General features: G+C 53.0%; 51 protein-coding genes, 1 tRNA gene, 1 pseudogene and 1 other annotated feature (1 of these 54 only partly in view). Of the genes and pseudogenes, 28 read left to right on the forward strand and 25 right to left on the reverse strand.

All coding sequences use genetic code 11. The features are described 5' to 3' along the window. Positions 1-508, forward strand: partial view of an adenine phosphoribosyltransferase gene (gene apt / locus AAGQ96_RS05505; RefSeq protein ID WP_147195857.1) — the 3' portion only. Its footprint begins 44 nt before the window's first position; 508 of the gene's 552 nt are visible here — the last part of the coding sequence; the start codon falls outside the window, past its left edge; its stop codon occupies positions 506-508. 77 nt (positions 509-585) lie between these two features. On the opposite strand, the gene AAGQ96_RS05510 is transcribed toward apt, so the two are convergent. Beyond that, on the reverse strand, positions 586-4,149 hold the full coding sequence (locus AAGQ96_RS05510; RefSeq protein WP_342755032.1) for an autotransporter outer membrane beta-barrel domain-containing protein: 3,564 nt from the start codon (positions 4,147-4,149) through the stop codon (positions 586-588). Between the two features lie 483 nt (positions 4,150-4,632). Between AAGQ96_RS05510 and dnaX the strand changes: the two genes are divergently transcribed. The 7 genes from dnaX (at position 4,633) to AAGQ96_RS05545 (ending at position 13,100) form a co-directional block, all read left to right on the forward strand. After that, positions 4,633-6,549 carry a DNA polymerase III subunit gamma/tau gene (gene dnaX / locus AAGQ96_RS05515; protein WP_342755033.1) on the forward strand — a complete coding sequence of 639 codons (1,917 nt, stop codon included), beginning with the start codon at positions 4,633-4,635 and terminating at the stop codon, positions 6,547-6,549. Continuing rightward, positions 5,894-5,955, forward strand: a sequence feature (DnaX frameshifting element). Its footprint overlaps the gene before it by 62 nt. Before the next feature lie 42 nt (positions 6,550-6,591). Continuing rightward, positions 6,592-6,921, forward strand: coding sequence for a YbaB/EbfC family nucleoid-associated protein (locus AAGQ96_RS05520; RefSeq protein WP_147195861.1), 330 nt, complete (start codon positions 6,592-6,594; stop codon positions 6,919-6,921). Beyond that, positions 6,921-7,526, forward strand: a complete 606-nt coding sequence (gene recR, locus AAGQ96_RS05525; protein ID WP_147195863.1) for a recombination mediator RecR — start codon at positions 6,921-6,923, stop codon at positions 7,524-7,526. The genes AAGQ96_RS05520 and recR overlap by 1 nt, the downstream gene beginning before the upstream one ends. Before the next feature lie 95 nt (positions 7,527-7,621). Next, entirely contained in the window at positions 7,622-9,496 is a 1,875-nt protein-coding gene (gene htpG, locus AAGQ96_RS05530) for a molecular chaperone HtpG (protein ID WP_342755034.1), read from the forward strand. A gap of 499 nt (positions 9,497-9,995) precedes the next feature. After that, positions 9,996-10,640: an adenylate kinase gene (gene adk / locus AAGQ96_RS05535; RefSeq protein WP_147195867.1), complete on the forward strand. Its 645-nt coding sequence runs from the start codon at positions 9,996-9,998 to the stop codon at positions 10,638-10,640. Between the two features lie 115 nt (positions 10,641-10,755). After that, positions 10,756-11,718 (forward strand): ferrochelatase, encoded by a 963-nt coding sequence (hemH, locus tag AAGQ96_RS05540; protein ID WP_342755035.1) that lies wholly within the window; start codon positions 10,756-10,758, stop codon positions 11,716-11,718. A gap of 77 nt (positions 11,719-11,795) precedes the next feature. Next, the gene (locus AAGQ96_RS05545) at positions 11,796-13,100 is read left to right on the forward strand and encodes an inosine/guanosine kinase (protein WP_147195871.1); all 1,305 of its coding nucleotides are present in this window, start codon (positions 11,796-11,798) and stop codon (positions 13,098-13,100) included. A gap of 18 nt (positions 13,101-13,118) precedes the next feature. Here the strand turns inward: AAGQ96_RS05545 and ybaL are convergent, their stop codons facing one another. Further along, on the reverse strand, positions 13,119-14,801 hold the full coding sequence (ybaL, locus tag AAGQ96_RS05550; protein ID WP_342755036.1) for a YbaL family putative K(+) efflux transporter: 1,683 nt from the start codon (positions 14,799-14,801) through the stop codon (positions 13,119-13,121). Between the two features lie 434 nt (positions 14,802-15,235). Here ybaL and ushA point away from each other — a divergent pair, with 434 nt between their 5' ends. Beyond that, a complete protein-coding gene (gene ushA / locus AAGQ96_RS05555) occupies positions 15,236-16,948 on the forward strand; it encodes a bifunctional UDP-sugar hydrolase/5'-nucleotidase UshA (RefSeq protein WP_342755526.1) in 1,713 nt (570 codons plus the stop codon). A 36-nt stretch (positions 16,949-16,984) separates the two neighbouring features. Here ushA and AAGQ96_RS05560 read toward each other — a convergent pair whose 3' ends face one another. After that, positions 16,985-17,428, reverse strand: a complete 444-nt coding sequence (locus AAGQ96_RS05560) for a multidrug/biocide efflux PACE transporter (RefSeq protein WP_342755037.1) — start codon at positions 17,426-17,428, stop codon at positions 16,985-16,987. Positions 17,429-17,514: 86 nt separating this feature from the next. Here AAGQ96_RS05560 and AAGQ96_RS05565 point away from each other — a divergent pair, with 86 nt between their 5' ends. After that, complete coding sequence (locus tag AAGQ96_RS05565) at positions 17,515-18,384, forward strand: LysR family transcriptional regulator (RefSeq protein ID WP_342755038.1); 870 nt, start codon at positions 17,515-17,517, stop codon at positions 18,382-18,384. 13 nt (positions 18,385-18,397) lie between these two features. Here AAGQ96_RS05565 and ybaK read toward each other — a convergent pair whose 3' ends face one another. The 3 genes from ybaK to copA all read right to left on the reverse strand — a co-directional run bounded on the left by ybaK (position 18,398) and on the right by copA (position 22,429). Then, entirely contained in the window at positions 18,398-18,877 is a 480-nt protein-coding gene (gene ybaK, locus AAGQ96_RS05570; protein ID WP_147195879.1) for a Cys-tRNA(Pro)/Cys-tRNA(Cys) deacylase YbaK, read from the reverse strand. Between the two features lie 181 nt (positions 18,878-19,058). Then, positions 19,059-19,859 carry a TraB/GumN family protein gene (locus AAGQ96_RS05575; protein ID WP_342755039.1) on the reverse strand — a complete coding sequence of 267 codons (801 nt, stop codon included), beginning with the start codon at positions 19,857-19,859 and terminating at the stop codon, positions 19,059-19,061. Between the two features lie 71 nt (positions 19,860-19,930). Next, on the reverse strand, positions 19,931-22,429 hold the full coding sequence (copA, locus tag AAGQ96_RS05580) for a copper-exporting P-type ATPase CopA (RefSeq protein ID WP_342755040.1): 2,499 nt from the start codon (positions 22,427-22,429) through the stop codon (positions 19,931-19,933). Positions 22,430-22,572: 143 nt separating this feature from the next. On the opposite strand from copA, the gene cueR reads away from it, so the two are divergent. After that, a complete protein-coding gene (cueR, locus tag AAGQ96_RS05585) occupies positions 22,573-22,983 on the forward strand; it encodes a Cu(I)-responsive transcriptional regulator (protein ID WP_147195885.1) in 411 nt (136 codons plus the stop codon). Positions 22,984-23,025: 42 nt separating this feature from the next. On the opposite strand, the gene AAGQ96_RS05590 is transcribed toward cueR, so the two are convergent. From AAGQ96_RS05590 to tesA, 5 genes are read right to left on the reverse strand one after another with little or no spacing between them, the layout of a single operon-like run. After that, positions 23,026-23,481 (reverse strand): NfeD family protein, encoded by a 456-nt coding sequence (locus tag AAGQ96_RS05590; RefSeq protein WP_147195887.1) that lies wholly within the window; start codon positions 23,479-23,481, stop codon positions 23,026-23,028. Further along, positions 23,481-24,392 carry an SPFH domain-containing protein gene (locus tag AAGQ96_RS05595; RefSeq protein WP_147195889.1) on the reverse strand — a complete coding sequence of 304 codons (912 nt, stop codon included), beginning with the start codon at positions 24,390-24,392 and terminating at the stop codon, positions 23,481-23,483. Before AAGQ96_RS05595 ends, AAGQ96_RS05590 begins: the two co-directional genes overlap by 1 nt. Positions 24,393-24,447: 55 nt before the next feature. Next, positions 24,448-25,305 (reverse strand): co-chaperone YbbN, encoded by an 858-nt coding sequence (locus tag AAGQ96_RS05600; RefSeq protein ID WP_147195891.1) that lies wholly within the window; start codon positions 25,303-25,305, stop codon positions 24,448-24,450. A 53-nt stretch (positions 25,306-25,358) separates the two neighbouring features. Next, on the reverse strand, positions 25,359-26,156 hold the full coding sequence (locus AAGQ96_RS05605; protein ID WP_147195893.1) for an SDR family oxidoreductase: 798 nt from the start codon (positions 26,154-26,156) through the stop codon (positions 25,359-25,361). A gap of 4 nt (positions 26,157-26,160) precedes the next feature. Beyond that, positions 26,161-26,808 (reverse strand): multifunctional acyl-CoA thioesterase I/protease I/lysophospholipase L1, encoded by a 648-nt coding sequence (tesA, locus tag AAGQ96_RS05610; RefSeq protein ID WP_147195895.1) that lies wholly within the window; start codon positions 26,806-26,808, stop codon positions 26,161-26,163. Here tesA and ybbA point away from each other — a divergent pair. The 3 genes from ybbA to AAGQ96_RS05625 all read left to right on the forward strand — a co-directional run bounded on the left by ybbA (position 26,779) and on the right by AAGQ96_RS05625 (position 30,697). After that, on the forward strand, positions 26,779-27,465 hold the full coding sequence (ybbA, locus tag AAGQ96_RS05615; protein ID WP_147195898.1) for a putative ABC transporter ATP-binding protein YbbA: 687 nt from the start codon (positions 26,779-26,781) through the stop codon (positions 27,463-27,465). The genes tesA and ybbA overlap by 30 nt on opposite strands. After that, on the forward strand, positions 27,462-29,879 hold the full coding sequence (gene ybbP, locus AAGQ96_RS05620; protein WP_147195900.1) for a putative ABC transporter permease subunit YbbP: 2,418 nt from the start codon (positions 27,462-27,464) through the stop codon (positions 29,877-29,879). Before ybbA ends, ybbP begins: the two co-directional genes overlap by 4 nt. Before the next feature lie 236 nt (positions 29,880-30,115). Continuing rightward, positions 30,116-30,697, forward strand: coding sequence for an acyl-homoserine-lactone synthase (locus tag AAGQ96_RS05625; RefSeq protein ID WP_254446311.1), 582 nt, complete (start codon positions 30,116-30,118; stop codon positions 30,695-30,697). Here the strand turns inward: AAGQ96_RS05625 and AAGQ96_RS05630 are convergent. The 5 genes from AAGQ96_RS05630 to ppiB form a co-directional block, all read right to left on the reverse strand. Then, positions 30,659-31,402 (reverse strand): LuxR family transcriptional regulator, encoded by a 744-nt coding sequence (locus tag AAGQ96_RS05630; protein ID WP_147200537.1) that lies wholly within the window; start codon positions 31,400-31,402, stop codon positions 30,659-30,661. The genes AAGQ96_RS05625 and AAGQ96_RS05630 overlap by 39 nt on opposite strands. Before the next feature lie 446 nt (positions 31,403-31,848). Continuing rightward, positions 31,849-32,928, reverse strand: a complete 1,080-nt coding sequence (purK, locus tag AAGQ96_RS05635) for a 5-(carboxyamino)imidazole ribonucleotide synthase (RefSeq protein ID WP_342755041.1) — start codon at positions 32,926-32,928, stop codon at positions 31,849-31,851. Next, entirely contained in the window at positions 32,925-33,434 is a 510-nt protein-coding gene (purE, locus tag AAGQ96_RS05640; RefSeq protein WP_342755042.1) for a 5-(carboxyamino)imidazole ribonucleotide mutase, read from the reverse strand. Before purE ends, purK begins: the two co-directional genes overlap by 4 nt. Positions 33,435-33,580: 146 nt before the next feature. Continuing rightward, complete coding sequence (gene lpxH / locus AAGQ96_RS05645) at positions 33,581-34,306, reverse strand: UDP-2,3-diacylglucosamine diphosphatase (RefSeq protein WP_147195908.1); 726 nt, start codon at positions 34,304-34,306, stop codon at positions 33,581-33,583. Next, positions 34,306-34,800: a peptidylprolyl isomerase B gene (gene ppiB / locus AAGQ96_RS05650; RefSeq protein ID WP_147195910.1), complete on the reverse strand. Its 495-nt coding sequence runs from the start codon at positions 34,798-34,800 to the stop codon at positions 34,306-34,308. The genes lpxH and ppiB overlap by 1 nt, the downstream gene beginning before the upstream one ends. 233 nt (positions 34,801-35,033) lie before the next feature. On the opposite strand from ppiB, the gene cysS reads away from it, so the two are divergent. Further along, the gene (gene cysS / locus AAGQ96_RS05655) at positions 35,034-36,422 is read left to right on the forward strand and encodes a cysteine--tRNA ligase (RefSeq protein WP_342755043.1); all 1,389 of its coding nucleotides are present in this window, start codon (positions 35,034-35,036) and stop codon (positions 36,420-36,422) included. Positions 36,423-36,527: 105 nt separating this feature from the next. On the opposite strand, the gene ybcJ is transcribed toward cysS, so the two are convergent. After that, positions 36,528-36,740 carry a ribosome-associated protein YbcJ gene (gene ybcJ / locus AAGQ96_RS05660; RefSeq protein ID WP_147195915.1) on the reverse strand — a complete coding sequence of 71 codons (213 nt, stop codon included), beginning with the start codon at positions 36,738-36,740 and terminating at the stop codon, positions 36,528-36,530. Further along, the gene (folD, locus tag AAGQ96_RS05665) at positions 36,740-37,606 is read right to left on the reverse strand and encodes a bifunctional methylenetetrahydrofolate dehydrogenase/methenyltetrahydrofolate cyclohydrolase FolD (protein ID WP_147195918.1); all 867 of its coding nucleotides are present in this window, start codon (positions 37,604-37,606) and stop codon (positions 36,740-36,742) included. The genes ybcJ and folD overlap by 1 nt, the downstream gene beginning before the upstream one ends. A gap of 182 nt (positions 37,607-37,788) precedes the next feature. Between folD and AAGQ96_RS05670 the strand changes: the two genes are divergently transcribed. Both AAGQ96_RS05670 and AAGQ96_RS05675 read left to right on the forward strand, forming a co-directional pair. Further along, positions 37,789-37,865: transfer RNA gene (locus AAGQ96_RS05670), tRNA-Arg, on the forward strand. Between the two features lie 682 nt (positions 37,866-38,547). Beyond that, entirely contained in the window at positions 38,548-39,615 is a 1,068-nt protein-coding gene (locus AAGQ96_RS05675) for a mechanosensitive ion channel domain-containing protein (protein WP_174822377.1), read from the forward strand. A gap of 221 nt (positions 39,616-39,836) precedes the next feature. Here the strand turns inward: AAGQ96_RS05675 and AAGQ96_RS05680 are convergent, their stop codons facing one another. Next, the gene (locus AAGQ96_RS05680) at positions 39,837-40,157 is read right to left on the reverse strand and encodes a hypothetical protein (protein WP_147196123.1); all 321 of its coding nucleotides are present in this window, start codon (positions 40,155-40,157) and stop codon (positions 39,837-39,839) included. 508 nt (positions 40,158-40,665) lie between these two features. Here AAGQ96_RS05680 and AAGQ96_RS05685 point away from each other — a divergent pair. Together AAGQ96_RS05685 and AAGQ96_RS05690 are read left to right on the forward strand one after the other, a co-directional pair. After that, the gene (locus AAGQ96_RS05685; RefSeq protein WP_147196125.1) at positions 40,666-40,941 is read left to right on the forward strand and encodes a metal/formaldehyde-sensitive transcriptional repressor; all 276 of its coding nucleotides are present in this window, start codon (positions 40,666-40,668) and stop codon (positions 40,939-40,941) included. Positions 40,942-41,298: 357 nt separating this feature from the next. Next, positions 41,299-42,408 (forward strand): S-(hydroxymethyl)glutathione dehydrogenase/class III alcohol dehydrogenase, encoded by a 1,110-nt coding sequence (locus AAGQ96_RS05690; RefSeq protein WP_342755044.1) that lies wholly within the window; start codon positions 41,299-41,301, stop codon positions 42,406-42,408. Positions 42,409-42,585: 177 nt separating this feature from the next. Here AAGQ96_RS05690 and AAGQ96_RS05695 read toward each other — a convergent pair whose 3' ends face one another. From AAGQ96_RS05695 to AAGQ96_RS05715, 5 genes are all read right to left on the reverse strand, one after another. Next, complete coding sequence (locus tag AAGQ96_RS05695) at positions 42,586-42,795, reverse strand: DUF1471 domain-containing protein (protein WP_342755045.1); 210 nt, start codon at positions 42,793-42,795, stop codon at positions 42,586-42,588. A 185-nt stretch (positions 42,796-42,980) separates the two neighbouring features. Next, positions 42,981-43,592 (reverse strand): dienelactone hydrolase family protein, encoded by a 612-nt coding sequence (locus AAGQ96_RS05700; protein ID WP_174822378.1) that lies wholly within the window; start codon positions 43,590-43,592, stop codon positions 42,981-42,983. Next, entirely contained in the window at positions 43,586-44,560 is a 975-nt protein-coding gene (locus AAGQ96_RS05705) for a glutathione S-transferase family protein (protein ID WP_147196133.1), read from the reverse strand. Before AAGQ96_RS05705 ends, AAGQ96_RS05700 begins: the two co-directional genes overlap by 7 nt. Before the next feature lie 184 nt (positions 44,561-44,744). Continuing rightward, positions 44,745-46,103 (reverse strand): VOC family protein, encoded by a 1,359-nt coding sequence (locus tag AAGQ96_RS05710; protein ID WP_342755046.1) that lies wholly within the window; start codon positions 46,101-46,103, stop codon positions 44,745-44,747. A gap of 320 nt (positions 46,104-46,423) precedes the next feature. Beyond that, positions 46,424-47,842 (reverse strand): amino acid permease, encoded by a 1,419-nt coding sequence (locus tag AAGQ96_RS05715; RefSeq protein WP_147196138.1) that lies wholly within the window; start codon positions 47,840-47,842, stop codon positions 46,424-46,426. 451 nt (positions 47,843-48,293) lie between these two features. Here AAGQ96_RS05715 and AAGQ96_RS05720 point away from each other — a divergent pair, with 451 nt between their 5' ends. Both AAGQ96_RS05720 and AAGQ96_RS05725 read left to right on the forward strand, forming a co-directional pair. Then, complete coding sequence (locus AAGQ96_RS05720) at positions 48,294-49,253, forward strand: chemotaxis protein (protein ID WP_147196140.1); 960 nt, start codon at positions 48,294-48,296, stop codon at positions 49,251-49,253. Between the two features lie 71 nt (positions 49,254-49,324). Next, complete coding sequence (locus AAGQ96_RS05725; RefSeq protein ID WP_342755047.1) at positions 49,325-49,888, forward strand: hypothetical protein; 564 nt, start codon at positions 49,325-49,327, stop codon at positions 49,886-49,888. Between the two features lie 38 nt (positions 49,889-49,926). On the opposite strand, the pseudogene AAGQ96_RS05730 reads toward AAGQ96_RS05725, so the two are convergent. Further along, positions 49,927-50,397, reverse strand: a pseudogene (locus AAGQ96_RS05730) (DMT family transporter); the annotation flags it as partial. On the opposite strand from AAGQ96_RS05730, the gene AAGQ96_RS05735 reads away from it, so the two are divergent. The 7 genes from AAGQ96_RS05735 (at position 50,339) to AAGQ96_RS05765 (ending at position 57,371) form a co-directional block, all read left to right on the forward strand. Further along, positions 50,339-51,184 (forward strand): AraC family transcriptional regulator, encoded by an 846-nt coding sequence (locus tag AAGQ96_RS05735; RefSeq protein ID WP_342755527.1) that lies wholly within the window; start codon positions 50,339-50,341, stop codon positions 51,182-51,184. The pseudogene AAGQ96_RS05730 and the gene AAGQ96_RS05735 sit on opposite strands and share 59 nt — an antisense overlap. 127 nt (positions 51,185-51,311) lie before the next feature. Next, entirely contained in the window at positions 51,312-51,806 is a 495-nt protein-coding gene (locus tag AAGQ96_RS05740) for a DUF1198 family protein (RefSeq protein ID WP_342755048.1), read from the forward strand. 405 nt (positions 51,807-52,211) lie between these two features. Continuing rightward, on the forward strand, positions 52,212-52,937 hold the full coding sequence (locus tag AAGQ96_RS05745) for a gluconate 2-dehydrogenase subunit 3 family protein (protein WP_147200546.1): 726 nt from the start codon (positions 52,212-52,214) through the stop codon (positions 52,935-52,937). A 30-nt stretch (positions 52,938-52,967) separates the two neighbouring features. Continuing rightward, positions 52,968-54,737 (forward strand): GMC family oxidoreductase, encoded by a 1,770-nt coding sequence (locus AAGQ96_RS05750; RefSeq protein WP_147196148.1) that lies wholly within the window; start codon positions 52,968-52,970, stop codon positions 54,735-54,737. 11 nt (positions 54,738-54,748) lie between these two features. Then, the gene (locus AAGQ96_RS05755) at positions 54,749-56,008 is read left to right on the forward strand and encodes a cytochrome c (RefSeq protein ID WP_342755528.1); all 1,260 of its coding nucleotides are present in this window, start codon (positions 54,749-54,751) and stop codon (positions 56,006-56,008) included. A 284-nt stretch (positions 56,009-56,292) separates the two neighbouring features. Beyond that, the gene (locus AAGQ96_RS05760) at positions 56,293-56,649 is read left to right on the forward strand and encodes a hypothetical protein (RefSeq protein WP_342755049.1); all 357 of its coding nucleotides are present in this window, start codon (positions 56,293-56,295) and stop codon (positions 56,647-56,649) included. A gap of 266 nt (positions 56,650-56,915) precedes the next feature. Beyond that, complete coding sequence (locus tag AAGQ96_RS05765; RefSeq protein ID WP_342755050.1) at positions 56,916-57,371, forward strand: RcnB family protein; 456 nt, start codon at positions 56,916-56,918, stop codon at positions 57,369-57,371. The last annotated feature ends 48 nt before the right edge of the window (positions 57,372-57,419 follow it).

A 57,419-nucleotide genomic window follows, 5' to 3' on the forward strand; every position in this document is an offset into this window, starting at 1 on the left:
CAAAAGCATTGAGGATTACCCTAAGCCGGGCATTCTGTTCCGTGACGTGACCAGCTTACTGGAAGATCCGCAGGCCTATGCGCTTAGCATTGAACTGTTAGTTGAACGCTACCGTAATGCGGGTATCACGAAAGTCGTGGGTACTGAAGCACGTGGTTTCCTGTTCGGTGCCCCGGTCGCTTTAGGTCTGGGTGTCGGTTTTGTTCCCGTGCGTAAACCGGGCAAACTTCCACGCAAGACCTATACCGAAAGCTACGAGCTGGAATATGGCACCGACAGTCTGGAACTGCACTGTGATGCGATTGGCCCGGGCGATATTGTGCTGGTGGTGGACGATCTGCTGGCAACGGGCGGAACTATCGAAGCGACGGCCAAACTGATCCGCCGTGCGGGTGGTGAAGTGAAGGATGCGGCTTTTATCATCAACCTGTTCGATCTGAGTGGCGAGTCGCGCCTGAACGCGCTGGGTATTAACTGCTACAGCCTGGTTAACTTCCCGGGCCACTAAGACGATGCGGCAAGCGGGCATCCGCTCATCTTGCCGGACGATAAAACCCCACGTTCTGACGTGGGGTTTTTGTTTTATCAGAACTTAATATTTACCGAGACGGCAACAGCCTGGCTCGTTTCATGTGCCGATTTTTGCACATCGTAATGAAGCCCGTAGCTCATATTCTCTTTCTGCACCTGTAGTCCTGTCCTGGCGCTGAAGGCAGAGCGGTCGGCAAGGCGTGATTCGCTCCAGGCCGAACCCTTAACGCCCGCCATCGTCACCCTTGTTCCGTTTGTCGTGTCGCCTGTGGTGACAATATAAGCGAGATCCAGCGCCGGTTTGAGGGTATAGCCCGACGCCGTTTTAAACTCCTTACTGAACATCACGCCGAGCGGCATTGACCACAGGGAAGCCGAGCTGTCACCATTTTTGAACAGGGATTTACCGTTACTCATTGCATCAAAACTGCGGTTTTTCAATAAAGTATAACGCAGGCCAATATGGGGAATGATGTCGGCATAAGGGCTCTCAACGCTATACTCAGCGGTCAGCCCGCCACTCAGAATGGTTGATTTAGTCTCTCCTGACAGTTTTGTATAAGGCGTCGCTGCCGACAGGGACTGCTTCATATCGTGACTGACACGTGAATAGTTAACATCAGCGATTAAGTTCCAGTTGTTATTCAGCCAGCTGCCATAAAGCGACGCTCCCCAGAAATCGAGATCGTCCTTCACTGGATACACATTTCCGGAAGAGTTGCCTTTTCCTTTACCGATGTTCAGTGCGCCGCCGGTTTTCAGAATGGCGTCTTCTTTTGTGATTAACGTGTCTTCTGCGCCCACAAAAACGCCCGCAAGCCAGGTGTCTGTTTTGGCGTTGAAACCGCCAGAGCTATAGCCTTTTAGCGTGCTGTCGCTGTAGAGCAGGGACGTCCACAGATTGAACCCTTCCTCCAGCGGCGTGCCCTTAAAGAAATGCTCTCCCTGCGACAGATGCTGTGAAATGGCTTTGGTGGTTGCCGACATCACCTGGAAACTGCTCCCCGCGACGTTAGCGATAGAAGCAAAGTTAATTGCCGACTCGACAAGGCGGGCCGCCGTATCTGTATCGCTAACGGTTTGTACATCCATCGCCTGCGACACAAACTGCTGTGCTGCGTTGTCGGAGGTGGTGTCCACGCCAATCTGCGTGGTCATGGCTCGGAGTAATTTCACCGAACGGCCAGAAATTTTTGGTGCTGTAGTGCTGAGATCGGCGTTATCCAGCGTCAGCAGCGTGCTGCCCGCTGCGGAAGAAGCCGTCGCAGTGAGCAGGCGGCTGGTGGTGCTGATTTGGCTTTGAGCCCATGTGGGAGCCGTTTGGGTGGTTATCGCCGATCCTGTTACCGCAGTAAAACTTTCTCCTGCGCTAACGCCCTCATTGGTCAGCACCAGCAGTTGTGCACCGCTATCAATTTGTGCACTCCCCATTGCCAGCGCGGCATTACCGGAATCAATCCAGGATTTGGCCGTCAGCACGGTGAGCGACGAAGCCCCCAACCCTTGAGTAGCAGCCTCTCCACCGACACGCCAGCTCAGATCGCTGCTGGAAAGGTCGAGCGTAGTGTCGCCGCTCAGTACCAGCGTGCCGTTATAATTCACCTGCTGGGTCTGCTGTAAAAGAGCAACGCTTTCCTGCCAGTTATCAGCATTCAGTTCAGTGGAGCCAAAAATCGCCGTGCCGTCATCGCTAACAATAAAGGTTCCAAGATTGGCCTCCAGGGCTTTACTGGCGAACAGCCCACCGCTCAGGATGACACTGCCGTTATTCAATTCAGTGCTGCTAACCTGAAACGACCCGCCGCTTTGACGATATTGATTTTCTTCTGCTGAGGTCGTGCCGGCTAAAGCGCTCCAGACGGTAGCTGCGCCGATGGTCAGCGCGCCGCCGGTAAAAGCGCCGCCCCGAATGTCGAGCGTGCCTGCGGCACCGGTTCCGGCATTTTTCGCGTAAGCGCTGCTGTTCAGCGTGCCATCATGACTGCCATTTTGTCCGCCCAGCTGTATTTCTGTGCCAATTTGCCCGCTGCCGTTTGTAAAAATGGCGGTTCCGCTGCCACCGTTACCGGCACTGCCGCCGTTGCCTGAGCGTCCACGGACGCCATTATTTACGCCGCCATCGCCCGCATCGCCGCCGCTACCGCCCAGGACCAATGCACCGCTGTTATTGATAACACCGCTGTTGAATTGCAGCGTTCCCTCTGCACCGTCCGAGCCGTTGCCGCCATTACCGGCTGAAGCGCTGCCCAGCAAATTCCCCCCGGTGCCGCCATTACCGCCGTTGCCACCAATCTGTAAGCCGGAGGTTAAGGTCAGCGTACTGTTTTCCACCGTCAGCACGCCCGTTCCCGCAGCACCCGCATCCCCCGCCTGACCGCCCTGACCGCCAGCTGCACCTTTACCGCCTGCGGCAAGCGAATCAGCCGTGCCTGCCTTGCCGTTGGCACCGCTGTTGCCGCCAGTACCACCGTTTGCGCCATCCGCACCGATCGCCAGCGACTGTACGGTCAGCACGCTGTTATTCAGCGTTAGCGAACCTTGTGCGCCGTCGCCGCCTCTGGCTCCCTGGCCGCCTTTGCCTCCTGCGCCGCCGTTGCCGCCCTGGCCGCTGTCGCCCGCTTCTCCAGTGATATTGCTGGCAGAGGTTTGACCTGCATCGCCCCCTGAGCCGCCATTGCCACCATTGCCGCCGTTTGAACCCGCGCCCGCAGCGCCGCCAATGGTCAGGGCGCTTTTGACGGAGAGCGTGGTGTTATTCAGCGTCAGACTACCGCTACCGCCGTTCCCACCCTGCGCGCCATTGCCCCCATTCCCCGCTTTTCCCCCCGTACCGCCTTGACCACCGGAACCCGGAAAACCGCCAGCGGCCTGTACGCCCGCGACGCCTGCGTTGCCACCGCTGTTGCCTTTACCACCGTCTCCGCCAGCTCCTCCCTCTTCGCCGTTGCTGGCAATGCCGCCACTGCCGCCGAGGGTCATGGTGGTGGTGGAAAAGTTGCTTTGATTAATGGTCAAATCGCCAATGCCGCCCGTCGCGCCGTTGCCGCCGCTGCCGCCATTTGACCCATTCCCCCCTGTGCCGCCGTCACCGCCGTCACCGCCATCGCCACCGATGCCGGTTATACCACCGCTGCCGCCATTGCCGCCTTTTCCGCCATCCCCGCCGGTTGTACCGGCAGAGCTTTCGCCAGGCGTGCCGCCTGCGCCGCCGTCTCCGCCAATTTGCAACAGGCCCACCTGGCCTTTGACGTTACGAATAGTGGCTGTCGTACTGGCTCCTTCGGTAGCGGCAGATCCGTCGGTGCCAGCCGTCCCATTCGCACCGCTGCCGCCCGAGGCACCGCTGTTGCCATTGCCACCGTTGCCGTTACCTGAAGCATTCGCGCCGTTGCTACCGTTACCGCCATTGCTTGCCGCGCCTGCCTGGCTGCCTGAACTGCCGTTGCCGCCGCTACCGCCAGGCGTGCCAATATTAATATCCTCGCTGGCCTGGGCAATATTTAAACCTGCAAACGTTGGCAGGGTAATAATCGCCAGTATATTTATTGCCTTGATGATCCTTTGGTTTTTTATACGTACAGGAATGGGGGGTAAAGCATGTTTATCCTTACTGTTCATTTTTATATTCCATTATTTTTTAACAAGGTTTTAGGTTTGTACTAAAGCGTTTATAGATAATAATTACCTAAAAACAGGTGCTTATATTTTTTTTGAGGTCGTACTCTTCTTTGGCGCTTTTCTTCCTCTTTTTTTGTTGAATCAATGAGGGGAATGAATGTGTCACTCTTCATTAAATACCCAGCTTTTTTGGCGGTAAATCCATTTCAGGTTGAAAAGTTGAAAATTAAGAATATTGGCCTGGCATTTACTCTTAGTGCTGAATAAAAATCTGATGCGGCGGAGGCAATGTTTTTTCTGAAAAGCGGCAAAAATGATTATCGGCTGGTTATCCCGGCAGCATTTGGCGTACCGTTTTGCTCAAAGTGATAGGAATGGCATCCGACGTGCTGGTACACTGTCGGGGTATTTTGCAAAGAGGCTAAACCGCGATCCAACGGTGTTTAGATGAATTATTCCATATAAATCAATGATGAAGTATTAATGAGCTATCAGGTACTGGCCCGCAAGTGGCGTCCTCAAGCGTTTACTGATGTTGTTGGTCAGGAGCATGTTCTGACCGCACTGGCTAACGGTTTGTCTCTTGGCCGCATCCATCACGCTTATCTTTTTTCTGGCACCCGAGGTGTCGGAAAGACCACCATTGCCCGCCTGTTGGCGAAAGGACTCAACTGCGAAACCGGCATCACCGCCACCCCCTGTGGCCAATGCGATAACTGTCGTGAGATCGAACAGGGACGCTTTGTCGATCTGATCGAGATTGATGCAGCCTCACGTACCAAAGTAGAGGATACGCGCGATCTGCTGGATAACGTGCAGTACGCGCCTGCGCGGGGTCGTTTTAAGGTTTACCTGATTGATGAAGTTCATATGCTCTCGCGGCACAGCTTTAATGCGTTGTTAAAAACGCTGGAAGAGCCGCCGGAACACGTCAAATTCCTGCTGGCAACGACCGATCCCCAGAAGCTGCCGGTGACGATCCTCTCGCGTTGTCTGCAGTTTCATCTGAAAGCGCTGGATGTGGGCCAGATCCGCGGGCAGCTGGAACATGTGCTGCAACAAGAACAGATAGAATCGGAAACGCGCGCCTTACAGCTGCTTGCCCGGGCAGCGGATGGCAGCATGCGCGATGCCCTCAGCCTGACCGATCAGGCTATTGCCATGGGGCAGGGGCAGATAACCACGGCAACGGTCAACAGCATGCTCGGCACGCTGGATGATGAGCAGCCGCTGGCGCTGGTGGAAGCGCTGGTGAATGCCGAAGGCGAGCAGGTCATGTCGTTGCTCGATCAGGCTGCCTCCAGAGGCGTTGAATGGGAAGCGCTGCTGGTAGAGATGCTGACGTTGTTGCACCGCGTGGCGATGATCCAGCTGCTTCCTTCCGCCCTGGGCGAGGATTTTGCCATCGTGGAGCAGCGCTTGCGTGAGCTGGCTCGCCTTCTGCCGCCCGCTGATGTGCAGCTTTACTATCAGACTCTGCTCACCGGACGAAAAGAGCTGCCGCTGGCACCGGATCGTCGTATGGGCGTGGAAATGACGCTGCTGCGTGCGCTGGCTTTTCATCCTAAACAGGTGATTGCCGAACCGGTCGCCCGACCGGTAATGACGCCGCAGGCGCAGCCCGTGCAGGAAAAACCGGCCGAGCCGCCAGCAGGCTCAGCGCCGCCGCATACGGTGCAGCCTGCCGCTCATCTGCCCGACACCACCAGCCAGCTTCTGCAGGCGCGAACACAGTTAATGCGCCAGCAGGGAGCGACCAAACCAAAAAAGAGTGAGCCGGCGGCGCAAAGTGCGCGGCCGGCAAGTTCGGCACTGGAGCGGCTGGCTTCAGTTACCGAGCGTGCTCAGAAGCGGCAGCCTGCCGCTGAATCTGACGCGCCGGTAAAAAAAGAGGCCTACCGCTGGAAGGCCCAGGTTCAGGAGGTCAAGGCGGAACCGGTTGCCACGCCAAAAGCCTTGCGTACGGCGCTGGAGCATGAGAAAACCCCCGAACTGATGGCAAAGTTGGCAAGCGAAGCGCAGCTGCGTGACGAATGGGCTGGCGAAATAGCCGGGCTGACGTTGCCGAAGCTGGTCCAGCAGCTGGCATTAAATGCCTGGAAAGAACAGACGGAAAACGGCGTGACGCTGCATCTGCGTTCCAGCCAGCGGCACCTGAACTCGCCGTCGGCCCAGAAAGTGTTGAGTGAAGCATTAAGCAGTGCTGCGGGGCAGCCGGTTGAACTCACGCTAATTGAAGACGATAATCCAGCAGTGCTAACGCCGCTGGAATGGCGGCAGAAAATTTACGAAGAGAAACTGGCGCAGGCGCGTCAGTCGATAATCGCGGATACTCATATTCAGACACTGCGTCGCTTCTTTGATGCGGACGTGGATGAAGAGAGCATTCGCCCCCTTTGAAACGCTGTAGCACGGCTACGGCCCTTCTTAAGAGAGAAAACTATGTTTGGAAAAGGCGGACTGGGTAACCTGATGAAACAGGCCCAGCAGATGCAGGACAAAATGGCGCAGGTGCAGGAAGAGATCGCCGCCATGGAAGTAACCGGTGAATCAGGCGCAGGCCTGGTTAAAGTTACCATCAACGGTGCGCACAACTGCCGCCGTGTGGAAGTCGATCCAAGCCTGCTGGAAGATGACAAAGACATGCTGGAAGATCTGGTTGCTGCCGCGTTTAACGACGCAGCTCGCCGCGTAGCGGAAGCGCAGAAAGAGAAGATGGCTGGCGTGTCTAACGGCATGCAGCTGCCACCTGGCTTCAAGATGCCGTTCTGATGCAGACCAGCCCGCTCCTTGAAAGCCTGATGGAGTCGCTGCGCTGTTTGCCGGGCGTTGGGCCGAAGTCGGCGCAGCGCATGGCGTTTCAGCTGTTACAGCGCGATCGCAGCGGTGGAATGCGCCTGGCTCAGGCACTGACTCGCGCCATGTCTGAGATTGGGCACTGTGCAGACTGCCGGACCTTTACCGAGCAGGAAATCTGCACCATCTGCGCCAATCCACGTCGGCAGCAGACCGGCCTGATCTGCGTGGTTGAAAGCCCGGCTGATATTCACGCTATTGAGCAAACCGGGCAGTTTGCCGGTCGCTACTTTGTGCTGATGGGCCACCTTTCGCCGCTGGACGGTATTGGTCCTGCTGACATCGGCCTGGACCGGCTGGAACAACGGCTGGAAAAGGAAACGATTCAGGAAGTGATCCTGGCGACCAATCCAACGGTGGAAGGAGAGGCAACGGCCAACTATATCGCCGAGCTGTGCGGGCAATATGGCGTTGACGCCAGCCGCATTGCGCACGGCGTGCCGGTTGGCGGTGAGCTGGAAATGGTCGATGGCACCACGCTGTCGCACTCTCTGGCCGGGCGTCACAAGATTATATTTTAGTCAGTCAACGGCACGATCCGTCGTGCCGTCTTGAAATCTCCGCAGGCATCCCCATCTTACTCTCAACGTAAACCCCCTGTTTAGTTGAGGTAGCAATGACCATGAAAGGACAAGAGACGCGTGGCTTCCAGTCAGAGGTAAAACAGCTTCTGCACCTGATGATCCATTCCCTCTATTCAAATAAAGAAATTTTCCTGCGCGAACTGATTTCCAACGCTTCCGATGCTGCTGATAAGCTGCGCTTCCGCGCGCTGTCTTCGCCGGATCTGTATCAGGGCGACGGCGATCTGCGCGTACGGGTTTCTGTTGATAAGGAAAATCGCACCCTGACGCTGAGCGATAACGGTATCGGGATGACGCGAGACGAAGTCATTGAAAATCTGGGCACCATTGCCAAGTCGGGCACCAAATCGTTCCTGGAATCACTGGGATCCGATCAGGCGAAAGACAGCCAGCTGATCGGTCAGTTCGGCGTCGGTTTCTATTCTGCGTTCATCGTGGCGGACAACGTTTCCGTGCGTACTCGTGCAGCGGGGGCCAGCGCTGACGAAGGCGTGTTCTGGGAATCCATGGGTGAAGGCGAATACACCATTGCCGATATCACCAAAGAGGATCGCGGCACCGAAATCACCCTGCATCTGCGCGAAGGCGAAGATGAGTTCCTGGATGCCTGGCGCGTGCGCAGCATCATCAGCAAATACTCCGATCACATTGCCCTGCCTGTCGAAATTGAAGAACACAATGAAGAAGACGACAGCAAAAATTGGGAAAAGATCAACAAAGCACAGGCGCTGTGGACGCGTAATAAAGCTGACATCAGCGACGAAGAATATAAAGAATTCTACAAGCACGTTTCCCATGATTTTGCCGATCCGCTGACCTGGAGCCACAACCGTGTGGAAGGTAAGCAGGAGTACACCAGCCTGCTGTACATCCCGTCTCAGGCGCCATGGGACATGTGGAACCGCGATCATAAGCACGGCCTGAAGCTGTACGTGCAGCGCGTGTTTATTATGGATGATGCCGAGCAGTTCATGCCGAACTACCTGCGTTTTGTCCGGGGCCTGATCGATTCCAGCGATCTGCCGCTGAACGTGTCCCGTGAGATCTTGCAGGACAGCCGCATCACTCAGAATCTGCGTAACGCATTGAGCAAACGCGCATTGCAGATGCTGGAAAAAGTGGCGAAGGATGACGAAGAGCAGTATCAGAAATTCTGGCAGCAGTTCGGTTTGGTGCTGAAAGAAGGCCCGGCAGAAGACAGCGCTAATAAAGAGACCATTGCTAAACTGCTGCGCTTTGCCTCCACCAGCAGCGAAGGGTCGGCGCAGACCGTTTCACTGGAAGATTACGTCAGCCGCATGGTGGAAGGGCAGGAGAAAATTTACTACATCACTGCCGACAGCTATGCCGCCGCGAAGAGCAGCCCGCACCTGGAACTGTTCCGCAAGAAAGGCATTGAAGTGCTGCTGCTTTCCGACCGCATCGACGAATGGATGATGAGCTACCTGACCGAGTTTGACGGCAAAACCTTCCAGTCTGTCAGCAAGGCGGATGAAGCGCTGAGCAAGCTGGCCGACGAAGAAAGCGAAGAGCAGAAGGAAGCCGAAAAGGCACTGGAGCCGTTTGTTGAACGCGTGAAAACATTGCTGGGCGACCGCGTGAAGGAAGTGCGTCTGACGCATCGCCTGACCGATACGCCAGCCATTGTCACCACGGAAGCGAACGACATGAGCACCCAAATGGCGAAGCTGTTTGCGGCAGCGGGCCAGGACGTGCCGGAAGTGAAATACCTGTTTGAGCTGAACCCTGACCATGCGCTGGTTAAACGCGTAGCGGACACAACCGACGAGGCTCGCTTTGCTGAGTGGGTTGAGCTGCTGCTGGATCAGGCGATGTTTGCTGAACGCGGCACGCTGGAAGATCCTAACCAGTTTATCCGTCGGATGAACCAGCTGCTGCTGGCTTAATCGCTAACGCAGGTTCAATCGACAAAGGGAGCATTTTGCTCCCTTTGTCATCTCTCGCTACCAGCGTCGCGAAAGCTGGCGTCCTGATGAATGACGCTTATGTAGCACATAGTCTGAAAACGCTCACTTTCAGCCGGTATGGCGGCTAAGTGACCCGGGCGACGGCAATCATGCGGCACGCCCTGAGTTTCATCGCATTATCAATCCGTTACGTCTTGCCCGCCAATCCTGCTCTTTTTCTGCGATGAGTGACCGCGTCTGCCTCGCGGTAGAGGACGAATTTTTTGGATTAAAAACTTTCTATTCAGTCGGTTATCATCGGCGCACTGATTGTGGTAACGATAATCGGACAGCGGCTTTATGCTCGCTGTCGAGCGTCTACGGCATGCCGTGGGGCAGCAGGTTAACCGCCGGGTTCCTTGTGGATAAAGGGCCATGATGGTATGTTCTTGCCCTACATAACTTGATCATTTAAGCGATTCGCAAGGGGATTTACGCAATGCGTATTATTCTGCTCGGTGCACCGGGTGCAGGTAAAGGAACTCAGGCTCAGTTCATTATGGAGAAATACGGTATTCCGCAGATCTCTACGGGCGACATGCTGCGTGCAGCGGTAAAAGCTGGCAGCGAGCTGGGCAAGCAGGCGAAAGAGTTGATGGATGCCGGTAAGCTGGTGACTGACGAGCTGGTTATCGCGCTGGTAAAAGAGCGTATCGCGCAGGAAGATTGCCGTAACGGTTTCCTGCTGGACGGTTTCCCGCGCACTATTCCTCAGGCTGATGCCATGAAGGAAGCCGGTATCAAAATTGATAACGTGCTGGAGTTCGCCGTACCGGACGAGCTGATTATCGACCGCATCGTGGGTCGTCGTGTTCATGCGCCATCTGGCCGCGTTTATCACGTAAAATTCAATCCACCGAAAGTGGAAGGCAAAGATGATGTGACCGGCGAAGAGCTGACCACGCGTAAAGACGATCAGGAAGAGACCGTGCGTAAGCGCCTGGTAGAATATCATCAGATGACCGCGCCGCTGATTGCTTACTACAGCAAAGAAGCGGAAGCCGGTAACACCGCTTACCACAAAATTGACGGCACCCGTAAAGTGTCTGAAGTCAGCGCCGAGCTGGAAAAAATCTTCGGTTAAGTCCCGCAGGGCCAGCTAAACCTGGCCCTACTACAGCAATTGGTTTCCCCTCCCCGATTTTCCGCTAGAATAAGTCTCGTTTTCATCACCTGAAATGCCCAGAGAAGGAATAACAATGAGGCAAGATAAACCTGGCGTACTGCTGGTGAACCTTGGGACACCTGACGCGCCAACCACGCCTGCTGTTAAACGCTACCTGAAACAGTTCCTTGGCGATAAACGCGTCGTGGATACACCACGCTGGTTGTGGTGGCCGATTTTGAATGGTGCAATCCTGCCGATTCGCTCACCGCGGGTCGCTAAACTGTACGCGTCAGTGTGGATGGACGAAGGTTCACCGCTGATGGTTTACAGCAAACGTCAGCGCAACGCGCTGGCTGCCCGACTGGATATGCCGGTTGAGCTGGGCATGAGCTACGGCAATCCCAGCCTGAAAAGCGCGCTCGACAGCCTGATGGCGCAGGGCGTCACGCGGCTGATCGTACTGCCTCTCTATCCGCAGTTTTCCTGCTCGACCGTTGCAGCGGTATGGGATGGCATCACCGAGGTTTTCGCCGGTTATCGCAGCCTGCCATCAGTACAGTTTATTCGTGATTACGCAGAGCATCCGGCCTATATCGCCGCACTGAAAGACTCTGTGGAACGTTCGTTTGCTAAACACGGCAAGCCCGATCTGCTGGTTATGTCCTTCCACGGTATTCCTCAGCGCTTCGCCAATGAAGGCGATGACTATCCACTGCGCTGCCGCGATACCGCTGATGCGCTGATGGCGGCAATGGGACTGACCAGCCAGAATGCGATGCTGACGTTCCAGTCGCGTTTCGGTCGTGAGCCGTGGCTGATGCCCTATACCGACGAGACGATGAAATCGCTGCCGGCGAAAGGCATTAAGCATGTGCAGGTGATGAGCCCGGGGTTCTCTGCCGACTGTCTGGAAACGCTGGAAGAGATTAGCGAGGAGAACGGCGAGATCTTCATGCACGCTGGCGGTACCAGGTTTGAATATATTCCTGCCCTGAATGACGATGCCTTACACATCGACATGATGGTGGAGCTGGTCAACAGCCAGCGCGGATAACCGCATTCAGGGATGTGGGCAGTCAGCCACATCCCTGTTATCATTCCCCGCCTGTTCCCCTTCCTGAAGTCAGCAACATGAAATTTCCCGGCAAACGCAAATCCAAACACTATTTTCCCGTCAGCGCTCGCGATCCGCTGCTGCAGCAGGCACAGCCAGAAAGCGAAACGGCAACCAGTTGGATTGCTGGCATCGACCAGACCATGGTTGATATTGAAGCGAAGGTGGATGATGCGTTTATCGCTCGCTACGGCCTGAGCGCCGGACATTCGCTGGTGATTGAGGATGACGTTGCCGAAGCTTTATATGATGAGCTGACGAAGAACAATTTGATTACTCATCAGTTTGCTGGCGGCACCATCGGCAATACGCTGCACAACTACTCGGTGCTGGCCGATGACCGGTCGGTGCTGCTGGGCGTGATGTGTCGGAATGTGCAGATTGGCAGCTATGCCTATCGCTATCTGTGCAACACCTCCAGCCGTACCGATCTTAACTATCTGCATGGCGTGGATGGCGCGATTGGCCGTTGCTTTACGCTAATTGGTGAACATGGCGAGCGTACCTTTGCGATCAGCCCAGGCATGATGAACCTGCTGACCAAAGAAGCCATCCCGGAAGAGGTGATCGCCGGTGCGTCTGCACTGTTGCTGACTTCTTACCTGATCCGCTGTAAGCCCGGCGAGCCGATTGCTGATGCCACGATGCAGGCAATTACCTGGGCGAAAAAGCACAATGTTCCGGTAGTGTTGACGCTTGGTACCAAATATGTGATTGGCGACAATCCGCAGTTTTGGCGGGATTTCCTGCGCGATCACGTGTCAATCGTGGCGATGAACGAGGAAGAGGGCGAAGCGCTTACCGGCCTGAGCGACCCGTTGCAGGCGGCGAATATGGCGCTGGACTGGGTGGATTTAGTTCTGTGTACGGCGGGACCGAACGGCTTGTACATGGCCGGCTTCACCGAAGAAGAGGGTAAACGCAAAACGCAGCATCCGCTGTTGCCAGGCGCAATCCCGGAATTCAACCAGTACGAATTCAGTCGCGCGATGCGTCATCAGGATTGTCAGCAGCCGCTACGTATTTTCTCGCATATCGCGCCTTATATGGGCGGGCCGGAGAAGATTATGAACACCAACGGCGCAGGCGATGGTGCGCTGGCTGCTGTGCTGCATGATATTACTGCCAACGATTACCATCGCCAGAACGTGCCTAATTCCAGCAAGCACGGTCGTAACTATCTGACCTACTCTTCACTGGCTCAGGTTTGCAAATATGCTAACCGCGTGAGTTATCAGGTTCTCAACCAGCACTCGCCGCGTTTGACGCGAGGCCTGCCAGAGCGTGAAGACAGCCTGGAAGAGTCATACTGGGAAAGATAGCAGCAAGTCCGCTTTGGTCTAAAGCGGACTCGCCTGCGGCGCTGCGTGCAGATCGGTCTGCATCAGAGTAAGCATGCTGTTAGCAATTTCACGCTCGCCCATCACCACCCGGTTTGCCCCGCGCTCAATAATGTAGTTCACTTCATCGTCGTGATGAGCGCGGGCAATAATGTCGATGGTAGGGCGCTTTTCCCTGGCGGCGGTGACAATTTCACCCGCCTCATAACCATTCGGAATGGTCAGCAGCAGCCAGCGCGCGCAGTCGAGACGTGCCAGATCCATGGTATCCGCACGGGCGGCATTGCCTAACACCGCGCTGATGCCTTGCTCTCTTAGCGCTTCCACGCGTGAACGGCTGTTTTCTACCACAACGACTGGAACGCCGCTTTCGATTAAATTGCGTCCCAGCAGGCTGCCAACACGGCCAAATCCGACCACGATCGCATGATTACAGAGCTCTACCGGGATCTGTTTTTCTTCTTCCATCGCTTCTTCTACGGTTTGATCGTCGATGGTTTCGGTCTTGTCGAGATAGCGTTGCAGCAACGCAAAAAGAATCGGGTTAAGCATAATCGACAGGATCGCACCGGCCAGCACCAGATTACGCCCCTCGTTGGACAGCAGATTAAGGGAGATGCCCAAGCCCGCCAGGATAAAGGCGAACTCACCAATCTGCGCGAGACTAACGGAAATTGTCAGCGCGGTACGCCGCGAATGACCAAACAGCAGCACCAGCAGCAGTGCGGCAAGTGATTTACCCAACACGATAATTGCCAGTACCCCCAGCACGGCCAGCGGCTTATCAAGCAGGATCATCGGGTCGAACAGCATGCCGACCGACACAAAAAACAGCACTGCAAAGGCGTCTCGTAACGGCAGCGTGTCATGTGCGGCACGATGGCTGAGTTCCGATTCGTTCAGCACCATGCCGGCAAAGAACGCGCCCAGCGCAAATGAAACGTCAAAGAATTCCACCGCGCCAAAGGCGATGCCCAGCGCCAATGCCAGAACGGCAAGCGTAAACAGTTCACGGGAGCCGGTCGCGGCGCTGCGTGCCAGAATCCACGGCACTGCACGACGGCCTACCACCATCATCAGCACCATAAAGGCCACCACTTTGCCAATGGTCAGCAGCAGATCCCACAGCAGCATACTGACGCTGGCATTGCCTTCTTCGAACATACCCGCAATGGCAGGCAACAGGACCAGCGCTAATACCATCACCAAATCTTCCACAATCAGCCAGCCAATCGCTATCTGACCGCGCTGGCTGTCAATCAGCTGGCGTTCTTCTAACGCACGTAGCAAGACCACGGTGCTGGCGGTAGAGAGACAAAGCCCGAACACCAGTCCGTTTAGCCACGGCCAGCCCATAGCCAGCGCAAGCCCGGTTCCTAACAACGTGGCGGCGGCAATCTGTGCGACCGCGCCGGGGATCGCAATAGCCTTCACGGCCATCAAATCCTTCAGTGAAAAATGCAGGCCCACGCCGAACATCAGCAGAATTACCCCTAATTCCGCCAGTTCAGGAGCAAGGTTCGTGTCGGCCACAAAACCGGGAGTAAAAGGGCCAGCCAGCACGCCAGCAAGAAGATAACCGACCAGGGGAGAGATACGCAGCTTATGAGCGAGCATGCCAAGGAAAAAAGCGAGAACAAGACCGCCAACAACGGTGGTGATAAGCGGGGTAGTATGATGCATGCCTCTCTCCTGTGTGTAAATGTGTCCGGTTGTAAGTTTTAAGTGTATGGCATAATTAACGGGTTCGCCTGAAATATTGGGATGGAATAGTAAAAAAAAAGAGGTCATGGCTTAAAATGAGACGTAAGCGAGATTTCTGTGAGTTATCGCTTTTCCATGTTGATTTATTGCAGAGATATCAGCTTAGTGATTGCAATTATCTTTGTTACATTGCTGTGATTTATGCGCTTACCACAGGCAATTAGGGCCGCAAGATATAAAAATCATAGCTAAGCCTGATTTTAACCTGCATCTATTCCTTATTACCTTACCCTCGCCGGGTAACAACAGCCCGCTTGCTATTCGGCTGGCCTGTAGTAAATTTGACCCTCGCCCAATGGCGCCAAACAAGGAGATTCAACGTGCTTAAAGTGAAGAAAAAATCGCTGATATTAATGCTGGCATTGCTCAGCACCCCTCTGATGGCGCAGGCATGGGTTAAAGACCGAGTCTATAAATTCACTGTGTTACACACCAACGATCACCATGGACGCTTTTGGCAGAACGATCGTGATGAATATGGCCTGGCCGCGCAAAAAACCATGATGGACCAGATCCGTTATGACGTGCAGGCTCACGGCGGCGCAGTACTGATCCTCTCGGGCGGCGACATTAATACTGGCGTACCTGAATCAGACTTACAGGATGCCGAGCCTGACTTTCGCGGCATGAACCTGATTGGTTACGATGCCATGGCAATCGGCAATCATGAGTTTGATAATCCGTTATCTGTTCTTCGGCAGCAGCAAAAATGGGCTAAATTCCCGCTGCTTTCCGCCAATATTTACCAGAAAAGCACCGGCAAACGCCTGTTTCAACCCTATGCGCTGTTCAACCGCATGGGGTTGAAAATCGCGGTCATTGGTTTGACCACCGACGACACGGCAAAAATCGGCAATCCGGAATACTTTAACGATATCGTTTTCCATAAACCGGCGACGGAAGCGAAAGCGGTGGTGGAAGAACTGCGGCAGAAAGAGAAACCCGACGTGGTCATCGCCGCCACCCATATGGGGCATTATGACAACGGCAACCATGGTTCAAATGCGCCAGGCGATGTAGAAATGGCGCGTGAATTGCCCGCTGGCTATCTGGATATGATCGTGGGCGGCCACTCGCAGGATCCGGTCTGTATGGCGAAAGAAAACGTTAAACAGGTGGATTACGTGCCGGGAACGCCTTGCCAGCCAGACCAACAGAATGGAACCTGGATAGTGCAGGCGCACGAGTGGGGTAAATATATTGGCCGTGCGGACTTCACTTTCCTGAACGGTAAACTGACGCTGCAACATTACGAGCTGGTGCCAATAAACTTACGTCATAAGATCGCTAATGCCGACGGCAGCAGCAGCTGGGTGAATTACACGCAGGAAATTGCCAAAAACCCGGCGATGATGAAATTGCTCACGCCTTTCCAGAAAAAAGGTGAAGCGCAGCTTGGGATTAATATCGGCAGCGTTAACGGACATTTGGAAGGCGATCGTAGCAAGGTTCGTTTTGTACAAACCAACCTGGCGCGGCTGATCCTTAGCGCGCAGATAGAGCGGGCTGGCGCCGATTTTGCGGTGATGAGCGGCGGCGGCGTGCGCGACTCCATTGAAGCCGGGAAAATTACCTATAAAGACGTGCTGAAAGTTCAGCCGTTCGGTAATACGTTGACCTATGTCGATATGAAAGGCAGCGAGGTAGCGGAGTACCTGGCGGTTGTGGCGAACAAGCAGGTGGATTCGGGCGCTTATGCACAATTTGCCAATGTCAGCCTGACAGCCGACGGTAAAGGCGTCAGTGAAATTAAAATCAAAGGCGAACCGCTACAGCCCGGGAAGACTTACCGTATGGCGACGCTGAGTTTTAACGCGTTGGGAGGCGACGGCTATCCAACGGTGAATCAGCTACCGGGCTATGTGAATACCGGTTTTGTGGATGCTGAGGTATTGAAACAGTACATTCAGAAACATTCGCCGCTCGATGCTGCCGCTTATGCGCCAAAAGGTGAAATCATTTACCAACAAACGCCGGTCGGGCAGCAAAAAACGGCGGAAGAATCTGAGCCGTCGACGCTGCATAAAATATGGCGCATGGTCAAAATGGAAACGGCTATGCGCTAGCAGAACAAAAACACCGCCTTGCTGGCGGTGTTTTTTCTATCGTGCATTAAGCTCACAGGCTTTGCGGCGCAGCCATTTCTCACGCAGCGTATCCCAGATCCAGTTATAGGCGACGGTATAAGGCAGGAAAAACAGGAAGAAACCCACTTCCACTAAAAAAGCCTGCCACAGTGAAACGGCCAGCATCCCGGCGGCAATCGGTAAGCCAATGCCGATAAAACCACCTTCAAAACCTAACGCGTGAACAATGCGCAGTGGCAATCTACGAGGGATGTCGGAGCGGGGGAACAGGCGGTCAAAGCCTGCGTTGTAAATCACGTTCCAGATCATCGCCACGGTAGAAAGCATAATGGCCAGCGTGCCCATCTGAAACAGCGGCTTCGCCATCACCCAGGCAGCAAGAGGCGAGACCAGCAGAATTGCCAACGCTTCAAAGCCTACGGCATGGAAAATACGTTCTTTCAACGTGCGGGTATGCATAACAGCTCCTCAATTAATAAGCTGCTATTTTCCCGGCCTGGTTTGATAAGATAAAGTGAGAACCCATCTAAAAAAGCGATACTTCTGTGCGTTATTCTCCCGAATCTTTGCTGGCGTTTGTACAGACAGTGGAATGCGGCTCTTTTTCCGCCGCGGCACGCGTGCTGCGAAAAAGTCAGTCCACAATCAGCACCGCCGTCGCCAACCTGGAAACCGATCTTGGTTTCACCTTATTTAACCGGGAGGCGCGTTCTCCTGTATTAACGGAAAATGGCAGGCGGGCGCTGGCGCAGGTCAGAGAGATCCTGGCGGCCAGTGCGCAGCTGGACGAACTGGCTGTGCGTTTGGCAGGGGAAGTCGAGCCTTGTCTGAGCATGGCCATTTCCGATTTCTGGCAGGCGGACTATCACGAATCTCTACTGAAGCGATTTGCTGCCCGCTATCCGCAGATCGAATTTGAATGCATGATCGCCGAAGATGCGGATGTGATCGAACTGCTTCAGGCGGGGAGGGCACATATTGGCGTAATCCGCGTTCAGTCTGGCTATCCTGCTGAGATCGCGACCTCACGATTGCAGGTTGAGGTGCAAATGGCGATCTATCTGCATCAGGATCATTTCCTGGCACAGCAGCCACGGGTTGACGAAGCCGAACTGAAAACCGTGCGGCAGCTCAGCCTCAATACCTGGATTGAAAAGGGGCGTTACCCGCCAGGAAAGGGCGTCTGGTCAGCGCCTTCTTATCTGTTGCTGCTGGAAATGGCCGAACAGGGCTTTGGCTGGTCTATTTTACCGCGCTGGCTGGTACAGCAGTTCGGTCATCAGGTGCTGCGTGAGCTGCCGGTCAGCGGCTGGCCGCAAAAAATTTCCGTCGATGCGGCCTGGTCCCGGCATACACCGCCGGGGCCGGCGGGGCGCTGGATGGTCGATCAGCTGCTAATGCAAACCAACGACTAAAATCGCGGGTGGGTTAATCTCGCCGCGAAATATCTGCAAATACAGCGCCGAGCTGCTGCGCCAGATCCTGCGGTGACAGTTCAATTTCCAACCCCCGACGGCCACCCGAGACAAAAATAGTGGGAAAATCCTGGGCGGGCTTGTCGACCACGGTGGGCAAACGCTTTTTTTGCCCCAGCGGGCTAATGCCGCCTAACAGGTAGCCGGTCGTACGCTGGGCGATTTGCGGATCGGCCATCTCAACTTTCTTTGCGCCAAAAGCTTTGGCAACATGTTTTAAATCCAGCTGTCCGGCAACCGGCGTCACCGCCACCGCCAGCATTTTATTGTCACCGTTAAGCGCGACCAGCAGCGTTTTATAGACCCGATTCGCATCCAGATTGAGCTTACGCACCGCCTCATCGCCAAAATGGGTGTCGCTGCTGTCGTGCGTATAAGCATGAAGCTGAAAGCTGACCTTTTGTTTCTCGAGGAGTTTTACTGCTGGGGTCATAAAAGCGATCCTTCTGCAAAAAGTGAACGGTAAATAACCGGGGTTGATGAAGAAAAGTACTGGCGAAAATTCAGGCTTTGAGCGACAATCATCGCCCCGTTAGCAACCCGATTGCTGACGGCTAACTAAAATCATAAAAAATTCCTCATTGACGGGCTGATAGCGATATTGGCCTTTTTTTTCAGCTTTTTTTCAGTAAAGCGGGTAAATTGCCTTCGCCATACAGATGCAGTGCACCCACGGCCACCACGTAATCCCCTGGCGGTAACTCGCTTAACGTCTCGCTCCAGCGCTGGTTGCGTTGCAGCATCAGTACATCATTCAATGCGTTATTGAACGTGCCGGGCAGCACGGTTTTATTGTTGCCGGGCGGCGTCTCCAGCCACCAGCCAATCATCGTCTGTAGCAGCCTGGCGTTGGTATGCCAGTGCTTCAGGGTATCCTGCAACAGCGACAGACCGTTTTCCGGCAACGCCTTCAGCAGCGCCAGCTGAGTTTCCGGCCCTTCCAGTTCGATGATTCGCTTCTGCTGTGCCCGCGCGGCTTGTAATAGCTGAAAATCAATGCCGTAATCCGCGCGCAGTCCCAGGCGTTGCGCCTGCTGCGCCTGAAGCATGAGCGCAATTTGCCATGCTGGTAGCAGGTCAATGACCTCAGGATCAATGCCAACTTCATGGCATAGCCGCCGCAGCTGGAACAGTTCTTCAGCGGTGAGCCGTTCCGCCAGCGGCAGGCAAATCTCGCTTTCGCTGAAAGGAGAGGCGCCGGAGGTGATATCGGCTTCCACAATCAGGGCATCAGCATGCGCCAGCTTTGCCTGTAATGCTGCGGGCAGCGGCATCATTGTTTGCGTGCCCATATGGATACTCCCAACCAGATGCAGCTGACTGTGGCCGAGGGCGACATCCTGCGCCGGATAGGCATAGCGCACCGGCGACAGTTTTCGCCACAGAGCCGCCATCTCACGCAATAATTTTCCCATAGGCTCCTCATCTGTTATCACCCCATGCTAACGGTTTAGCGGACTGAAGAACAGATGAGAACCGGGTTACGCTACGCCCGCGGCGGCCGGTAGCGAATTAAACGATTGGCATTGCTGACCACGGTAATGGAAGAGAGTGCCATCGCGGCGCCGGCAACTACCGGGCTGAGCAGCGTACCCGTTAGCGGGTAGAGTATGCCCGCGGCAATGGGGATGCCGCATACGTTATAGATAAAGGCACCCAGCAGATTCTGCTTCATGTTTCTTAACGTTGCTTTTGCGATAGCCAGCGCGTCGACTAACGCATGCAGATCGTGACGCATCAGGGTAATGCCTGCCGTTTCGATCGCCACATCGCTGCCGCCGCCCATCGCAATACCCACGTCAGCCTGGGCGAGCGCTGGCGCATCGTTAATACCATCACCGATCATCGCAACCTGATGTCCCTGCTGCTGAAGTTTGCGTATGGCTTCAGCTTTGCCCTCTGGCAGCACGCCTGCGATAACGTTATCCATACCCGCTTCTTGTGCAATAGCCTGCGCGGTCACCGGATTATCACCGGTCAGCATGACTACCTGATAGCCCATTGTTCGCAGACGTTGCAGCGTGGCGACACTCTCGCTTCGCAAGGGATCGCGTATAGAAAACATCGCCTGAATTTTGCCATCGACGGCTAACAGAACGGGCGTTATACCTTGTTTTGCCTGAGCGGCAATCTGGTCTTGCGCATCGGTAAGCGGGATCTGTTGCTGCGCCATCAGGGTGCTGTTACCCAATAACAATTCTCTGCCGTCGGCGGTGCCGCTGACGCCCTGGCCCGACAGCGTACGAAAACCGGATACCTCAACCCGGGCAGCATCCGCACGTTCGATAATTGCCCGAGCCAGTGGATGGTGGGAACCCTGTTCCAGCGCGGCGGCCCATGTTAAAACCTGCTGCTCTTGCGCTCCGTTAAACAACGTAATAGCCACCACTTTCGGTTTGCCTTCGGTCAGCGTACCTGTTTTATCGAAAACCAGCGTAGAGAGCGTACTGGCGCGTTGCAGGGCATCGGCATCGCGTATCAGCACGCCAAACTCGGCGGCACGACCTACGCCAGCAATGATCGACATGGGCGTAGCCAGACCCAGCGCGCAGGGGCAGGCGATAATCAGCACGGTAGTGGCAATCACCAGGGTATAAACAATTTGCGGCGCAGGGCCAAATACATACCAGATTGCCGCGCTCAGGAGGGCGATAGCAACCACGCTGGGGACAAATACCGCCGAAATCTTATCCGCCAGCTGGCCAATTTCCGGTTTACTGCTCTGCGCCTGGCGTACCAGATTAATAATGCGCGACAGCGTGGTATTTTTACCGACGGCGCTGGCGGAAAACAGTACGCTGCCGTCCTGCATCATGGTTCCGGCATGAATTTTATCACCGCTGCTTTTTTGCTGCGGCAGCGCTTCCCCGGTCAGCATGGCTTCATCCAGCCAGGCTTCACCTTGCGTAATCACACCATCCACCGGGACGCGATCGCCGGTTGTCAGCCGTAGCGTCATGCCGGTCTGCACGTTACTCAGTTCAACGACCTGTTCGCCATGTTCTGTTACTACTCGTGCCGTTGGCGGCGTGAGATCCAGCAAACGCTCCAGCGCCTGCGATGAGCGCTGACGTGCACGCTGCTCAAGCATATGCCCCAGATTGATCAGCCCGATAATCATCGCGCTGGCTTCGTAATAAAGGTGACGGGCTTCATGCGGGAAAGCGTCTGGCCAAAGGTTGACGGTGATGGAGTAGAGCCAGGCGGCAGCCGTCCCGAGCGCCACCAGCGTGTCCATGGTCGCGCTGCGGTTAAGCAGGCTACGCCAGGCGCTGCGATAAAAGTGGCCGCCTGCGACGATCATCACCAGCAGCGTCAGCGCGCCTGCGACCAGCCAGCCGCTGCGGTTGGCGACGGTAAGCATCATGTTGTCGCCGATCATGCCCCACAACATCAGCGGGATGCCGAGCGTCAGCGCGACGGCGGCCTGCCAGCGAAAGCGGCGCATCGCCTTATCCGCCGTTTGCTGCTGTTTTTCACGCCGCTCGGTATCGTCCTCAATAATTTCGGCATCATAACCCGCCTCTTTTACGGCCTGGATCAGCGCATCTGGCGTGGCTTCACCCAGCACCAGCGCGCTGCGTTCCGCCAGATTGACGCGTGCCTGACTGACGCCCTGCACCTGTTGCAGGGCGCTCTGCACACGGTTTACGCAGCTTGCGCAGCTCATACCGTCAATCAGCAGGTGAAAGCTCTCGCTTTCCTGTGCCGGAAGCCCTTCAGGTTCCGCTGTCAGCGCTTCCGGCTGAGCTGCCAGCGGTTCAGGCTTTGGGCGAGCGTTGTCCTGCGCAAGCTGGGCCTGATATCCTGCCTGCTCAACGGCAGCAATCAGATCGTCAGGGCTGGCGCTGCCGCTAATACGCGCTTCGCTAATTGAAACATCAGCCTTTTCAACATCAGCACGTTGTTCCAGCGCTTCCTTAACTCGTTTCACACAGTGGCCGCAGGAGAGTCCTTCCAGCGCCAGTAACGTAGTTTGTGACATAAATGCTCCTGTTTCGCGTTAACCCGCAGGCTTTTGTAACCGTAATCAAGGATAAACCTTCCCTCAAGGGGAAGGTCAAGTTATTGGCCTGCGCAGCCTGATACAGTGCTAAGATTTCCCAAAGGCTTGCAGCGGGGACAAAAATGAATATCAGCGACGTGGCGAGAAAAACCGGGCTGACCAGCAAAGCTATTCGCTTTTACGAAGAAAAAGGGCTGATGACTGCCCCCATGCGCAGCGAGAACGGCTATCGCGCGTATACGACAAAGCATCTGGAAGAACTAACGTTTCTGCGGCAGGCGCGGCAGGTTGGCTTTAACCTGGAAGAGTGCCGCGAGCTGGTTTCTCTGTTTAACAATCCGCAGCGCCACAGCGCCGATGTAAAAGCACGAACGCTAAGCAAAGTCGCTGAGATTGAGACGCATATCAGCGAGCTGAACCTGATGCGTGAACGTTTGCTGGCGCTTGCCGACAGTTGCCCGGGCGACGACAGCGCCGAATGCCCGATTATTGATAATCTGTCGGGTTGCTGCCGCAGCAAAAGCGGCGTTTGAGATACCTTACGCTGCACGAGCGCAAGGTATCTCTTACCCTTGCTACTCTGCTGCCCGTCTGGCAACAAGCAGCGTAATGCCTTCAACCGCGATGACCGTCACCAGGGTTCCTGCCGGAAAGTTTTCGCTGGCCTCAACCCGCCAGCTGCTGTCGCCGATCCGCACATGCCCAATTCTGTCGACCAGCGCTTCTTCCAGCGTTAACTGACGGCCAATTAACTGGTTGCCGCGCTGGTTAAGGGAAGAGGGCGGATAGCTGCGGTCGCGGTTTTTCAGCCAGTAATACCATCCTATCGCGGAGAGAACCGTTAACAGCGCGAAGGCGATACCCTGCCATTCCCATGATAAGGGCACCAGCCAGACCAACAGGCTAACCAACAGCGCCGAGACGCCGCTCCAGAGCAGATAGCCACTGGCACCCAGCATTTCAGCCGCCAGCAGCAGGCCGCCGAGCGTCAGCCACAGCCAGGAAGGCGTTGCCAACAGTTCGCTCAGCATTATGCGCCCCGATCTTTTTTGGTTTCGTTCAGCAGCTCAGAAATACCGGCAATTGATCCGAGCAGGCTGGAAGCGTCCAGCGGCATCATCACCATCTTGCTGTTGCTGGAGGTTCCAATCTGTTGCAAAGCATCGGTATATTTTTGCGCCACGAAATAGTTAATCGCCTGAATATCGCCAGCAGCAATCGCTTCAGAAACCATTTTGGTGGCCTGAGCTTCGGCTTCAGCACTTCTTTCTCGCGCCTCTGCCTGTAAGAAGGCAGACTGCCGTTCACCTTCCGCTTTCAGGATCTGCGACTGCTTTTCCCCTTCTGCACGCAGTATCGCCGCCTGGCGCACCCCTTCCGCTTCAAGGATGTCGGCGCGTTTGGTTCGCTCCGCTTTCATCTGTGCATTCATTGAAGCGATTAGCTCCGCCGGAGGCCTTACGTCGCGGATTTCAATTCGGGTAATTTTCACGCCCCAGGGATTGGTCGCTTCATCAACAATACGCAGCAGCCGGGTATTGATGTTGTCACGCTGCGACAGCATTTCGTCCAGCTCCATCGAACCCAACACCGTACGCATATTGGTCATGGTCAGATTGACGATAGCCAGTTCAAGATTACTGACTTCATAAGCGGCCCGTGGCGAATCGACAACCTGAATAAAACAGACGGCATCAATAGTGACGCTGGCGTTATCTTTAGAAATGATTTCCTGCGATGGGATATCCAGCACCTGCTCCATCATATTGATCTTACGACCGACACGATCCATAAACGGCACCAGAAGATTAAGGCCAGGCTGCAAGGTTTTGGTGTAGCGACCAAAGCGCTCCACCGTCCACTGATAGCCCTGAGGGACGATTTTTATGCCGGACCAGACGACGACCAGCGCGAGAAGAATAATAACGGGAATCACTATCATATAACCTCCGGATTGTTACTCATCGGGCCGATTCATTCGGCCCGTATCGCTTGAATTAGTAGAGCAGCGAGTAGAGCTGCCTGCGGTATTTTGCCGCCAGTGCATCGCCCGTCCCCAGTGCCGCTAAAATCTCCTGGAGGATTTTACGCGCCTGACCCTCTGCCGCACCTAAATCTTTTTTCAAATAACTGAACAGCAGCTCCAGCGCCTCTTCATTGCGCCCAACCTGATGTAGCTGAAGCGCCAGTTTAGTGGCCAGTTCGGCATTGTCGGGTTCCGCAGCAATTTGCTGTTGCAGTTGCTGAATTTCTGGCGTGTCGGCAGCCTGTTTCAGCAGGTCGATTTGCGCAATCAGCCCCTGATAACGGGTATCTTTATCCTGCAACGGCACCACGTCCAGCACTGCCTGAGCCTCATCGCTGCGATTGAGCTTAATCAGCGCTTCCGCCAGCAGAAAGCCGATTTCGCTCTCCTGGTTGCTGAGCTGCCAGGCCTCTTTTAGCAGCGGCAGCGCTTCCAGCACGTTGCCTTCCTGCATCAGCGCCATTCCCTGCTGCGCTTTTAACTCTTCTTCTTTTGGCAGTACCTTATGCAGCAGGGCGCGTACCGCTTCTTCCGGCTGCGGGCCCTGGAAGCCATCGACTGGCTGACCATTCTGGAACAGATAAACGGTAGGGATGGAGCGCAGGCCGAACTGCTGGGCCACGGCAGGTTCTGCGTCGCAGTCCAGCTCTGCCAGAATGAACTGACCGGCATACTCCTGTGCCAGACGCTCGAGCAGCGGCGTCAGTTCCTGACAGTGCTGGCTGCGTGCTGACCAGAAATAAAACAGGACCGGGATCTGCATCGACTGCTCAAGCGTCTGGTGCAGATTGGTTTCGTTAATGGTGACAATGGCAGCTTGTGGTGACATGAATTCGTCTCTTTTTCAGGGTTTCTTACTCTATTGGGGCGGACCGCCAGGCTTCAAGGTTTATTGCTGTTATCCGCCTGTTTACCGCGCAAAATGCGATCCATCATCCAGCCAGGTAATAAACGTCGCAGAATGCTCAGTGCATGTGCGACAAGCGTCACAGGATAGCGCAGGCGCGGATGACGGCTTTCCAGCGCATGCCGTAGCTTAGGTAAAATGGCTTCGGGTGGTAGCGTAAACCGGGCCGCAATGCCGGGATTTTCTACCGGCTTATCCTGTTGAGTCTGGTTTACGTTTTCAGTGAAGCGGGTTTTAATCGGACCCGGCTCAATCAGGCTGACGCGAATACCGCTGCCGTGCAGCTCCATACGCAGCGCATCAGACCAGGCTTCCAGCGCATATTTACTGGCCGCATAGGCGCCTCGCCCTGGCGTGGAGACCAAGCCCATAACGGAGCTGGTATTCACAATTCGCGCTTCGCCACTGGCTCGCAGAGCAGGCAGTAACAGCATCGTTAACTGATGTGTACCGAACAGATTGGTGGCAAATTGCTGCTCCATCTGCTGACGCGAAATGGCGGATAACGGGCCATATACACCGTAGCCGCCGTTATTGAATAAGGCATAGATGCGGTTGCCGCTCAGCTCAACGATCCGCGCGGCGGCACGCTCCACGCTCTCGCTGTCGTTCAGGTCCAGCTCAATACCGGTGAATCCCAGCTGCGCCATCCGCTGTACATCGTCCGGTTTCCGGCAGGCGGCGAAAATATGATAGCCCCGGCGCAACAGGTCGTTAGCGGCGACCAGACCAATGCCGCTGGAGCAGCCAGTGATAACAACTATTTTTTGCATAACTTTACCTGTCCGCCGTCTTCAAAGCCGATTGACCATGGTTAACGAGGGGTGCCAGTTCCCTGGCCATCAGCGCGGCAATAAACGGCTGGGCAGCGGGATTGGGATGGATCCCGTCCTGCTGCATCCATTCCGGCTTCAGATAAACCTGCTCCATGAAAAAAGGCACCAATGGAATAGCATTGGTTTCTGCGAGTTTGGGATAAATAGCGCTAAACGCTTCAGTATACCGACGGCCATAGTTGGCGGGAATACGAATCTGCATCAGCAGCGGCTGCGCGTTGGCCGCTTTGATCAGTTTGATGATCTGTTGCAGATCCTGCTCAAGTTTCTGGGGGGGAAAGCCGCGCAGGCCATCGTTTCCGCCCAGTTCAATCAGTACCCAACGCGGTTGATGCGTTTTAAGCAGTGCCGGCAGGCGAGCCAATCCCTGCGTTGCAGTATCGCCGCTTATGCTACCGTTAATAACATCTGGAGAATTTTGCCATTTTTCATTAAGTAAGGCAGGCCATGCCGCGGTTGCAGACATTCTGTAACCCGCGCTGAGGCTGTCACCAAGCACCAGCAATTTATCTGCCGCCGTCGCTTTCGCGATCAGCGCCAAAAATAACAGGACAAGGTAATGCCAGCGGAAAACATTCTTGCAGTTCATCGTCTTAATAAGTCCGTAGGTCAGGGTGAGCATCAGCTTTCCATCCTTACCGGAGTTGAGCTGGTTGTCAAACCGGCGGAGACCATCGCGCTGATTGGTGAATCGGGTTCTGGTAAGTCAACGCTGTTAGGGATCCTCGCCGGGCTGGATGACGGTAGCGAAGGGGAGGTGTTTCTGCTGGGCAAGCCGCTGCACCAGATGAACGAGGAACAGCGGGCCGAACTGCGGGCGAAAAGCGTCGGCTTCGTTTTTCAGTCTTTTATGCTGGTGCCCACGCTCAACGCGCTGGAAAACGTCCAGCTGCCGGCCTTGTTACGAGGAGAGAGCGACAGCCAAAGCCGGGAGCAGGCGAAAAACCTGCTTACCCAGCTTGGCCTCGCCGGGCGTCTCGGCCATTTACCTTCTCAGCTTTCCGGGGGGGAGCAGCAGCGAGTTGCGCTGGCAAGAGCGTTTAGCGGTCGGCCTGCGTTGCTGTTTGCAGATGAACCTACCGGCAATCTCGATCGTAAAACCGGCGAGCGTATTGTCGATCTGCTGTTTTCCCTTAACCGTGACTTTGCCACCACGCTGATACTGGTTACGCATGATGAGCAGCTGGCGGCCCGCTGTGATCGGCGGTTACGGGTTAGGGACGGTAAATTGTGGGAGGAAGCATGATCTGGCGCTGGTTCTGGCGAGAGTGGAAATCGCCTTCGCTGCTGATTGTCTGGCTGGCGCTGACGCTGGCGGTCGCCTGCGTGCTTGCACTTGGTTCGCTGAGCGACCGCATGGAAAAAGGGCTGACACAGCAAAGCCGCGACTATATGGCGGGAGACAGAACGCTGCAAAGCTCGCGTGAAGTGCCAGAGGCGTGGCTGGATGAAGCCCGGCGAGACGGCCTGCAAGTTGGCCGTCAACTCACGTTTATGACCATGACTTTTGCCGGTGACACGCCCCAGCTGGCTTCGGTAAAGGCGGTTGACGATCGCTACCCGATGTTTGGCGAGCTGGCGACCGAGCCTGCCGGATTAAAGCCCGCTGCCGGAACCGTGCTGGCCGCTCCGCGCCTGCTGGCTTTGCTTAACCTCAAGGCTGGCGCAGATCTGGACGTCGGTGATACCACGCTGCGTATTTCAGGATCGGTCATTCAGGAGCCGGACGCGGGTTTTAATCCTTTTCAGACCGCACCGCGCCTGCTGATGAACCTTGCGGATGTCGCGAAGACCGGCGCTATTCAACCGGGCAGCCGTCTGACCTGGCGCTATAAATTTGCCGGAACGCCAGAGCAGCTGGCGCGCTATGACCGCTTTATTACGGCGCAAATCAAGCCCGATCAGCGCTGGATTAGCGTGGATAACGCTGAAGATGCGCTGGGGAAATCGATGCAGCGTGCCCAGCAGTTCCTGCTGCTGTCGGCGCTGTTGACGCTGATGCTGGCAATTGCGGCTGTTGCGGTAGCCATGAGCCATTACTGTCGAAGCCGCTACGATTTGGTCGCCGTGCTGAAGACGCTGGGAGCTAACCGCGCGGCGCTCCGTAAGCTGATTGTTGGCCAGTGGCTGGCGGTGCTGCTGCTGGCTGCGATATGCGGCGGCATTATCGGTAAAGGATTCGAGGAAATATTGCTGCAAATGCTCAAACCCGTCTTGCCGGGTGAGCTGCCGGCAGCCAGCGGATGGCCGTGGGTTTGGGCTATCGGCTCGCTGTTTGTTATTTCGCTATTGATAGGTCTGCGGCCTTACCGTCTGCTGTTGGCAACTCAGCCTTTACGCGTGCTGCGACGCGATGTGGTGGCGAATGTCTGGCCGCTGAAGTACTACCTGCCCGCGATGGCGCTGGTGGTCGTCGTGCTGCTCGCGCTGCTGGTCGGGGGAAGTAAACTGCTCTGGGCGCTGATTGGCGGCATTGTGCTGCTGTCATTGCTGCTTTCAGGTATTGGCTGGGGTGGATTGCTGCTGTTACGTCGGCTGCGCGTGCGCCATCTGGCTTTCCGGCTGGCGGTCAACCGGCTGCTGCGCCAGCCCTGGACGACGCTCAGCCAGCTGTCGGCCTTTTCCTTATCCTTTATGCTGCTGGCGTTGCTGCTGGTGATGCGCGGCGATCTGCTGGATCGCTGGCAGCAGCAGCTGCCGCCGGACAGCCCTAACTATTTTCTGCTCAACCTTACCCACGATCAGGTGCCGGAGGTGCAATCCTTCCTGCAACAGCACCAGGTTACGCCACAAACGTTTTATCCTGTTGCCAGAGTCCGTCTGACCAGTATCAATCATCAACCGGCAGATCCCTCGCAGGATAACGCGCTCAACCGTGAACTCAACCTGACTTCGCTTGCGCAGTTGCCCGACCATAATCCGCTGACGGCGGGACACTGGCCACCGGCAAAAGGAGAGGTCTCTATGGAAGAGGCGCTGGCGGGGCGGTTAGGCGTGGGTCTCGGCGATACGCTGACCTTTACTGGTGATACGCAGGCGTTTTCCGCCACCATCACCAGTTTGAGAAAAGTAGACTGGGAAAGCCTGAAGCCAAACTTTTTCTTTATTTTTCCACCTGGTGCGCTGGACGATCAGCCGCAAACCTGGCTGACCAGTTTTCGCGTGGATAACAATAGCGCGCTGCTGGCGCAGTTAAATCGTCAGTTTCCGACGCTCAGCCTGCTGGATATTGGCAGCATTTTACAGCAAATAGGGCAGGTACTGACCCAGGTCAGTCAGGCGCTGGAAATTATGGTCGTGCTGGTCACCGCCTGTGGCGTCCTGCTGCTGCTGGCGCAGATTCAGGTCGGGATGCGCCAGCGCAGACAGGAGCTGGTGGTTTACAGAACGCTTGGCGCCAGTAAAAAGCTGTTGCGGGGAACGCTATGGTGCGAATTTGCGCTTTTGGGAGCGGTTTCAGGCATTGCGGCTGCTACAGGCGCAGAAGCGGCATTATGGGGATTACAGACGAAAGTTTTTGATTTCCCCTGGCAGCCGGATTATTTGTTATGGATTATTCTGCCAATAACGGGTGCGGTGCTACTTTCCCTTTGTGGTGGCTGGTTAGGGATCCGGTTACTGAAAGGAAATGCATTGTTTCGGGGCTATAACGCAGCGTAGAATAAAGGCCGGTTACGCCGGCCTTTATCATTGGCTTTTTTCGGTGATGCATTACCGCCAGGAAGCTCAGGTTGAAAAGAATTCATTCAGGATTGGTGTATTTTCTGGCGGGCTAATGATAAAGGTGTTGTATAACGTATAACAGGGAAATATCTTAAATGTTAGATTTGCTGGATATAAAATATCGTTTCCTCACTGAATTGAAATCAAATGAACTTTTTACGTTAAGAAAAAAAGTGTTTAAAGATCGCCTTAACTGGATGGTGAAAAGTGAAAACAATATGGAGTTTGATGAATACGATAATCATCATACCGCCTACATCTTTGGCGTCTACCACGAGCGTTGCGTTTGCAGTCTTCGTTTTATAGAAATTAAATATCCCAATATGATTACCGGTACATTCAAATCCTGGTTCGATAACGTTGAACTGCCTGAGGGTAATTATGTTGAGGCCAGCCGATTATTTATAGATAAAGAGCGGGTTAACGCACTTGAGTTACGCCAGCAACCGGTGAGCGCTCTGCTTTTTCTTTCAATGATCAACTATGCACGTCATTACAAATATGAAGGGATTTATGCGGTTGTCAGTAATCCGATGTATCGCATTTTCAGGCAGTCGGGCTGGGATATTTCTGTGGTAAAACAGGGGGTTTCTGAAAAGCAGGAAAGTATCTGGCTCATCTTTATGCCAATTGACGATGATAATCAGCGCACGTTGATTGAGCGGGTAAAACTAAAGGCACCCGGGTTAAATATCAAGCTGGATGCCTGGCCACTGTCAATCCCCGTCAGTGAGAACCGGCCTGATAAGCTGTAGTTCAATACTGAGCCTGATGGCATGCTTCATATTGGTAACGCCAAGCTTCTTCACCGCGTTACCAATATGGTATTTTACGGTAGTCAACTTTATTCCCAGTATCAATGCAATTTCCTGATAAGATTTGCCAACGCTGGCCCAGTAGATAATTTCATTTTCACGTTTTGAAAATATCTCGCGGGTATTCATTTCTTCAAATTCTGACTTCCGGGATTGCTCCTGATACAGCGTGGTCATTTTTTCATGTGTGGTAATTAACAACATCTGAAGTTTATCTTTGTTATTCTGAATTATTTCTTCAATGTTATCATCACAATGCTCATCCATCATAATTGACAGGACAACAAGATTGTTATTCTGATCGTGCAGCGTAAAGGTATAGCCATTAATGATGTTATGATTGCGTGCCATATCAAACAGCTTAGGAACCTTAACGCCTTTGTTCAGCATAATATTCTCATCCCATGAGAAGGGAGAGACGCGATAAAGCGCTGTTATTAACACAGGGTCGATAAACTGGAAGTTATTTTCCTTATAAACTTCAAACCATTCCTGCCGATTTGAAATAATACAAAAATCAGCCGGATTGCGCTTACTCATGATCGCATAGGCGTATTTAATATTATTAAATTGCAGCAGTTTTCTCTCCAGGTAATCCTGTATGGAGGAATTGATCAACATATTACCAAAAAACAATTTAGACATGTCATTATCTCCCTGAGAAAGTGAGGCTTCCATCGTCAATCCCTGACTCTACCATGCTTTGCAAACCAAGCCTATGGCTACACATCACTAAAACTTGTCAATTTGAGTCAAATCTGCTCTGAAAGTTCAAATAATAGCCGGCAGTAAAATGCGAATGCGAATGCGAATGCGAATGCGGTTTGCGGTTTAGGTAAAGATCGACGTGAAGCAGCACCTGAAAAGGTGAGGAAAGAGAGAAGATGCGGAGAGCAGGGATAACCAGTTCCTGGCGGAAACAACGTTAATGGTGAAAAAATCTAACGTAATTATCCTTACTGCCTGGAGCTGGTTCCCTTGGTGTTGGCAAACAAAACTTCTAATTACTTAATAGTACTATGTATTTCTTATTGTGTTCGCCGATACAATACGACTTTCACTCCAGAAATGATAGCCATACTTAAGTACAGTTAAGCACTGTCCTTTTTCAGATGAGTGATTGCCCAGGCTATACCGCTGGCATAATCTGTCGGCAGCAGCGGGACTAAATCGTTCAGCGCAGCTTGTAGGGCATCGACGCTGACATCATTAAGATTCAGGTGGCCTACCTTACGGCCAGGACGAACCTCTTTCTCATACCAGTGAGGGCGTACCAACGGCTGATTGAGCCATGCCACGTTAAATGCGGTACCAATCAAATTCACCATTACTGAGGGCGTGCTCACCACAGGTTTCGGCAGAGGCAGATCGAGAATAGCGCGCAGATGCAGCTCAAACTGGCTGATGGAAGCGCCGTTTTGCGTCCAGTGCCCGCTGTTGTGTACCCGCGGTGCCAGTTCGTTGATGAGTAAGCCTTCTGGCACAACGAAACATTCCATCGCCATCACGCCGACGTAGTTCAGCTCGTGCATAATGGCCGAAAGCATACTTTCAGCTTGCTTCTGTCGCGCAGCATCGGCTTCTGGCAGCACAACACTGGTACGCAGAATGCCATCCTGATGCAAGTTGTGCGTCAGCGGATAAAACACGGTGCTGCCATCGTGCCCGCGTGCACCTACCAGCGACACCTCGCCAGAGAAGTTAATTCCCTGCTCTACAATGCATTCGCCATAGCAATCAGCAGGGAGGGAATCGGTCTCATGCGCACGCAGTCGCCATTGTCCCCGGCCATCGTAGCCGCCGGTGCGGCGCTTAACGATAGCCAGTTCGCCCAGGCGGGCAAAAACCTGCGGCCATTCTGCTCCGTCGGCCAGCAGTTGCCATGGCGCGGTAGCAAGTCCTAACCGATCCAGCAGCTGCTTTTGCGTCAGGCGGTCGGCCAGACGGGGGAAGATATCGCGGTTAACAAAGGCGGTGTGGCTTGCCAGCTCGCGGGTCAGCGCGGTTTCAGGCCAGCGCTCGATTTCTGCTGTGATTACGCTCTGCTGAATGGGGAGGGCTTCCGGCTCGGCATCCAGGCCGACAGGATAAACGGCGATACCCAGCGGCTCACCCGCCTGGCGCAGCATCCGGCCCAGCTGGCCATTTCCTAATACGCAAACCGGCTTCATGCTTCCTCCCGCGGATCCGGGTTATTCAACACGTCATCGGTCTGTGCCTGACGCCAGTTCGCCAACCGACCTGCCAGATCTGCATCGTGCAGCGCCAGGATTTGTGCCGCCAGCAGGGCTGCATTAGCCGCGCCCGCCTTACCAATTGCCAGTGTGCCTACCGGAATGCCGCGTGGCATTTGCACGATAGAATACAGGCTGTCGACGCCGCTTAGCGCTGCGCTCTGTACCGGCACGCCCAGTACCGGCACCAGCGTTTTGGCGGCCAGCATGCCCGGCAGATGCGCTGCGCCGCCGGCACCTGCGATAATCACGTCGAAGCCGTTCTCTGCGGCCTGCTCGGCAAAGCTAAACAGCTTATCCGGCGTACGGTGCGCTGAAACCACTTCGCAATGAAAAGGAACAGCCAGGCTGGTGAGAATTTCCGCGGCAAATTGCAGGGTTGCCCAGTCACTTTTGGATCCCATAACAATAGCAATGCGGGCCGGTGCGGCGTTGGAAGACATGCGGGTCTGACTCCTGTGATTGTACATACGTCATCTGCCAGCCTGCTGGCCGCCAGATGGGAAGGAGAAAGAGAATATCATGACTGTGGGGCCAGGAAAACGTTTGCTCTGGCCTTAAACGCGGCTTATAACGACTTTTCGCCGGCTCAGAAGGGAAAGGAAATCAGTCGGGTTTCGTTCTCACTGACCCGAATCATCGACCCTTCACTATGCCAGGCACCGAGCACAATGCGTTCTGCTGGCTGGTTATCAACCCTAAGCTGATGAACCGCCGGGCGATGGGTATGGCCGTGGATCAGGCAGCGTACCTGATGGCGAGCCATGGTGTCCTGAACGGCGGCGGCATTGACATCCATAATAGTGAAATCTTTGCTGCTGTTAGCCTGCTTGCTGCCCGCCCGCATTTTTAGCGCAATGCGTTGACGAATAAACAGAGGCAATAAAAGAAACAGTTTTTGCAGCCAGGGCTGATGTACTTTGCGACGGAAGCGCTGATAGCCTTCGTCGTCGGTACAAAGCGTATCGCCATGCATGATCAAAATCCGTTGTCCGTGGATTTCCAGCACCTGCTCTTCCGGCAGCAGCGTCATCCCGCTGGCGGCGGCAAAGCGTTTGCCCAGCAAAAAATCACGGTTGCCGTGGATAAAATAACAGGGGATGTTGAGCGGCTGTAATTCACGTAATGCGGCGGCTATTTCAGCGTGAAGCGGATCGGGATCGTCATCGCCGATCCAGGCTTCAAACAGATCGCCGAGAATATATAACGCCTCGGCCTGCCGCGCATCACGCCGTAAAAAAGCAAGAAAACCGGCAGTAATTGCCGGTTCTTCTGCACACAGATGCAAATCTGCGATAAACAGCGTGTGAGACATTATTCGCTGACGGTGACTTTCTGGATCACAACGTCATCTTTTGGCACGTCCTGATGCATGCCGCTGCGGCCTGTTGCCACGGCTTTGATCTTCTCAACCACGTCCATGCCTTCCACAACTTCTGCGAACACGCAGTAACCCCAGCCTTGCAGGCTTTCGTCACGGAAATTCAGGAAGTCGTTGTCGGCTACGTTAATGAAGAACTGTGCAGTTGCAGAGTGAGGCGCCTGAGTACGGGCCATCGCCAGCGTGCCTTTGGTGTTCTTCAGGCCATTGTTCGCTTCGTTACGGATCTCTTCTTTCGTTGCTTTCTGCGCCATGCCCGGCTCAAAGCCGCCGCCCTGGATCATAAAGCCGTTGATCACACGGTGGAAAATGGTGTTGTCGTAGAAACCTTCACGGCAGTAATCCAGGAAGTTTTTAACAGTGGCTGGCGCTTTATCATCAAAAGTTTTGATAACGATATCGCCATGGTTAGTCTGGAAAGTGACCATATTCTCATCCTGTCAAGGTTGAAGGGTTTAGATTGCGTCGCCGTCGGCGCTCACGCAGGCGCACGACCGCTATAGATAGAGGGCTTTTATATCACAAAAAGTGATGACGAGTCAGTATCGCCGCATAAACGGAGGCAGGCATAGCCTTGCTTTGCGTGGCGGTTACGTTAACAATACGGCAGAATATGAGTTTCACTCGCTAACGTCGCACACGCTAAAAACGGAATGTCTCAATGCTTAAGATTTTTAATACCCTGAGTCGTCAAAAAGAGGAATTTAAACCTATTCATGCTGGCAGTATTGGCATGTACGTGTGTGGCATTACCGTTTACGACCTTTGTCACATCGGCCATGGACGTACTTTTGTGGCTTTTGACGTCGTGGCGCGTTACCTGCGTTACCTGGGATATTCGCTGAAATATGTGCGTAATATCACTGATATCGACGATAAGATCATCAAACGTGCCAATGAAAATGGCGAAAGCGTTGAAGCACTGACCAACCGAATGATTGCCGAAATGCATGCGGATTTCGCTGCGCTGAATATTCTGCCGCCGGACCTGGAACCTCGTGCTACGCGCCATATCAGTGAAATCATTGAACTGGTGGCTAAGCTGATCGATCGCGATCATGCGTATGTCGCCAGCAACGGCGACGTGATGTTTTCTGTTGCCAGCGATCCCGATTACGGTTTGCTGTCGCGCCAGGATCTTGAACAGCTTCAGGCGGGTGCGCGCGTGGAAGTGGCGGCAGACGTGAAACGCAATCCAATGGACTTCGTGCTGTGGAAGATGTCGAAAGCCGATGAGCCGAGCTGGCCATCGCCGTGGGGCGCGGGCCGTCCGGGCTGGCATATTGAATGTTCAGCGATGAACTGCAAGCAGCTGGGTGAGCATTTCGATATTCACGGCGGCGGTTCTGATTTGATGTTCCCCCATCATGAAAACGAAATCGCGCAGTCTTCCTGTGCGCACGATGGCCCTTACGTCAATTACTGGATGCACTCCGGCATGGTGATGGTTGACCGTGAGAAGATGTCTAAATCGCTGAACAACTTCTTTACCGTGCGTGATGTACTGGAATATTTCGACGCGGAAACCGTGCGTTATTTCCTGATGTCCGGGCACTATCGTAGCCAGCTGAACTACGGTGAAGATAACCTGAAGCAGGCGCGTTCTGCGCTGGAGCGTCTCTATACTGCGCTGCGTAATACGGACGCCAATGCAGAAGCCACTGGCGGCGAAGCGTTTGAAACGCGTTTCCGTGAGGCGATGGACGACGACTTCAACACGCCGGAAGCTTACTCTGCGCTGTTTGATATGGCTCGCGAAGTGAACCGGCTGAAAACGGAAGACAGGGCGGCGGCCAACGGCCTCGCGGCGAAACTGCGTCAGCTGGCTGGCGTGCTGGGTCTGCTGGAACAGGATCCTGAGCAGTTCCTGCAAAGCGGCGCGCAGGGGAATGATGATGAGGTCGCTGAAATCGAAGCGCTGATTAAAATGCGCCTGGATGCGCGTAAAGAGAAAAACTGGGCTCAGGCGGATCTTGCGCGCGACAAGCTGGTCGAGATGGGGATCGTACTTGAAGACGGTCCACAGGGGACCAGCTGGCGTCGTAAATAAGCCAAAAAATTTCAGGAGCCGAGTGGCTCCTGAATTATTTTAGCGCTGGCGTCGCACTTTTATTTACTGACGGCGCAGCCATCAAAGTGCAGCCTGCCTCTGGCTTTATTCAGCGACGGTGATGCTGTTGCCATCAAAGTTAACGGTTTGACCCGCAACGATTTTGCAGCGCTTACGGGTTTCCACTTTACCGTCCACCGTTACCTGGCCGTCCGCGATTGCGTCTTTCGCCGCGCCGCCGCTTTCTACCCAACCTTCCAGCTTCAGCAGATCGCATAAATCGACGTGGGCATGTTTACCCAAAGAAAAAGTTGCCATTATTGTACTGCTCCATCATGAAATTCTTCGCAGGCTTGCAGGGTATTCTGAATCAGCGTCGCCACGGTCATTGGGCCAACGCCGCCTGGAACCGGCGTAATATAAGCTGCCCGCTCGGAAGCTGCAGCAAAATCTACGTCGCCGACCACTTTACCGCTTTCCAGACGGTTAATACCCACATCAATCACGATTGCGCCAGGCTTAATCCAGTCGCCAGGAATAAAGTTAGGCTTACCTACTGCAACCACCAGCAGGTCGGCATGCTCAATATGATGACGCAGATCTTTGGTAAAACGGTGCGTCACCGTTGTTGTGCAACCTGCCAGCAGCAGTTCCATGCTCATTGGGCGGCCCACGATATTTGATGCGCCAACCACCACGGCGTTCAGGCCGAAGGTGTCAATATTATAACGCTCGAGCAGCGTAACGATGCCGCGAGGTGTGCACGGACGCAGTTTAGGCGCGCGCTGGCAAAGGCGACCCACGTTATAAGGATGGAAACCGTCGACATCTTTCGATGGCGCGATACGCTCCAGCACTTTAACGTTATCAATACCTGCCGGAAGCGGCAGCTGAACCAGAATGCCATCGATTGCGCCATCGTTATTCAGCTTGTCAATCAGCTCCAGCAGTTCTGCTTCGCTGGTCGACGCGGGTAAATCATATGAGCGGGAGATAAAGCCGACTTCTTCACAGGCACGGCGCTTACTGCCAACATAAATCTGCGAAGCCGGGTTTTCACCCACTAACACTACCGCCAGGCCGGGGGCGCGTTTACCCGCTGCCAAACGCTGCTGCACTTTCCCGGCAACCTCAAGGCGCACCTGCTGCGCAATCGTTTTACCGTCTATAATCTTTGCTGCCATCAGAGAGGGGATCCATCTGGGTTAGTTGAAACGGAGTATGCAGTCTATTTTGTCAGAAGCGGACGCCGCTGTCAGGCACAGATTCGGCGCTGGCTGCTTAATAGTGCAGCAATAGAATGACCTGGTAAGCAAAATCGTTGACTCGACCGCTTCGCACCGTATAATTCGACCCAGTTCCCAATGCGCCCTTAGCTCAGTTGGATAGAGCACCGGCCTTCTAAGCCGTAGGTCACAGGTTCGAATCCTGTAGGGCGTACCATTACTTTTCAATACATTACCCGCTTTTCCCAACCTTCAGATTTTCCCCATGGGACAGATTTGTGTCGTTACTCCCCAAAAGCGAGTCAATTTCACGTACTTGTCGCTTCCGTGCCGCTATGCAGCTTCAGCGTGAACAAACATGTGCTTGTCATCCCTTCCTGTTTGCCTCAGACACCCATAATTCTTTTACAAGGACAACGAGAGAATAAGTAATATTCATTTTTATTCACTTAATCTTCATTCAATGTAGGAGAATACAGAAGACCTGTAGGCGCATCGTTAATAGCATAAATTTATCTTATATATCTCAGCGTTTTTTCGGGAGTTGTTTTCGGCGCGACAGGATTCTTTTTCACAGCAGCTGAAACTTCCGCTAGCTTGATATGATCGGATTTTGATTTATCGCGCCTGGAAAAATGCTGTGGCCAGACTTCTGGCGAGCATAACACGTTGAAAAAGCAAAACGGGTAAACAGAATAACACCTTAACCTGGTGCATGCAGGAACAGGTTGCTAAAACAGGCTGAGGTTTTTTAGTCTCTGGGAGGTCAGATTGCTAAATTTTTCATATACTAATATTTGTTAATCAGCTAATCCGCAGATGACCGCTAAGAGAATGGTTACTGCTTTTTTTGACTTATCTGACAACTAAAGGTTGTTAGCTGAACATAAGGGAAAATGATGCCATTGATATTTAGTGAGTTATCTGGCGCTCCACCGTGGGTGCCTGCCGTATTGCTCATCACTCTCTCATTCTTAGTGGGTTCTCTGGCCCGATTTATCCTTCTCAGGTTCATCCGCTACTGGCAAAATCGTGACCGAAAGCTGTTCAAATCACTTGAAAAGCATCTTCGTGGATCAATGTTTCTTTTCATCCCCTTACTGTTAATAAATGTAGGGGCTAATTATATTAACATCAAGCCAGACTTTTTAGATTTTATTACAACGACCGTTAATATATTTATTATATTATCATTTTGCTCAATTTTAATTCGCTTAACTAATGTAGCGCAGGATATGCTTTTTATACGCTACGATATTAATCTTTCAAATAATCTTCGTGCCCGCAAAGTCCGCACCCAGATAATGTATGTGAAAAAAGTCGTTATCGTCGTTCTCGTGACATTCTGTGTTTCTCTGATTTTACTGAGTTTCCCTGGTGTTCGAAAATTCGGTACTACCATTCTGGCCGGTGCCGGAGTTGCCGGAATAATAATTGGGTTTGCCCTTCAAAAGTCGCTTGTCAATTTGTTTGCCGGAATTCAGATAGCGTTCACGCAGCCCATAAAAATCGATGATGCTGTTGTCGTTGAAAAGGAATGGGGTTGGATTGAGGAGATAAACCTGACTTATGTCGTTGTGCGTATCTGGGATCTGCGCAGACTGGTTCTGCCCATTACCTATTTTACAGAAAATGCCTTCCAGAACTGGACGCGCAATAACGCACAAATATTAGGCTCGGTTTTTCTTTACCTCGATTATTCAATGCCACTCGAGCCTTTGCGTAAGCATTTTGAAAAAGTACTCAGTGAAACAAAACTTTGGGACCAGGAGACTCAGGTGCTCCAGGTAACTGATACTACTGAAAAAACCATGACTATCAGATTATTAATGACTGCACAGAATTCCCCAACGGCCTGGGATTTACGCTGTCACGTGCGGGAAAAAATGATTGAGTTTATTCAGCAAAATTATCCCCAGAGTCTTCCTCACGTAAGGGCGACGCTGACCGATCCTGGCAGTTTATAGTTGATAAAATTCAGTAAGTTAGAGGTATTTAGCCAGTCGGGTAACAGGAAGTGCCATGGCGGGACTACCCGATGGAGATGAAGACGCGCGAAGTAACGCCGTTATCGTACCGGTTTACAGAGCCAGGCAATTTTCCTGCCTGGCTCTTTGCGTGAATGCGCATGAATGGCGCTGAGATCGCACCGAACCGAGCAATCTGGCCATTTGCCTGACTTAGCGCGTCAACCTACAACCCGAACGTCTTCAACCTGATCGAGAACCGTAATGGTAATTTGGACGTGTAACGGTGTTTTCCAGTCGACGTGCAGATAAAATTCAACGCCGCCGGGACCGCCTTCGGGATCGTGCGGCCCGATATTGGTCACGTAAATTATCGCATCCCCTAAATGCGGTCTGCCGGTTGAATCGGTAGGGTCGGTACCTGCTGCCCACTCCGCGGCGGTAATGATAACGGCCGATCGTTTATTAATGGCGTCCCAGTTCCAGTTCCAGCGAGAAAGACCTTGCTGATTGCGAGCGATAAGCCTGACTGAACGTGACATGGTATGCACCTTCTGTTCTGCTCACCCAAAAATGGAGAGCAGTTGATGACATGAGAACCGGTTAGCCGGAATGTTCCTCCGGCAAAGAGGCGAGATCCCCATTTTTTTCAGGAAGAAATGAGCATAAAACCAGAAAGCATAAAAAAGGCCCGCGGGGGGACGCGGGCAAAGTAAAACAGAAGTTATCTTTTGTAGAACATCGTCCACAGTAAAGTAAAATTACCTTTATTTCTTAACATAGATCACAAAAAAGCATGACAGTGCCAGACTAAGACAAGTCCTGGGGTGGGTTAAAAGGCGGTATTTTTCGCCTGAAATTTGTTATCCGGGGAAAATCTGGCAGAATGTTGGCCGCTGGCAGGGAGCCGATCGAACCGCACGGGGCGTTAAAAAATTCCAAAAAAAACAATCGCCGTTTGCTGTTTTTGCAGCTTAAACGTGGTTGCCCGGTCGCCAGCGCTTCAGATTATCATGAGAAAACATTAATAAGATTGAATAACGAGGTTTTATGCCGCACTCAGCCGAAGACAAGAAAAAAGCGCTTAACCGTATCAAACGTATCCAGGGTCAATGTGAAGGAATACAGCGTTCTCTCGAAGCGGGGGCCGACTGCGCGCCGATTTTGCAGCAGATCGCTTCAGCGAAAGGCGCATTGAGCGGCCTGATGTCTGAGATTCTGGAAAGCTACGTTCGCGAAGAATTTCTTGGTCAGACGGGTGAACAAAGTCTGTCCGAAAAACAAATTGCCGAATTTCTTGGTCTGATGCGTTCTTATATGAAATGATCCCATAGCAAATTTGAGCGCGTCGTCGATATGCACTCAGCCGCGATTTTGCATCTTCGCGACGTCCCGACCAACTCGGTCAAACAGCCCTCATTTAAACCGCCTCTACGCGCTGGTTTTTCTTTTATTTAACTATTTATCAACGTATTAACAGAATACCCCCTGCCAGATATGTGCGGATAAAAGTGCCAGCAGGCATAATGTTGGCGAATACAGCGCAAAAAATTCCGTAAACATATATACCCCAGGGGGGTATATTCGGTATAGTCCCCCCCACTAAATGACCGCCAGGTTTTACTGAGGTCAGCCGTCAGAGAAGGGCTCTGGCGTGAATATTCCCCTCCTGGAGAACATGTTATGAAATCCCGTGCTGCTGTTGCATTTGGTCCCGGTCAACCTTTGCAGATTGTCGAATTAGACGTTGCACCCCCTCGCGCCGGTGAGGTGTTAATCAAAATCAGCCATACCGGCGTCTGCCATACCGATGCCTTTACCTTATCGGGCGACGATCCGGAAGGGCTTTTTCCGGTTGTGTTGGGTCACGAAGGGGCTGGCGTGGTGGTAGAAGTTGGCGAAGGCGTGACCAGCGTACAGGCTGGCGATCATGTTATTCCTCTTTACACCGCGGAATGTGGCGAGTGCCTTTTCTGTAAATCAGGCAAAACCAACCTGTGTACCGCTGTCCGTGCGACGCAGGGAAAAGGCGTAATGCCAGATGGCTCCACGCGTTTCTCCTACAATGGCCAGCCAATTTATCACTACATGGGCTGTTCAACCTTTAGTGAGTACACTGTAGTAGCGGAAGTGTCGCTGGCCAAAATCAATCCTGAAGCCAATCACGAACATGTTTGCCTGCTTGGCTGCGGCGTGACCACCGGAATTGGTGCGGTTCACAACACCGCTAACGTTCAGGAAGGCGACTCGGTGGCGATTTTTGGTTTAGGCGGCATCGGTCTGGCGGCGATTCAGGGCGCACGTCAGGCAAAAGCGGGGCGCATTATCGCTATCGATACCAATCCGGCTAAATTTGAACTGGCGAAGAAGTTCGGCGCGACAGACTTCGTCAATCCAAAAGATCACGACAGGCCGATTCAGGAAGTGATTGTTGAAATGACCGGCTGGGGCGTGGATCACTCTTTTGAGTGTATCGGTAACGTCAATGTGATGCGTGCGGCGCTGGAAAGTGCTCACCGTGGCTGGGGCCAGTCAATCATTATCGGTGTGGCAGGCGCGGGGCAGGAAATTGCGACCCGTCCCTTCCAGCTGGTGACAGGACGGCAGTGGAAAGGTTCTGCATTCGGTGGCGTAAAAGGCCGTAGCCAGCTGCCGGGCATGGTGGAAGACGCCATGAAAGGAAAAATTGAGCTGGAGCCTTTTGTCACTCATACCATGACGCTGGACAAAATTAACGAAGCCTTCGATTTAATGCATGAAGGAAAATCTATTCGTTCCGTTATTCATTATTGAGGGGAGTCAGACTGCTGACAAACCTAAAGCATGAGGAATGCTGGCCTGGAACAAAGCGCCCTGGGCCATGGACGGCCCAGACGGGGCTGGCACGGATGCCGTTTTTTGCATCTTTATGAAGGGCCAGCGTTCCTCGCGCCTGAGCTATGTCAACAGCCTCAGTGAATAGCGCCTATATTATTTCGTCAGCTCAGCGGTCATATGGACATGGTTATTGAAGAAAGCTTCCGTAATCTGGTAAGACGCACCGGCTTTTTCTGCCTGAGCCGCGATTTTTGCTTCTGCGCCGTCAAGCGTATCGGCAGAGGCCGTTACGGTCTGAGCAAAACCCGCAAATGATACGCCAGAAAATAGCGCTGCTAATGCAATTTTTTTGATGATGTTCATAATAAATTCCCGATGTTGCTTTTTAAAGTGAGAGACGGTCTGTCTCGATGGGATAAATATTACGCGTGATATGTGCAAAGAGTAAGCGGAACTATTTGCTAAAGTCACTCAAAAAAATTGACTGAAAAAGGCAGGTAGGAGAATCTGACCTTACAGGCTGTAAAGCGCTAAAGGCCAGAAAAAAATTAAGCTTTACTGAAACACTGGCTGATAAAAGCCGTTGCCTTATTGATACCGTCCATCGAAATGGTATGAGGAAGGGCGGTTTCGAAGAAGGTCGTTACCGGGATGCCAACCTCGCTCAATTTTGCCGCTGCGCTTTCACTTTCCTGCCACGGAATAACCGGATCGGCCTGGCCATGAACCAGCAGAACTGGCGTGTTGCTCGCGGTAGCATAGGGTTGTGGTGAAGATAAACGTCCGGAAAACGCGACGACGCCCGCCAGCGGCAGGCGAGCGCTGACTAATGCATCGAGCGCCATTATCGACCCCTGAGAAAAGCCAAGAAAAATCACCTGATCCTGTTCAGGATCGATGGCGTGTTTTGCAAAAATCTGCTGTATCGCGGCATCAAATGCTGCCCGGGCATTGACGATGCGTCCCGGACGAGAAGCCTCGGTAACGCCCGTTACGCTGAACCACTGATATCCCGCGCCGCCGCCATCAAACTTTTCTGTGCCGTTCGGCGAAGAAAAAATAACGTCCGGAAAAGAGGGCTGAAAATAGTGTCCCAGTCCCTCCAAATCGGCGCCTGAACTTCCCACGCCGTGCAGTAAAACCACCAGTTTCTTCATGATATTCCCTCGCTAAAGCCATAATCGCTCAAATCCGGCCCAACGGGCACAATGCCGTTTGGATTCAGCGCTTTGATTGAATAATAGCCTTGTTTAATATGATCAAGGTTAACTGTCTCACGTACGCCGGGAACAGCCAACATTCTTTGGGTAAAGCCAAATAACGCCGCAAAAGTACGAAGCTGACGGAGATTACATTTGAACAGGCCGTGATAGGCCGCATCAAAGCGTATCAGCGTGACAAACAGCCGAATATCCGCTTCGGTTATCTTTTCACCCAAGAGGAATTTTCGGCCGTCGCTCAGCCTGTTCTCCAGTTTATCCAGCATGGCGAACACATCATGACAGGCTTCCTGATAGCTGATTTGCGTGGTGGCAAAACCGGCACGGTAAACCCCATTGTTGAGTGCAGGATAGATCTCAGCATTCAGCGCATCGATCTCTTTTTGCAATTCGGCGGGATAAAGATCCTGTTCCGATCGGGCAAGATCGCCAAAACCGGCGTTGAACATACGCACGATATCCGCGGATTCATTATTGACGATAGTTTGTTTCTTTTTGTCCCATAATATCGGCACGGTGGCGCGGCCCGTATAGGTATCATCTGCTCGCGTATAAAGCTGATGCAGCCATTCCGCCTGATTCAGCTCATCGCGATTAGCGCCGGGATAGTCGCCGAAATGCCAGCCTTCATCCAACAGCCAGGGTTCAACGACCGATACGCTAATGATCTCTTCCAGGCCTTTTAGCTTGCGGGCAATTAACGTGCGTGACGCCCATGGACAAATCAGCGCTACGTAAAGGTGATAGCGATCCGGCTCGGCCTTAAACCCGCCTTCACCGGTAACCCCTGGCGAACCGTCCGGTGTTACCCAGTGCCGAAAGCTGGAGGTCTGGCGAACGAAGCCGCCTTTCTCATCTTTAGCCTGCACCGGGTGCCAGTCTGCGGTCCATTTTCCGTTAACCAACATAAGCTTCTCCTGCTCTTTTTAAAATACAAAAAAGTCAGGATAGCTTATTTCCATAATGGTGATTATACGGCTGAATTGAGGATGATTGTTTCCAAAAAGGAAATAATCATCCTGAACGGAAGTCGTCTCAGTGAAGTGTGCTGGCGATTCCGGCGGGAGCAGATCTGCCTGCCATCGCCATAACTTATCGATTTTCGCCAAAAATCTCCGTCAGCGAATTTTCCTGAAGACGTTGATAAAGCGAAAACTCATCGATCACCGGGCAACCCAACGCCGATTCGAAAGCCAGTTTGTTGGGATTGCCTTTATGTACCGCACCCCTTTCACTGCCGAGGTTTGACTGGAAAATTCCCGCTGCGCTAACGGGCAGAAAATCTTCGTAAATGATCGGTTTTGCCTGAACAATGCCCTCGCTGATTAAGGCCTCCAGATGCGCCCGTGAGGCTCTGGCTTCAGGCAGCACTGCGCCAGGTTTCAGGCGGTAACGGAAATAGCCCAGCGCCTGCTGGCGCAGATCCGTCACGTTATCCGGGAAAGCCGCAAAGCATCGGGCCAGCTGCGCGTCATGAGTCTCCTCCTGACTGTGGTCGGCATCGTCGGAAGCCTGCTGTAACAGCCTGTCGTATAAAGCGCGGCCTTGAGGCGTTAGCGCCAGACCACGCTGTTCGATCTCACCAAAGCGCGCGGTATGCAGCCCTTCGGATGAATCGGCGAAGGTAATTTTCTCACTGAGGGCTTTAAAACTGGTTTGCCTGAGCAAAATGGGAACCTGGCGAGGCGGCGGCCCTTCAATGACTTCTTTTGCTGCGATCTGATAGTGCGGCATCAGCTTTTGCACCGCATCAATATCCAGCGTTCTGGGCGTCAGGTGATTGATATGCGGGCCTTTAAACGACACCACATCGGCAATCAAACGATGATGCGCCAGCAGCGACTGATAGGTTGCGACATCAACCTGCGCTTCGCTGTGCCATTTGAATGTTTTCAGCGCTTCCTGAACAAATTCGTCTGCCTGCGTCTCGTCGAGCCCCTGATTTTTCTGGTTAAGAGCAATGAGTTCGCGCACGCGCGGCGTAAAAATATCGCGTTGAGCAAGGATTTGCTGCGCTTTTTGCCGTAGATCCGCATCATCAATCAGTTCAAGCCGCAGCAGAGACGTAAAAACGCGGAAGGGATTGTATTGCAGTGAGGCTTCTTCGACTGCCCGGAAAGCGGTGGCGTGTACCGGTACCCCCGCGGCGGACAAATCGTAGTAGCTAACCGGCTGCATGCCCATTACGGCAAACAACAAGCGCATGGTTGCCAGCTCTTCCGGCTTGCCAAGGCGAATGGCGCCATGGCGTTCCACATCCAGCCGGTTCAGTTCTTCTGCATCGTCAGAATCGGCAAAAGTATCCGGATGCGCCTGCAAATAGAGCGTGTTGACTTCTTTCACTATCTGCAACAGCGTACGGTACTGCGGCACTTCCTGTTGGTACATCAGCGACATCGCTTTAGAAAACCGATCGCGGATGGTATCCGGTGAAACGTTCTGCTGGGTCATAAGTAGCCCTTATGGTCACGACTGTGAAGGGATTTAGCGCGAAGGGTACACGGCGCCCGTTGGTTTAGTGTTACCCCTTTCCTGAGATGAGTATCGTTCAGGGTTTTCATCACGGCCAGGCAGATGGCACAAAGCTATCCAGCGCCAGAGTTAATTCCAGATAGTGATGAGGCAGCGGCTTTCATAGCTTACGAATCCGCTAAGTGGCAACCTGGAGGCGGAGAGTCCTCTCCGCCTTATTCAGGCACGGATGATGTTGCCGCACCGCAAGCGCCTTTATAAAGGGTTCTTCAGGTCACCGGGGAACCCTTTTTAGCGCATTAAATCGTTCGGCTCTGCAATTCAGCTCGACGCTTGCTGCTTACGCCGCGGGATACTTTACGATTGCGGGTAACATAAAAGCTTAACGCTAACATGATTAGCGTCACTGCCGTTGTCATCAGCGTTTCATAACGATAATCCGGTGAAATAAACATGTAACCTAACACCATTAGAATAATGGCAATGGTAAATAACGTCAGCCACGGAAACAGCCACATTTTGAAATCCGGAGACTGGCCTTTATTTTCCATTGCCCGACGCATGATCAGCTGAGAAACGGCAATAACCAGGTAGACCAGTAACGCAATGGCACCGGTTGTGGAAAGCAGAAAATCAAAGACTTTCCCCGGAAACGCATAGTTAGCCAGGCAGCCAGCAAAACCAGCCAGCGTTGAGCTTAATACCGCCACTTGTGGTACGCCGCCCGCAGACACTTTCGTGCCGGATTGAGGGGCATCGCCACGCTGGGCCAGCGAATAGAACATGCGTGAGGCAGTATAAAGCCCGGAATTCATGCAGCTGCAAACGGCGACAAAGACCACGGCACTGACGATAAATTCAGCGCCAGGCAGGTTTAGCGCGTTCAACACATATTGAAAGGTTCCCTGTTCTTTCAGTTGTGGATCGTTCCAGCTGACTAAAGAGACAACGAGAAAAATCGACAGCAGATAGAAAAGGGCAATACGGTAGACGACCAGATTGGTTGAACGGCGGATCTGTTGGCCTGGATTTTTCGACTCGGCTGCGGCAATCGTCACGATCTCCGCCCCAAAGAAAGAGAAAATGGTAATCAACACGCCCGACAAAATTGCGCCAGCGCCGTGCGGCATAAATCCGCCATGATCGTAAAGGCGGGAGAAACCGCTAATCTGTGCCAGCGGCCAGTAACCGGTTACGGCAAGTACGCCAACCACAATAAATGCCATGATGGCGACGACTTTAATAATTGAAAACCAGAACTCAAACTCGCCAAAGTTTTTTACGTTAAACAGGTTAGTGACGGTGAGTAAAGTCATGATGGAAACGGTGTAAACCCAGGCGGGAAGGGCGGGGAAAGCGGAGTGGAGAATATTGGCGCCGGCTATCGCTTCTACCGGGATAACCAGCACCCAAAACCACCAGTATAACCATCCGATGGTAAAGCCTGCCCAGGGGCCCAGCGCGCGTGCGGCATAAGTCGAAAAGGAACCGGAGTCTGGATGCATCACGGCCATTTCGCCGAGCATACGCATTACCAGTAAGACCAGAAAGCCGGTCAGCGCATAAGAAACTAATATGGCAGGGCCTGCTGTGGCAATCGCGCTGGCCGAACCGATAAACAACCCGGCACCAATAATACCGGCTACAGAGATCATGGTGACCTGACGACTGGATAATCCGTCGCCGAGAGAAGACTGCACTTTTGGTGAGTAACTCATAGCTTATCCTGCATGTTGGTGGTGATGTTAAGGCTTCACTCCTTTTTAAATTCCCTTTTTCCAGTGATTTGAATTATCACCGCTTTTGTCCTTATTCGATTCTGACCCGCCGAAAGATGGGAGTAAAAGCTTTAGGGGTGGTTTGTCATAGTTTTTTCTTATCTTCATGATAAGTCATATTATTTCCCACTCTGTCCGGCCTGAGCATCTGGTTAGAACAAAAATCATACAAACGACAAATGGGAATGAGTTAATGACTTTTGTCGCTGTTCAGGGCGCAAACCGGCATCAAAATGCGCATCCTGGAATTTGCCTCTGCGTAACAACTCTTTTATCACTCCCCTGTACTTTTCTTCGCCGCTGCCGATAACACATTCAGAATGATGAGCCGGGTGCAACATGGCGCCCGGCTTTCTCACCGTACAATCAGCAAGGCAACCCAGAGGTAGTGATGGATAATTTCCAGAAAGAGATTGATGAGAGAGCGAATCTCGCCTTATCCAATAAGTTTGAGCTGTTGTTATTCCGTCTCGGTTCAGATCAGAACGATGCAAAATCAGAGCTGTTCGGTATTAACGTGTTCAAACTGCGTGAAATCGTGCCAATGCCGCCGATCACCAAAGCGGCCGGAATGAAATCGCCCCTGCTGGGTATGGCTAACATTCGCGGGCAGTTTATCCCGGTGATCGATCTGCCTGCGGTTGCTGGCTGCACGCCGGAAACGGGTCTGAATCTGTTGCTGGTAACGGAATACGCGCGTAGTACTCAGGCATTTGCCGTGGAATCGGTGGATGACATTGTTCGTCTTAACTGGAACCAAATTCATACCGCTGAATCCGGTATCAGCAGCCGTAATATTACCAGCATCGCCTGCCTGGATGACAAAACCAACAGCATGGCAATGGTACTGGACGTTGAGCAAATCCTGCATGACGTTATCCCTTCCGTTCGTGATGTGAAAGAAAGCGACGTCAAGCTCAAAGCCTTCAACATCAAGCCGGGTTCAATCGCAATCGTGGCCGAAGACTCGAAGGTAGCGCGTCAGATGTTGGAGCAGGGTCTGAAAGTGATGGGTATCCCCGCGGAAATGCACATTACCGGTAAAGAGGCCTGGGAAAAAATTAAGCTGATTTCTCAGCAGGCACAGGCGGAAGGTGTCTCCATCCATGACAAGATCTCCATGGTATTGACCGATCTGGAAATGCCGGAAATGGACGGTTTTACGTTAACCCGTAATATTAAAAACGATCAGCTGCTGAAAAATATTCCTGTGGTGATCCACTCCTCGCTGTCTGGCAGCGCTAACGAAGATCACGTGCGGAAAGTCGGCGCTAATGGCTACGTCGCGAAATTTGAAATTAATGAACTTTCCGCGGTTATTCATAAAGTGCTGGAAGAAGCAGTACGTTAATTTGTCGCAAAATATCGGCCCTCTTTTATCACTGCTATGCTTATGCCGCATTGTTAACACTGAGGAAAGTTATGAAGCGATCGTTGATTGCGGCAGCCGTTATGTGTCTGCCGCTGTGCACTTATGCCGCGCAATCTGAAGTCAAAGCCGTTCCGGCTGATTCATCCGTCAGGACGACTGTAGAGGGCAAAATCCAGCCGCCGGTGAGCTATGCCAATTTGTGGGCCGATGATAAAGGCGAAACCCATATCGGCCATTGTCGGTTAGAAGGGCTGGATTATAAAAGCTATGCGCCTCCGGCTGCGCCGCAGTGGATTGGCGTATCGCCTGACCAGGTTGAAAGCATCGCTTATGCGGTTCTGCCGCCGGGCTATGTCGGAAGCTGGCATTCCGCACCGGGCCCGCAGTGGGTGATTACGCTTTCTGGCAAATGGTCGGTCGAATCCTCAGACGGCAGCAAGCTGGTGCAGGGGCCGGGCGAAATGCAGTTTAACGGCGATCACGGCGCAAAAGGCAAGGGCGGTCATAACGGGCATATCAGCCGCACCCTTGGCACCGAGCCTAATGTGCAGCTGATTATCAAGCTAAAAGCGGGTGCAAAAGTGCCGCAATCGGCGATGGACTGCCAGTACTGACGCTAACCGCCGTTTTTTCTGGCCGCGACAGCTGGCGGTCAGGAAGATGTTGGCCTGGCGACAACGCGCCGCAGGCTAAACGGTTTCGCAAACATCACCAGATTTCCTGCCAGAATAAACACCAGACCAATAACCGCATTGGCGTGCCAGACATACCCTTCAAACAGCGTGGAAAGCGTCAGCGCAATCAGTGGAAACAGCAGCGTGCTGTAGGCCGCCTGGCCAGAACCGATGCGTCCTGCCAGCGTAAAGTAGGCGGCAAAGGCGATCACCGAGCCAAAAATAGCCAGGTAAACTAGCGAGCCCAGATAGCGCAGGGAGATTTCCGGCATAAAGTTTTCGCCTTTTACCAGGCTGATAGCGCCCATGACCAGCGCGCCATACAGCATGGCATAAGAATTGGTCGAGAGAATCTCAAGGCCATGGCGCTGATGCCGCGTGCTAATCATATTGCCGAGCGAAAACCCTAACGTTCCCAGCGCGCTAAGGCCAATACCGGCAAGCAGTGAAGGCGTCAGGCTGGCGGCCTGGCGTAATAATTTCGATCGGGTGACGCAACTTAGCGATCATCATACGCTCAGTATGTATGTGGAAAGGGGCTTTGATACCTGGCATAAAACGCCAGCAGGCTGGAAAAACGGCGGCGCGCCCGATCGTTTTTGCCTGTTGCCTGCAGACAGTGAATCGACGTGGGATGTGCGGGGAGAATTCAGCTTTGTGCATTTATACTGCACCGATGCGCACCTGCGCCATCTGGCTGAACAGATTTGGGATCGCCATCCAGCCACGATTTCTCTGGATATGCAGGTTTTTCAGCAGGACAGCCGTATCACGCAGCTTTACCGGCATTTTTTACTCGGCTGCGACTGGCGTAATAACGCTAATCATCTGACGCTGAGCAGTGCGTCAACCCTGCTGCTGACGCATCTGTTGCAACATTACAGCGAGATTAACTGGCGGCTGCCTGACGTGCGTGGCGGTCTGGCACCCAGCGTGTTGCGCAATATTTTCGCTTATATTGAGGCGCATTTGGCCTCACCGCTGACGCTGGCAGATTTGGCGCAGCAGGCCTGCCTGAGTGAATTCCACTTCGCCCGTATGTTTAAACAGTCGACCCGGCTTGCGCCACATCAGTTCGTCATGCAGCAGCGAATGATGAAGGCCGAGCAGCTGGTGCGGTACACGCTTTTGCCGCTGACCGAGATTGCCTTACAGTGCGGTTTTCACTCCTCCAGCCACTTCAGCAACCGTTTTAAAAGCGTCTATGGCATAGCGCCTTCTGCGCTGCGCCGCTGAGGCAGGCGGTTCCTGCCCCTTCTCCGGCCGCTTCAGCGCGCTCGATTGCTTTGCGCCGCGCCCTGCTGTTAATCTGATACCCTCGATCACTTTCCCCGGATGCAGATCTGGTTTCACAGGATGATGAATGATCTGGCTGATGCTTGCCACGCTTGTTGTGGTTTTTATTATTGGTTTTCGCGTACTTAACTCTAAAGCCCGACGCGCGTCACGTGCCTTAACGAAACGGCTGAATCTCGATCCCGTTTATGTCGAATCGCTCATCAGCCTGATGGGGCGTAAAGCGGGCGAGGAGTTTGTTGACTATCTTTCACGCGATAGCGAAGCGCATTTAAGTAATGCTGCCAGCGTACTGTTGATCTATCAGGTATTTATTGTTGATGAATCTGATGAGAGCCTCGCTTTCTGGCGCGGCGTTTTACGTAAAGCCTATCTGCCGCTTGAGTTATCCAATGAGCATGTCCGGCTGGCTATGGTGTTTTTGCGTGAACTGGAACCCGATGCTTATGAAATGAACGATTTTCGTCAGCGTTACAATGCGCGTTTTGCTGCCGATGAAACGATTTTATCTGAACCTCCCAGCAACGTTATTCCGCTTCACTCCCGGCTTCACCGGCGCTAGTTTCTTCTCAGGGATGCGCTGATAACTGCGGCGCGTCTTTTATTTCTCCTCTTCACCTTTCCCGCCCCTTAATTTTCTCTTCCTTCGTGTCATTTTTTTTGCGGAGTTTTTTCCATTTATTTATTGTGGTTACTATCACCTGCATTGATTAAACACAAAGGATTATGAAGGGAAAAGAGTCGGAATCAGCACAAAAAAGGGGCGGTTGCGCTTTTTTTAAGCGTAAATGGTCCTGGGCGAGTTTAATAAGAAATTAACAATATTACAAAAACTTAACATTAAACATAACACGTCTTTTGCTTACATTTTGAAATATAAATATCAATAAAATTACTTTTGCCTTTTCTAATAACGATATTTATTAACTCCGATTACATTTTATTATCATGTGAGAGTCGTAATGTGATGCTTCTTCAAAAAGAAACTACCCGCAGAAAGTTTTTACTCGGATCGCTGTTAGCGCTGCCGCTGGGCGATATGGTTTTTAAAGGATTAACGGCAGCACAGGCAGCAGAAATGGCTGCCCCTGAACTGCTCGATTATCAACCGATTTTTTTCGCAGGCGATGAATGGCAATTTATTATGGCCGCCTGCGATCGCCTGATCCCCGCCGGTGGCAAAGGTAAAGCGCCAGGCGCACTGGAAACCAATGTGCCCATTTTTATCGATCAGCAAATGCATGGCGATTTTGGCGACGAAATCTATATGCAGGGGCCGTTTGACGTGCACGCGCCAGCCACCATGGGCTATCAGATTCCCTTCCGCCCTCAGCAAATTTATAAAACCGGCATCAAGCTGGTTAACACCTGGTGTGAACAACATCATCAAAAATCCTTTCATCAGCTCTCAGATGCAGACAGAGACGCGGTACTGACCAGCGTGCAGAAAAACGAGGTCAATTTTGCCGAGCTTGGAGAGAACTCACTAAAAGGCTCGCAGTTCTTCAGCGAACTGCTTTCGGACACCAAACATGGCTATCTTGCCGATCCGATGTACGGCGGCAACAAGGGGATGAAGGCGTGGATTGCCATTGGCTTCCCCGGCGCGCGCGCCAGCTATACGGAATGGGTCAAACAGCACAATGTCCCGTATCCGCTCGGTCCGATCGGCATCAGGGGCGACCGCGCCTGAGTTCCCTTATCAAGTTTGGCAGGATTTAAAATGGCAACAGTAAATAAAGAAGAAGTCGACGTTGTTGTGGTCGGCCTGGGGTGGGCTGGCTCGCTGATGAGTATTGAGCTGGCGATGGCAGGTTTAAAAGTCCGTGCGCTCGAGCGTGGTGGCGATCGGGGTTACGAAGAATTTGCCTATCCTAAACCCGCTGATGAATATGCTTACGGCGTGCGTAATAAAGTGATGGCAACACCGGCAGAAGCGGCGGTGACGGTGCGTTACAACATGAGTCAAACCGCCTTACCAACCCGCAAGTGGGGCGCTTTTGCACCCGGAACCGGCGTAGGCGGATCGGGGCTGCACTGGACGGCCGTTTTGATTCGGCCAACGCCAACCGATTTGAAGCTGAAAACCTACGCCGACCAGGCGTATAAGCCTGGCATTTTACAGGAAGATATGCGGATCATGGATTTCCCGTTCAGCTGGGATGAAATCGAGCCGTATTACACTAAATTTGAGCATATCTGCGGCCAGTCAGGCAATACTGGCAACCTGCGCGGACAAATACTGGAAGGCGGCGATCCCTTTGAAGGGCCGCGCTCGGAGCCTTATCCGTTGCCGGCACTTGAAGATACGCTCAATAACACGATGTTCGTCAAAGCCGCCAAAAAACTCGGCTATCATCCGTTTCCTAACCCCTCAGCCTGCGTTTCCCGCGCCTGGACCAATCCTTATGGCAACCAGATCGCGCCCTGTAACTACTGCGGATATTGCAGTAAATATCCTTGCCTGAACTACTCCAAAGCTTCACCGCAAACGGCGGTGATGGATGCGCTTAAACGCATGGAGAACTTCTCGTATGAAGTGCATGCCAACGTAATGAAAGTCGTGCTGCACGATGACAAGAAAACCGCCAAAGGGGTGATCTACATCGATGCGCAGGGCAATGAGTGCTTCCAGCCCGCCAAAATTGTGGTGCTCAGCAGCTTCCAGTTCTGCAACGTGCGCCTGATGCTGCTTTCAGGGATTGGTCAGCCGTATAACCCGATTACGGAAGAGGGCGTGGTTGGCCGAAATTATGCTTTTTTGAGCAACGGTGGTTCGACGCTGTTCTTTAAAGATAAAAACTTCAACCCGTTTGCCACCGCTGGCGCGACCGGACAGATGTTTAACGATATCTCGCCGGGCAATTTTGACGGGCCGTCGCTGGGCTTTATTGGCGGAGCAAAAATCCACAGTTCTCAGGCTACCGGAACACCAATCAGCACGTCACTGCCAAAAGGCACGCCGGCCTGGGGGACGGGCTGGAAAGAGGGGCTTGAAGAATGGTACGGCCATTCGATGAAGATCAGCATCACCACGACCTGCCAGTCTTATCGTGATGTTTATCTCGATCTGGATCCGAATTACAAAGATGAATATGGCTACCCGCTGCTGCGCATGACGTTTGACTGGAAACAGAACGAACTCAGGCTGCAACAGTATTTGAAAGGCGTTGTTAGCAAGATTACCCAGGAACTGAACCCGGACAGCTATAGCGAAAGCTTCCTGCCGATGGACGCGCACTTTGACCTGACCAAATACGTTTCCACCCATAACGTGGGCGGCGCGGTAATGGGCGATAATCCGAGAACCTCTGCGTTGAATAAATATCTGCAAAGCTGGGATGTGCATAACGTCTTTGTGCCTGGCGGCAACGCCTTCCCGCAGAATTTTCAGGCTAACCCAACGGATACCATCGGCGCATTGACGCTAATGGCAGCGGCGGCGATTAAAGATCGCTACCTGAAAAATCCCGGTCCTCTGGTACAGGCATAAGCGAGATGAAAATGAACAAGCTACCTTTTTTTATCGCGAATGCTGTAATGCTGAGCGCGGGCTATACCGCCACGGTTCAGGCAGACGATGCGGCACTGCTGAAGCAGGGCGAATATATTTCACGGCTGGGTGACTGTAGTGCCTGCCACTCGATTCCGGGCAAGCCCGCTTTTTCCGGCGGTCTGGCGATTGACTCTAATTTAGGCACTATCTATTCGACCAATATCACGCCCGATAAAGAACAGGGCATTGGCAATTATAGCGAGCAGCAGTTTTCCGATGCCGTGCGTAAAGGCGTGCTGCCAGATGGCAAGCGCCTTTATCCGGCGATGCCTTACCCTGATTACGCTAAAATTAGCGATGAAGATATGCATGCGCTCTACACCTGGTTTATGAAGGGTGTGCAACCGAGTGCCGAAAAACCGCCAAAAACCGATCTCAGTTTCCCGTTCAGCCAGCGCTGGGGCATGCGTTTTTGGAATTGGGCATTTGTCTCTGACAAGCCTTTCCAGCCAATTGGCGGCGCAACGGCTGAGGTCAATCGTGGCGCCTATCTGGTAGAAAGTTTGGGGCACTGCGGCAGTTGCCATACGCCTCGCGGTTTGGGTATGAATGAAAAAGCCCTCGACAGCCGTGATGCAACGTTCCTTTCTGGCGGTAATTTGAACGGTTGGGAAGTACCTTCGCTGCGCGGTTTACCGCGCTGGACCGGGCAGGAAACGGTTGATTATCTTGCGAAAGGCCGCAATGACAAAGCTGCCGTGGGCGGAGAGATGACTTCCGTTGTCGAGCACAGCACCTCATATATGACTGACAGCGATCTGAAAGCAATTACGGCTTATCTGAAGTTTATTGGCGGCAACCCGCCAGCGCCCGCTGTTGATGAAAAAGCCGTTACAGCGACAGAAAATAAACTAACCGCGGCGAAAAATCTTTCTACCGGAGAACGTTTGTACCTCGATAACTGCGGTGCCTGCCATTTTGTTACCGGCAAAGGCGCACCCGGGGTGTTCCCGCAGTTGGATCAGGCGACTATCGTGAATGCTGACGATCCTGGCGGGTTGATTCACACTATCCTCGCTGGTGCGCAGCAACCCTCCACCGCGAAAGCACCGTCAACGCTGGCAATGCCCGGCTTTGCTTCCCGTCTGAGCGATGAAGACGTGGCGCAGCTGGCGACCTTTATTCGTCAGGGCTGGAGTAATAAAGCCGCCGCGGTCAGTGCTGATCGGGTAGAGAAGGTACGCAAAAGCCTGAAGAGTAAAGAGTAATTGCACAGGTTAGCGCGAGCGATAAGGACCATTTACGATCCGGATGCCAAATTGAGGCTAACCCTCGCGCTTAGAACCTGATGTCACCGGAAGCGGCATAGCGCCGCTTCTTTTATCAGAACCCTCTTCCTGTCCGCTGCTGTTATTTTTGTTTCATTGTTTACATATTAATTTTCCAGGATATGCCGCATTTTAGGGGCGAATCGGAACTTGCCGCCTGCAGAGTTTCGCCATATTCTTTGCTCATCAACCCAACAATGGATATTTTTAACAAGGAAGAGAGCATGGAAAACAGGATTGAAAAAGTCGAAGCCCAAAATGATCTGATGCAGCAGGATATCTCTACATTGAAGGGGGATATTTCGCTGCTGAAAAAAGATGTCTCGATTTTAAAGGAGGATGTTGCTGAACTTAAAAAGGATGTCTCACTCCTCAAAACAGATGTCTCACATTTGCAAATCGACATGGCCATCGTTAAATCAAACTATGCAACGAAAGAAGATATTGCCGGGGTGCAACACAATATTGAAGGGCTGCGGGTGGAGCTTTATAAGGTCATTTCCCGGCAAACATATTGGTTTGTCTCTTCGCTTTTTGTTTTGTTAGGGGCAGGTCTGGGACTGGCAAAAGTGCTGTTTTAAAGGATGAAATGATTTCGCCTGCTGCTTCCGTGCAGATTTTTTTATCCAATCGGCCTGTGACTGGGCGGAATTCCATCACTTAACACAAATAAGACCCGGGCGAAAGGTGCACAATTCATTCATAGTGTTAAGGAAGAGTTAAGGTCGGGTAAAGTACAGTAATACCAGCAGTTTTAAGACTGTTAGATATATTCTTACTGCTTCGGTTAGACGATAGTGTCCTGCAACGGCGCTACAGAAGCCGGGAGCAAATCGAGGATATAACCATGAAAAAAACGACGCTGGCACTTTTAATGACTGTGTTCACAGCCAGTACCCTGTTTTCTACCGTGACTCAGGCTGAAGGCCCTCCGGGACAACCCTGGCATCAGCAGGGCGGCCATGACGGGCACGGTGGTCCTGAGGGACATGGTGGTCCTGGCCGTGGCCCGGATCGTGGTCATGACGGCCGGGGCGATTTCCGGGGTCATGACGATCGTGGACACGATCGCCATTTCGAGCAGCGTGACCGTTTCGCCTGGCAGGGACATGAGTTCCACCGCGGTGAACCGCTGCCACCTCACTTCCGCGGCAATGATTATCGCGTAAACGACTGGCGCGATCGCGGCCTGGGTGCACCGCCACGTGGTGAGCACTGGGCTTATATTGACGGCAACTATGTTCTGATTGCCGCAGCAACGGGTGTGATTACCTCCATTCTGTTAAATAACGCGTTCCATTAAATTTTGGGCTGGCATCTGCGGGTGCCAGCCATTAATTTTCCAGTCTGT

It is taken from the genome of Pantoea sp. MBD-2R, assembly GCF_039134845.1.
In the GTDB taxonomy this organism is placed as follows: domain Bacteria; phylum Pseudomonadota; class Gammaproteobacteria; order Enterobacterales; family Enterobacteriaceae; genus Erwinia.

Bases quoted from the DNA above. Each gene is read 5' to 3' on its own strand.
- folD (WP_147195918.1), bottom strand. From the start codon at position 37,606: ATGGCAGCAAAGATTATAGACGGTAAAACGATTGCGCAGCAGGTGCGC.
- AAGQ96_RS05760 (WP_342755049.1), top strand. From the start codon at position 56,293: ATGGAAAACAGGATTGAAAAAGTCGAAGCCCAAAATGATCTGATGCAG.
- AAGQ96_RS05630 (WP_147200537.1), bottom strand. From the start codon at position 31,402: ATGTCTAAATTGTTTTTTGGTAATATGTTGATCAATTCCTCCATACAG.
- purE (WP_342755042.1), bottom strand. From the start codon at position 33,434: ATGTCTTCCAACGCCGCACCGGCCCGCATTGCTATTGTTATGGGATCC.
- cysS (WP_342755043.1), top strand. From the start codon at position 35,034: ATGCTTAAGATTTTTAATACCCTGAGTCGTCAAAAAGAGGAATTTAAA.
- AAGQ96_RS05520 (WP_147195861.1), top strand. From the start codon at position 6,592: ATGTTTGGAAAAGGCGGACTGGGTAACCTGATGAAACAGGCCCAGCAG.
- ybaL (WP_342755036.1), bottom strand. From the start codon at position 14,801: ATGCATCATACTACCCCGCTTATCACCACCGTTGTTGGCGGTCTTGTT.
- AAGQ96_RS05595 (WP_147195889.1), bottom strand. From the start codon at position 24,392: ATGATAGTGATTCCCGTTATTATTCTTCTCGCGCTGGTCGTCGTCTGG.
- ppiB (WP_147195910.1), bottom strand. From the start codon at position 34,800: ATGGTCACTTTCCAGACTAACCATGGCGATATCGTTATCAAAACTTTT.
- AAGQ96_RS05745 (WP_147200546.1), top strand. From the start codon at position 52,212: ATGCTTCTTCAAAAAGAAACTACCCGCAGAAAGTTTTTACTCGGATCG.
- AAGQ96_RS05590 (WP_147195887.1), bottom strand. From the start codon at position 23,481: ATGCTGAGCGAACTGTTGGCAACGCCTTCCTGGCTGTGGCTGACGCTC.
- hemH (WP_342755035.1), top strand. From the start codon at position 10,756: ATGAGGCAAGATAAACCTGGCGTACTGCTGGTGAACCTTGGGACACCT.
- ybaK (WP_147195879.1), bottom strand. From the start codon at position 18,877: ATGACCCCAGCAGTAAAACTCCTCGAGAAACAAAAGGTCAGCTTTCAG.
- AAGQ96_RS05675 (WP_174822377.1), top strand. From the start codon at position 38,548: ATGCCATTGATATTTAGTGAGTTATCTGGCGCTCCACCGTGGGTGCCT.
- adk (WP_147195867.1), top strand. From the start codon at position 9,996: ATGCGTATTATTCTGCTCGGTGCACCGGGTGCAGGTAAAGGAACTCAG.
- AAGQ96_RS05600 (WP_147195891.1), bottom strand. From the start codon at position 25,305: ATGTCACCACAAGCTGCCATTGTCACCATTAACGAAACCAATCTGCAC.
- AAGQ96_RS05575 (WP_342755039.1), bottom strand. From the start codon at position 19,859: ATGGGAAAATTATTGCGTGAGATGGCGGCTCTGTGGCGAAAACTGTCG.
- AAGQ96_RS05560 (WP_342755037.1), bottom strand. From the start codon at position 17,428: ATGCATACCCGCACGTTGAAAGAACGTATTTTCCATGCCGTAGGCTTT.
- ybbA (WP_147195898.1), top strand. From the start codon at position 26,779: ATGCCAGCGGAAAACATTCTTGCAGTTCATCGTCTTAATAAGTCCGTA.
- AAGQ96_RS05705 (WP_147196133.1), bottom strand. From the start codon at position 44,560: ATGTTGGTTAACGGAAAATGGACCGCAGACTGGCACCCGGTGCAGGCT.
- copA (WP_342755040.1), bottom strand. From the start codon at position 22,429: ATGTCACAAACTACGTTACTGGCGCTGGAAGGACTCTCCTGCGGCCAC.
- tesA (WP_147195895.1), bottom strand. From the start codon at position 26,808: ATGAACTGCAAGAATGTTTTCCGCTGGCATTACCTTGTCCTGTTATTT.
- AAGQ96_RS05680 (WP_147196123.1), bottom strand. From the start codon at position 40,157: ATGTCACGTTCAGTCAGGCTTATCGCTCGCAATCAGCAAGGTCTTTCT.
- dnaX (WP_342755033.1), top strand. From the start codon at position 4,633: ATGAGCTATCAGGTACTGGCCCGCAAGTGGCGTCCTCAAGCGTTTACT.
- AAGQ96_RS05510 (WP_342755032.1), bottom strand. From the start codon at position 4,149: ATGAACAGTAAGGATAAACATGCTTTACCCCCCATTCCTGTACGTATA.
- AAGQ96_RS05695 (WP_342755045.1), bottom strand. From the start codon at position 42,795: ATGAACATCATCAAAAAAATTGCATTAGCAGCGCTATTTTCTGGCGTA.
- purK (WP_342755041.1), bottom strand. From the start codon at position 32,928: ATGAAGCCGGTTTGCGTATTAGGAAATGGCCAGCTGGGCCGGATGCTG.
- AAGQ96_RS05750 (WP_147196148.1), top strand. From the start codon at position 52,968: ATGGCAACAGTAAATAAAGAAGAAGTCGACGTTGTTGTGGTCGGCCTG.
- AAGQ96_RS05715 (WP_147196138.1), bottom strand. From the start codon at position 47,842: ATGAGTTACTCACCAAAAGTGCAGTCTTCTCTCGGCGACGGATTATCC.
- AAGQ96_RS05710 (WP_342755046.1), bottom strand. From the start codon at position 46,103: ATGACCCAGCAGAACGTTTCACCGGATACCATCCGCGATCGGTTTTCT.
- AAGQ96_RS05725 (WP_342755047.1), top strand. From the start codon at position 49,325: ATGAAGCGATCGTTGATTGCGGCAGCCGTTATGTGTCTGCCGCTGTGC.
- AAGQ96_RS05720 (WP_147196140.1), top strand. From the start codon at position 48,294: ATGGATAATTTCCAGAAAGAGATTGATGAGAGAGCGAATCTCGCCTTA.
- AAGQ96_RS05755 (WP_342755528.1), top strand. From the start codon at position 54,749: ATGAACAAGCTACCTTTTTTTATCGCGAATGCTGTAATGCTGAGCGCG.
- ushA (WP_342755526.1), top strand. From the start codon at position 15,236: ATGCTGGCATTGCTCAGCACCCCTCTGATGGCGCAGGCATGGGTTAAA.
- AAGQ96_RS05765 (WP_342755050.1), top strand. From the start codon at position 56,916: ATGAAAAAAACGACGCTGGCACTTTTAATGACTGTGTTCACAGCCAGT.
- ybcJ (WP_147195915.1), bottom strand. From the start codon at position 36,740: ATGGCAACTTTTTCTTTGGGTAAACATGCCCACGTCGATTTATGCGAT.
- lpxH (WP_147195908.1), bottom strand. From the start codon at position 34,306: ATGTCTCACACGCTGTTTATCGCAGATTTGCATCTGTGTGCAGAAGAA.
- AAGQ96_RS05685 (WP_147196125.1), top strand. From the start codon at position 40,666: ATGCCGCACTCAGCCGAAGACAAGAAAAAAGCGCTTAACCGTATCAAA.
- cueR (WP_147195885.1), top strand. From the start codon at position 22,573: ATGAATATCAGCGACGTGGCGAGAAAAACCGGGCTGACCAGCAAAGCT.
- ybbP (WP_147195900.1), top strand. From the start codon at position 27,462: ATGATCTGGCGCTGGTTCTGGCGAGAGTGGAAATCGCCTTCGCTGCTG.
- recR (WP_147195863.1), top strand. From the start codon at position 6,921: ATGCAGACCAGCCCGCTCCTTGAAAGCCTGATGGAGTCGCTGCGCTGT.
- AAGQ96_RS05690 (WP_342755044.1), top strand. From the start codon at position 41,299: ATGAAATCCCGTGCTGCTGTTGCATTTGGTCCCGGTCAACCTTTGCAG.
- htpG (WP_342755034.1), top strand. From the start codon at position 7,622: ATGACCATGAAAGGACAAGAGACGCGTGGCTTCCAGTCAGAGGTAAAA.
- AAGQ96_RS05740 (WP_342755048.1), top strand. From the start codon at position 51,312: ATGATCTGGCTGATGCTTGCCACGCTTGTTGTGGTTTTTATTATTGGT.
- AAGQ96_RS05605 (WP_147195893.1), bottom strand. From the start codon at position 26,156: ATGCAAAAAATAGTTGTTATCACTGGCTGCTCCAGCGGCATTGGTCTG.
- AAGQ96_RS05545 (WP_147195871.1), top strand. From the start codon at position 11,796: ATGAAATTTCCCGGCAAACGCAAATCCAAACACTATTTTCCCGTCAGC.